At 46.2% G+C, this 57,671-nt stretch carries 46 protein-coding genes (1 of these 46 running past the window's edge); 11 read left to right on the plus strand and 35 right to left on the minus strand.

Annotated elements, in window-relative coordinates:
• Positions 1 to 161 precede the first annotated feature (161 nt).
• Complete coding sequence (locus tag WJQ40_RS10640; protein WP_337540041.1) at positions 162 to 695, minus strand: transposase; 534 nt, start codon at positions 693 to 695, stop codon at positions 162 to 164.
• 650 nt (positions 696 to 1,345) lie between these two features.
• On the opposite strand from WJQ40_RS10640, the gene WJQ40_RS10645 reads away from it, so the two are divergent.
• From WJQ40_RS10645 to WJQ40_RS10670, 6 genes are read left to right on the plus strand one after another with little or no spacing between them, the layout of a single operon-like run.
• A complete protein-coding gene (locus WJQ40_RS10645) occupies positions 1,346 to 2,962 on the plus strand; it encodes a CotH kinase family protein (RefSeq protein ID WP_337540044.1) in 1,617 nt (538 codons plus the stop codon).
• 38 nt (positions 2,963 to 3,000) lie between these two features.
• Entirely contained in the window at positions 3,001 to 3,681 is a 681-nt protein-coding gene (locus WJQ40_RS10650; protein ID WP_337405092.1) for a polyphosphate polymerase domain-containing protein, read from the plus strand.
• Positions 3,682 to 3,700: 19 nt separating this feature from the next.
• Entirely contained in the window at positions 3,701 to 4,375 is a 675-nt protein-coding gene (locus WJQ40_RS10655; RefSeq protein ID WP_337540049.1) for a DUF4956 domain-containing protein, read from the plus strand.
• A gap of 46 nt (positions 4,376 to 4,421) precedes the next feature.
• Entirely contained in the window at positions 4,422 to 6,773 is a 2,352-nt protein-coding gene (locus WJQ40_RS10660; protein ID WP_337540052.1) for a hypothetical protein, read from the plus strand.
• On the plus strand, positions 6,763 to 8,250 hold the full coding sequence (locus WJQ40_RS10665; protein ID WP_337540058.1) for an MBOAT family O-acyltransferase: 1,488 nt from the start codon (positions 6,763 to 6,765) through the stop codon (positions 8,248 to 8,250). Before WJQ40_RS10660 ends, WJQ40_RS10665 begins: the two co-directional genes overlap by 11 nt.
• Positions 8,251 to 8,264: 14 nt before the next feature.
• Positions 8,265 to 9,389: a hypothetical protein gene (locus WJQ40_RS10670; RefSeq protein ID WP_337540060.1), complete on the plus strand. Its 1,125-nt coding sequence runs from the start codon at positions 8,265 to 8,267 to the stop codon at positions 9,387 to 9,389.
• Here WJQ40_RS10670 and WJQ40_RS10675 read toward each other — a convergent pair.
• The 32 genes from WJQ40_RS10675 to WJQ40_RS10830 form a co-directional block, all read right to left on the minus strand.
• Entirely contained in the window at positions 9,386 to 11,572 is a 2,187-nt protein-coding gene (locus tag WJQ40_RS10675) for a glycosyltransferase family 39 protein (protein WP_337540063.1), read from the minus strand. The genes WJQ40_RS10670 and WJQ40_RS10675 overlap by 4 nt on opposite strands.
• Positions 11,550 to 12,782 carry an FAD-dependent oxidoreductase gene (locus WJQ40_RS10680; protein ID WP_337540066.1) on the minus strand — a complete coding sequence of 411 codons (1,233 nt, stop codon included), beginning with the start codon at positions 12,780 to 12,782 and terminating at the stop codon, positions 11,550 to 11,552. The genes WJQ40_RS10675 and WJQ40_RS10680 overlap by 23 nt, the downstream gene beginning before the upstream one ends.
• Entirely contained in the window at positions 12,770 to 13,483 is a 714-nt protein-coding gene (locus tag WJQ40_RS10685) for a glycosyltransferase (protein WP_118797311.1), read from the minus strand. The genes WJQ40_RS10680 and WJQ40_RS10685 overlap by 13 nt, the downstream gene beginning before the upstream one ends.
• 62 nt (positions 13,484 to 13,545) lie before the next feature.
• Positions 13,546 to 14,559 (minus strand): glycosyltransferase, encoded by a 1,014-nt coding sequence (locus tag WJQ40_RS10690; protein ID WP_118797310.1) that lies wholly within the window; start codon positions 14,557 to 14,559, stop codon positions 13,546 to 13,548.
• Entirely contained in the window at positions 14,560 to 15,465 is a 906-nt protein-coding gene (locus WJQ40_RS10695; RefSeq protein ID WP_337540071.1) for an alpha-1,2-fucosyltransferase, read from the minus strand.
• On the minus strand, positions 15,462 to 16,427 hold the full coding sequence (locus tag WJQ40_RS10700; protein ID WP_337540074.1) for an alpha-1,2-fucosyltransferase: 966 nt from the start codon (positions 16,425 to 16,427) through the stop codon (positions 15,462 to 15,464). Before WJQ40_RS10700 ends, WJQ40_RS10695 begins: the two co-directional genes overlap by 4 nt.
• Before the next feature lie 22 nt (positions 16,428 to 16,449).
• Entirely contained in the window at positions 16,450 to 18,336 is a 1,887-nt protein-coding gene (asnB, locus tag WJQ40_RS10705) for an asparagine synthase (glutamine-hydrolyzing) (protein WP_337540076.1), read from the minus strand.
• A 29-nt stretch (positions 18,337 to 18,365) separates the two neighbouring features.
• The gene (locus WJQ40_RS10710) at positions 18,366 to 19,460 is read right to left on the minus strand and encodes a glycosyltransferase (protein WP_337540078.1); all 1,095 of its coding nucleotides are present in this window, start codon (positions 19,458 to 19,460) and stop codon (positions 18,366 to 18,368) included.
• 15 nt (positions 19,461 to 19,475) lie between these two features.
• Positions 19,476 to 21,356: an asparagine synthase (glutamine-hydrolyzing) gene (gene asnB / locus WJQ40_RS10715; protein ID WP_337540081.1), complete on the minus strand. Its 1,881-nt coding sequence runs from the start codon at positions 21,354 to 21,356 to the stop codon at positions 19,476 to 19,478.
• Positions 21,357 to 21,377: 21 nt separating this feature from the next.
• Positions 21,378 to 22,475, minus strand: a complete 1,098-nt coding sequence (locus WJQ40_RS10720) for a glycosyltransferase (RefSeq protein WP_337540083.1) — start codon at positions 22,473 to 22,475, stop codon at positions 21,378 to 21,380.
• A gap of 30 nt (positions 22,476 to 22,505) precedes the next feature.
• Entirely contained in the window at positions 22,506 to 22,757 is a 252-nt protein-coding gene (locus WJQ40_RS10725) for a hypothetical protein (protein ID WP_337540086.1), read from the minus strand.
• Positions 22,744 to 24,009 (minus strand): glycosyltransferase, encoded by a 1,266-nt coding sequence (locus WJQ40_RS10730; protein ID WP_337540090.1) that lies wholly within the window; start codon positions 24,007 to 24,009, stop codon positions 22,744 to 22,746. Before WJQ40_RS10730 ends, WJQ40_RS10725 begins: the two co-directional genes overlap by 14 nt.
• Complete coding sequence (locus WJQ40_RS10735; RefSeq protein ID WP_337540092.1) at positions 24,002 to 25,180, minus strand: glycosyltransferase family 1 protein; 1,179 nt, start codon at positions 25,178 to 25,180, stop codon at positions 24,002 to 24,004. Before WJQ40_RS10735 ends, WJQ40_RS10730 begins: the two co-directional genes overlap by 8 nt.
• A 20-nt stretch (positions 25,181 to 25,200) precedes the next feature.
• Complete coding sequence (locus WJQ40_RS10740; protein ID WP_337540095.1) at positions 25,201 to 25,953, minus strand: DUF2334 domain-containing protein; 753 nt, start codon at positions 25,951 to 25,953, stop codon at positions 25,201 to 25,203.
• Entirely contained in the window at positions 25,950 to 26,924 is a 975-nt protein-coding gene (locus WJQ40_RS10745; protein ID WP_118797300.1) for an SDR family oxidoreductase, read from the minus strand. The genes WJQ40_RS10740 and WJQ40_RS10745 overlap by 4 nt, the downstream gene beginning before the upstream one ends.
• Before the next feature lie 21 nt (positions 26,925 to 26,945).
• On the minus strand, positions 26,946 to 28,262 hold the full coding sequence (locus WJQ40_RS10750) for a nucleotide sugar dehydrogenase (RefSeq protein ID WP_337540097.1): 1,317 nt from the start codon (positions 28,260 to 28,262) through the stop codon (positions 26,946 to 26,948).
• Positions 28,263 to 28,266: 4 nt separating this feature from the next.
• The gene (locus tag WJQ40_RS10755) at positions 28,267 to 29,358 is read right to left on the minus strand and encodes a glycosyltransferase family 4 protein (protein WP_118797298.1); all 1,092 of its coding nucleotides are present in this window, start codon (positions 29,356 to 29,358) and stop codon (positions 28,267 to 28,269) included.
• 1 nt (position 29,359) lies between these two features.
• The gene (locus WJQ40_RS10760; RefSeq protein ID WP_337405057.1) at positions 29,360 to 30,346 is read right to left on the minus strand and encodes an ATP-grasp domain-containing protein; all 987 of its coding nucleotides are present in this window, start codon (positions 30,344 to 30,346) and stop codon (positions 29,360 to 29,362) included.
• A gap of 35 nt (positions 30,347 to 30,381) precedes the next feature.
• Complete coding sequence (locus WJQ40_RS10765; RefSeq protein ID WP_337405055.1) at positions 30,382 to 31,344, minus strand: pyridoxal-phosphate dependent enzyme; 963 nt, start codon at positions 31,342 to 31,344, stop codon at positions 30,382 to 30,384.
• 1 nt (position 31,345) lies between these two features.
• Positions 31,346 to 31,969: a sugar transferase gene (locus tag WJQ40_RS10770; protein WP_337405054.1), complete on the minus strand. Its 624-nt coding sequence runs from the start codon at positions 31,967 to 31,969 to the stop codon at positions 31,346 to 31,348.
• Between the two features lie 16 nt (positions 31,970 to 31,985).
• The gene (locus WJQ40_RS10775; protein WP_337540102.1) at positions 31,986 to 33,116 is read right to left on the minus strand and encodes a DegT/DnrJ/EryC1/StrS family aminotransferase; all 1,131 of its coding nucleotides are present in this window, start codon (positions 33,114 to 33,116) and stop codon (positions 31,986 to 31,988) included.
• Positions 33,116 to 35,014 carry a nucleoside-diphosphate sugar epimerase/dehydratase gene (locus WJQ40_RS10780; RefSeq protein ID WP_337540104.1) on the minus strand — a complete coding sequence of 633 codons (1,899 nt, stop codon included), beginning with the start codon at positions 35,012 to 35,014 and terminating at the stop codon, positions 33,116 to 33,118. Before WJQ40_RS10780 ends, WJQ40_RS10775 begins: the two co-directional genes overlap by 1 nt.
• Positions 35,015 to 35,044: 30 nt before the next feature.
• The gene (locus WJQ40_RS10785) at positions 35,045 to 37,564 is read right to left on the minus strand and encodes a hypothetical protein (RefSeq protein ID WP_337540106.1); all 2,520 of its coding nucleotides are present in this window, start codon (positions 37,562 to 37,564) and stop codon (positions 35,045 to 35,047) included.
• A gap of 104 nt (positions 37,565 to 37,668) precedes the next feature.
• The gene (locus WJQ40_RS10790) at positions 37,669 to 39,318 is read right to left on the minus strand and encodes a DUF6020 family protein (RefSeq protein WP_337540107.1); all 1,650 of its coding nucleotides are present in this window, start codon (positions 39,316 to 39,318) and stop codon (positions 37,669 to 37,671) included.
• On the minus strand, positions 39,315 to 40,292 hold the full coding sequence (locus WJQ40_RS10795) for a glycosyltransferase family 2 protein (RefSeq protein WP_337540110.1): 978 nt from the start codon (positions 40,290 to 40,292) through the stop codon (positions 39,315 to 39,317). Before WJQ40_RS10795 ends, WJQ40_RS10790 begins: the two co-directional genes overlap by 4 nt.
• 15 nt (positions 40,293 to 40,307) lie before the next feature.
• Positions 40,308 to 40,838, minus strand: a complete 531-nt coding sequence (gene pseH / locus WJQ40_RS10800; RefSeq protein WP_337540114.1) for a UDP-4-amino-4,6-dideoxy-N-acetyl-beta-L-altrosamine N-acetyltransferase — start codon at positions 40,836 to 40,838, stop codon at positions 40,308 to 40,310.
• Complete coding sequence (locus tag WJQ40_RS10805) at positions 40,835 to 42,664, minus strand: hypothetical protein (protein ID WP_337540116.1); 1,830 nt, start codon at positions 42,662 to 42,664, stop codon at positions 40,835 to 40,837. The genes pseH and WJQ40_RS10805 overlap by 4 nt, the downstream gene beginning before the upstream one ends.
• Complete coding sequence (rffA, locus tag WJQ40_RS10810; protein ID WP_337540119.1) at positions 42,654 to 43,784, minus strand: dTDP-4-amino-4,6-dideoxygalactose transaminase; 1,131 nt, start codon at positions 43,782 to 43,784, stop codon at positions 42,654 to 42,656. Before rffA ends, WJQ40_RS10805 begins: the two co-directional genes overlap by 11 nt.
• A 33-nt stretch (positions 43,785 to 43,817) precedes the next feature.
• Positions 43,818 to 45,563 carry a hypothetical protein gene (locus tag WJQ40_RS10815; protein WP_337540122.1) on the minus strand — a complete coding sequence of 582 codons (1,746 nt, stop codon included), beginning with the start codon at positions 45,561 to 45,563 and terminating at the stop codon, positions 43,818 to 43,820.
• Positions 45,560 to 46,666 carry an acyltransferase gene (locus WJQ40_RS10820; protein ID WP_337540125.1) on the minus strand — a complete coding sequence of 369 codons (1,107 nt, stop codon included), beginning with the start codon at positions 46,664 to 46,666 and terminating at the stop codon, positions 45,560 to 45,562. Before WJQ40_RS10820 ends, WJQ40_RS10815 begins: the two co-directional genes overlap by 4 nt.
• Before the next feature lie 13 nt (positions 46,667 to 46,679).
• Positions 46,680 to 48,440: an ABC transporter ATP-binding protein gene (locus WJQ40_RS10825; RefSeq protein WP_337540128.1), complete on the minus strand. Its 1,761-nt coding sequence runs from the start codon at positions 48,438 to 48,440 to the stop codon at positions 46,680 to 46,682.
• A 90-nt stretch (positions 48,441 to 48,530) separates the two neighbouring features.
• Positions 48,531 to 49,616, minus strand: a complete 1,086-nt coding sequence (locus WJQ40_RS10830; protein WP_337540130.1) for a glycosyltransferase family 52 — start codon at positions 49,614 to 49,616, stop codon at positions 48,531 to 48,533.
• Positions 49,617 to 49,728: 112 nt separating this feature from the next.
• Between WJQ40_RS10830 and pseF the strand changes: the two genes are divergently transcribed.
• Genes pseF through pseG form a run of 4 tightly spaced genes read left to right on the plus strand, consistent with a single transcriptional unit; the run spans position 49,729 to position 53,853 of the window.
• Entirely contained in the window at positions 49,729 to 50,430 is a 702-nt protein-coding gene (gene pseF / locus WJQ40_RS10835) for a pseudaminic acid cytidylyltransferase (protein ID WP_118797284.1), read from the plus strand.
• The gene (locus tag WJQ40_RS10840; protein ID WP_337540135.1) at positions 50,417 to 51,619 is read left to right on the plus strand and encodes a hypothetical protein; all 1,203 of its coding nucleotides are present in this window, start codon (positions 50,417 to 50,419) and stop codon (positions 51,617 to 51,619) included. The genes pseF and WJQ40_RS10840 overlap by 14 nt, the downstream gene beginning before the upstream one ends.
• 48 nt (positions 51,620 to 51,667) lie before the next feature.
• Entirely contained in the window at positions 51,668 to 52,720 is a 1,053-nt protein-coding gene (pseI, locus tag WJQ40_RS10845; RefSeq protein WP_337405468.1) for a pseudaminic acid synthase, read from the plus strand.
• Complete coding sequence (gene pseG, locus WJQ40_RS10850) at positions 52,702 to 53,853, plus strand: UDP-2,4-diacetamido-2,4,6-trideoxy-beta-L-altropyranose hydrolase (RefSeq protein ID WP_337540139.1); 1,152 nt, start codon at positions 52,702 to 52,704, stop codon at positions 53,851 to 53,853. Before pseI ends, pseG begins: the two co-directional genes overlap by 19 nt.
• Here the strand turns inward: pseG and WJQ40_RS10855 are convergent.
• Together WJQ40_RS10855 and pap are read right to left on the minus strand one after the other, a co-directional pair.
• Positions 53,815 to 55,086 carry an ATP-grasp domain-containing protein gene (locus WJQ40_RS10855; RefSeq protein ID WP_337540142.1) on the minus strand — a complete coding sequence of 424 codons (1,272 nt, stop codon included), beginning with the start codon at positions 55,084 to 55,086 and terminating at the stop codon, positions 53,815 to 53,817. The genes pseG and WJQ40_RS10855 overlap by 39 nt on opposite strands.
• Before the next feature lie 13 nt (positions 55,087 to 55,099).
• Positions 55,100 to 56,569: a polyphosphate:AMP phosphotransferase gene (gene pap, locus WJQ40_RS10860; RefSeq protein ID WP_262572582.1), complete on the minus strand. Its 1,470-nt coding sequence runs from the start codon at positions 56,567 to 56,569 to the stop codon at positions 55,100 to 55,102.
• A 334-nt stretch (positions 56,570 to 56,903) separates the two neighbouring features.
• Here pap and WJQ40_RS10865 point away from each other — a divergent pair, with 334 nt between their 5' ends.
• Positions 56,904 to 57,671, plus strand: the 5' portion of a protein-coding gene (locus WJQ40_RS10865; protein WP_337540148.1) for a PD-(D/E)XK nuclease family transposase. It continues 312 nt past the right edge of the window; 768 of the gene's 1,080 nt are visible here — the first part of the coding sequence; its start codon is at positions 56,904 to 56,906; its stop codon lies off the right edge, out of view.

Below are 57,671 nucleotides of genomic sequence, written 5' to 3' on the forward strand. Positions count from 1 at the left end.
ATAAATACTGGGATTATGGCTGTTTTTCACTCTACAAAGTGTCAAAGATGGGATTATAACAACATTTCTATATTTGTGCAATTTGAACACTTGAGTTTCCGCAGAATGTACTTTTTAAGTGGTCAGCTTAAGGCAGAGTTGACGGTATGCCGGAGATACCTTTAGCTAACCGGTAATAGCTGAACTGAACTTTTTTCTTTTAGTGGGTCTGCTTTCTGTATGATTGCAGCGAGCTTCCTCACACGGAAGTTTTCAAACTGGAACATCTGCTTTTTACGGCGAAAATATTCCTCAATGTGCCATCTGGAAAAGTAAGTCAGGTCGATATTTACCACGTCTTCTTTGGATTTGATTTTCTTATTAGTTGCAAGCATCATGGGATGTTCCGTAATGCCGTAAACCCGTACGAGATAAATATCTTTCTTTGAAGCGGTAATCTGCACTTTCACATGAGAAAGATAGGCATCGTGCTTTTGACCCTTGTATGTCAGGGCAGTTTTGATCTTACCCTTTCTCTGATTACGAAGCTGTGTGGCAAGAACCCATTTTCCATGGAAGAAGAGTTTTCTTTTGGCAGTAAGACGGATGACATAGTCCTGTTGCAGTTCATCAAGTTTCAGAAACATCTTGTTGTCATCGTAGCCTCTGTCCATGGCAAAGGTTGCTTTGCCAAAGAGAGCTGCACCACGTTCCATTGCAGAAAAGGTTACATCATTATTGGACGTAAAGTTCTTTTCCTTTGAGGAATGAATTTTCGAGAACTGTCATCGATGTGTATGACAGGTTCCTGCGGAGCCCATTTACGGATGGTGATAAGATAAGATTTAAGTGCGGTGGAGGAAGTACCTTTGTTTAAATGTCTGGTCAGCCGTTCAACAGAATTGACCTTTTTAGTATTTTCATGAAGCTGATCCACAACATCGGTTAAAAGACAGCTTCCGGCAGCAAGCATACCGTAAGTCATATCGGCAGAAAACTTCTTGTCCGGCTTGGACAGGTGTTTTGAAATTTTATTTGAAAAAAGATAAAATTTCCCGTTTCATTTGATAAGTATTTGATGTAAAATTGATCATGAGGAATCCTCCTTCTTTTTGTTTAGTAGATTTTTGTTTGGTCACTTAAATTTTACATCAAAAAGGAATAGGATTCCTCATATTTTGGGCATTTTTTGAAAGTTGTTTATAGCAGAACCTGTGAAGGCAGGGAAGTGTGGATAAAAGTACGGAAACTCAAGGAAAATCAAAAGTGGCATCCATCTAGCAAATATGATAGTATAGGTTCTGTATTACTTTTTATAACCTTTATATTAAAATCGTTTCGTCCAGCTTGACGAATGAGGTATTTTATGAAAAAAATATATAAAACGGTGCTTTTTGTTGCTGTTTCCCTGTTGTTGCTTGGCATTTATCTCTATGCAGATTCCAACCATGGCAGCTTACATAATCAAATACTCTCTACTGATATATTGTCCTACGAACAGATAGAGCAGCTTTCTGTAGGAAAGGAAGATACTTTCATAGATCCGGAAATAGCTTTTAATGGCAATTCTATAGCCTATGATTCTGAACAGAATATGCTGTTGATTCCTCAGGATCTTTCGAAAAACAGGTATGATGGCAAGCTATCCATCCCTGATGGTAATCTGTATTTTCTGGAGGATGAAGAGGGGTTTTCCGATAAATTAGGAGCCATCAGTCAGAATCGTGTTTTCCGGCTCTTCTGGATCCGTGATACACAGATGTGGATGTATAATGTTTACTTTACCGGTATGCCCGTCATGTGTCTTTCATCTGATGCTGCCATATACCGTGAAGAAACAACAAACGAGGAGGAAGATAACAATAATGACATTCTCAAATGGGAAGGCAATGTCTGGATATATGACCAATATCACAGCAGTACCGATTTTCAGGCCGTAGATTGTAACTGGCACAAAAGAGGTGCCACAACTATGAACTATGAAAAAGCAGGCTATAAGCTCAACCTGGATCACAAGAAATCCTTTCTTGGCATGAGAAAAGATGATGACTGGATTCTGAATGCCCTTTACGATGATGCAGGTCTGATCCATAATAAATTGTCCTATCAGGTATGGCAGAAAATTGCATCGTCAAATAGTGTTGCAAATGATGAGGGCATTTCCATGGAATATGTAGAATTATTTGTAGATCAGGAATATCGTGGCGTATATGGTCTTTCTGAACGAATTGATAAGAAATCAGCTTCTCTGAGCTCCCATGATATTTTGTACAAATACCGTTCCCAGGAATTTGCATCAGAAGCTGATTTCTACCCCTGCGGTCAGGAACCAGAATCACCAATCGTGACAATTGAATATCCAAAGGACTTTGATGACTCTGACTGGAATCCTATGCGTACCTGGATCTCTATGTTTAACACAGAGCAGACACCTGATTATGAAAAAGCGAAATCTCTTCTCAATATGGAAAACGCCATTGACTATAATTTATTCAACCAACTGATCTATGGTATGGATAATATTATGAAAAATGTATATTTTAAAGCTGAATATCACTCAAATGGAAGTTATCAGTTCATAAAGATTCCCTGGGATCTGAATATGACCTGGGGTAATTCCTGGGTAGATGATTATAACTGTGGTTTTAACAGATATAAGGAAGAAAATATCACCTCACCCGATGGCTTCAGCGAAGATATGATCTCTCTTTATCAGGTAAACCCGCCCGAAATATCTGAGCAGCTTCTGACACGCTGGCAGGAACTCCGTCAGGAAATCATCACTCCTGAAAGCATAATCCAAATGCTGGATCAGGAGCTCGCCTACCTGCATGGCTCTGGTGCTTATGCAAGAAATCTTCAGAAATGGCCACCAACCTGTGATCACTGGCAGGAATCCCAGTTTTATGAATACATTTATGGCCGAATTGCTTTTCTTGACAGTTATTATAATGATTTATATAAAAACAGCCTTAATTATTAAACAATCTGTATATTTATCTTTTGCTGAAAGGATCTATTATGGATTATCGACACGAATTAAAATTCATAGTTTCTGATGTGGAACTGAAAATAATAGAATATCGCCTGAAGCCACTGATGCATACGGATGTCCATCAAGAGGGAAACAGCTATGCTATTCGCAGTCTCTATTTCGATGACAGGTACAATTCCTGTCTAAAAGAAAATGAATCTGGATCGAATAATCGTTCTAAATACCGTATTCGAATATACAATGCCAGTTCTCAATTGATCAAATTAGAAAAGAAGCAAAAATGTAATGGCATGACTCGAAAAAAAGTCTCCACTATTTCTTTAACTGATTGCATTACTTATATGGCAGGCAATATACCTCCTCTGTATATACAGTCTACTGATCTGCAGAAAGAGTTTTATACTGTTATAAGAGGAAATGGATTTCTCCCTGTCACCATTGTAGAATATATCCGTACTGCCTTTACAGACACTCGCGGAAATGTAAGGATCACTTTTGACAAAAACATCAGCAGCAGTAATAAAATCAGTTCTTTTCTTGATCCGAGAATCGATTCTGTTCCATTACTGCCAAACGGCATTCATATTTTGGAAGTAAAATATGATGAGTTTCTTCCCGAATATATTACTGATGTGCTGGCACTTGGCACTTTACAACAAAGTGCTTTTTCCAAATATGCCTATGCAAGAAATTATAACCAATACTAACGAATGTGAGGAATTTACTATGAATTTCAATGATGCTATCAAAAAATCTGTATTAGAGGGATTTTCTTATGCAGATATGTCAAATGCCAAAATCTTTACTACCCTGATCATCACCTTTTTGATCGCTGTATACATTTTCATTGTATATAAGAAAGTAACGAAAAGTGCCTTCTACTTTAAGAATTTTAATATTTCCATGGCTATTATTTCTGTGGTTACAGCCGGTATTATCCTCGCCATGCAGTCCAGTATCGTCATTTCACTTGGTATGGTCGGTGCTCTTTCCATCGTAAGATTCCGTACTGCCATCAAGGATCCTATGGATCTGCTGTTCCTGTTCTGGTCTATCGGCACCGGTATTATCTGTGGTGCAGGACTGTATAAGATTGCTGTAATCCTGGCAGTACTTGTAACAATTGGTCTTCTCATCCTGGATCTTTTTCCTGTACGTATCAGTCCTTACCTTTTGATCATCAATGCTGATTCTGCCGACCGGGAAGATGACATTCTTGCTCTGATCCAGCAGAATGCTGGATACTATAAACTAAAATCCAAAAATATTTCTTCCGGAAGCATGGATCTTATTTATGAAACCCGATCCAAAAACGAAAAGGAACTGGTAAACAGTCTTTCTCGCCTTGACGGTGTTCTCTCTGTTTCACTTCTTAGTCATGATGGAGAAGTAAAACAGTAAACAATTATTGATTATACCCTTATAATCTCAGCGGAGGTTAGTCAACATGAAAAAAAGTAAAAAAATCATTCTCACGATATGTATTCTCGAAGCATTGATCATATTATGCGCTTTCATTTATCAGCTAATGGAAAGCAAAAATAAATCCGTCATCGAGCTGGATCCATCCAGCTATACATTTGTTCAAAACGAAGAAGGTTCTCTTGTCATGCTTAATAATGTCAATACCATAGACAGTAATTATTCCGGCACTGACAGAAGGCTTATTTCCCCCACTATTGAACTTAATTCCGGCATTTACCAGACGGATGTTATCTTTCAATCCTCCACTCCCTGTACAAGCACTGTGGGAACTCATATCTCTGCATCCAGCCAAGATGCAGAATGGATCAGCTCTGAATCTGTAATGCTTACAAATCAAAGCCAGCATATAGGCTTTCGTTTTTATATAAAAAAGGGCAATACTCCTGTCGATGTAAGAGCTATTATGGATAATAATATTAATGACACTGTAACTATCAGTCAGATTACCATTACACCTCTCAACAAAAAGACTATTGTATCTACAATTATCCGCTTATTTGTTCTGTTCCTTTTTATTGATACCTGTATTTTCTTTTTCTTCAGTCATCCCTATGGTATTTACCAGCTGTCCAAACAACAGAGATGTGTGTTATTAGGACTTTTCGGGCTGTTATTTATGATTGAGCTGCCCATGACTATGAATTATATCCCCAAGGGTTATGATCTTCGTTTTCATTATTATCGAATTTATTCTATTGCCACCGGTTTACAGGATGGTATATTTCCAGTAAAGATACAGCCGGAATGGTTAGCCGGTTACGGATATGCTACTGGTGTATTTTATGGTGATGTTTTTCTTTATTTTCCTGCTATTTTGTATGTTTTAGGTTTTTCTCTCAGCAGTGCATACAAAACCTATGTCCTTTTTATAAATATACTGACAATACTGAATTCATATTATTGTTTCAGGAAAATCAGCCGCTCTCCATACCTGGGTCTTGCCGGTACTGCAATATATACCATGTCCCTGCATCGTCTGGTAGCCACATATACCAGAGCTGCTGTTGGCGCATTCTCTGGCATGGCTTTTCTTCCATTCGTAATCCTCGGTCTTTGGAACATGTTTTCCTGTGGTGATGAACCTGAGGACGCAAAGGCTGATAATTCAAAAGCCAGTTGGATTTTTCTTGGTATAGGAATAACCGGTCTTCTTCAGACTCATATTTTAGGCACAATTATGACCTGCCTTTTTATCATTATATTTTTAATTATAAATTTCAAAAAGACCTTTTGCCCTAAAGTTCTGTTATGCCTTGGAAAAACCGCACTGTTTACATTATGTCTTAACTTATCATTTATAGTACCCTTTTTAGATCTATACATTGCAACTCCATTACAGATTCAGACAGAGTACAGACCCATTTACCAATATAGTGCCTATATTTCCCAATTGTTTACTAACACCTTTAACGCAGTTGGTGATGTACGCGAGGACTTAACCGGTATGTATCATGATATGCCGATGTCTCTTGGTCCAGCAGCTTTAGTTTTATTGCTTTTCTGTCTGGGATTCATTCTGATTTACAATACCGGGAAAAGTAAAGGATTGTTATCAAAGCCTCTGTTTTGTTGTTTATCAGCCATCTATATAGCTACCAATCTTTTCCCTTATAAATGGCTGGAGGCATACTGCCCATTTTTATTCTACTTTTTTATGAAATTTGAGTTTGCCTGGAGATTCCTGGCCATAGCAGCAGCTCTTTTACCACTCCTGTTTATTTTATTATATCATGCATTCATGAAACAGCTGCCTCAACAGAAAAAATGGATCAACTCCATTTCTGTTTTACTTATTCTCTGTTTTGTCTGGCAGGGAAGCGAATATATCTTCCAGTACAATGATTCCATGATCCCCTTTGAGCACGAAAATGATTTCCGGGATTTAAGTATTGGCGCTGTTTACAATGGCCAATATCTATTTGACGGTTTCAATACGGCTGATATAAGTCCTGAAATCACTATATCCAATCCTGATCAAACCACCTTCAAGGTTGTCGAGGCCAAACATTTAGACTATAGTATACGTATTGACAATGCTTCCTCACAGGAAGGATACCTTGAGCTTCCGCTGATCCCATACAAGGGTTATCATGCCTCTTTCGATAAAGGAGAACTAAATATCACAACAGGGGAGAACCAGCGGATGTGTATTCTCATTCCTGCCGGCTTCAGCAGTACTATCCACATATATTACTCCGAGCCTGTATTATGGAGAATTTCTGAGATCATATCTCTCCTGACGCTATGCCTGTTTATAGCATATATGCTATACAAGAAATACTTTAAAAAGGGACTTTCTAGCCATGCTGTTTAACTCCTATATTTTTATATTTTTATTTTTGCCTATAGTACTGCTTGGCTATTATCTTCTTGGCTCAAGAGGTCATTCCAGGGCGGCCGTATATTTCCTTACCGCCATGTCCCTTGGCTTTTATGGCTACAACAGTATTTCTGCCCTGCTGATCCTGTTTGTCAGTATTGTGGTCAATTATGCCCTTGTCTGTCTCATGCAGAAGACAGGACGAACAGCGAAACGCAGGATATATCTGATCATCCTGCTCATATGGAACATTGGCCTGCTTTTTGTTTATAAATATTCCAGCTTCTTCCTGGAAAATATAAACCTGGCCTTTGATACCGATTTTTCACCGCTGCAGCTTCTTCTGCCTCTTGGTATCAGTTTTTATACCTTCCAGCAGATCTCCTATGCTGTAGACTGCTACCGGAAAGATTGTGCGGGATATCGTTTTTCTGATTATTTGGCTTATATTACCTTTTTCCCAAGCATTTCGTCTGGTCCTATCGTTTACCACAGTGAGTTGATTCCCCAGCTTCAGGATCCGGAACGCAAAAAGGTGCTTTTTATCCACCTGGGACAGGGGCTGTATGCTTTTTCCCTTGGTCTTGCGAAAAAGGTACTGATCGCCGATACCCTGGCTAAGGTTGTTTCTGTCGGATATGCCAGTATTTCTGAACTGAACACCTTCAGTACGATTCTTGTAATGCTGAGCTATTCCCTTCAGATTTATTTCGATTTCTCCGGTTACTGTGATATGGCCCTCGGAATCGCCAGGATGCTGAATCTGAATCTGCCGATCAACTTCAATTCTCCCTATAAAGCTGTTTCTATCACGGACTTCTGGGACAGATGGCACATGACTCTGACAAGATTCTTTACCAAATATGTATATATCCCTCTTGGCGGGAGCCGTAAGGGACTGTCAAGAACCCTGCTCAATGTCATGATCGTGTTTCTGATCAGCGGGTTATGGCATGGTGCCAACTGGACTTTTATCCTGTGGGGTGCTCTTCACGGACTTCTGAATGTACTTGAAAAAGCACTTCGGATGAAAGACCGGAAAATACCTGTTTTTCTCCGGAAAGGATTTACTTTTATTTTCGTAACACTGGCCTGGAGCATTTTCCGGGCACCTTCCCTTTCTGATTCCATGGCGCTGTTTGGCAGACTGTTTTCCGGTGGCTTTTCTCTCTATCAGCCTATTCGTGACAAATTTATGGATGTCATCGAGATCAGTTTTCTCTACCGGGCAGGTCTCGGCGGTCTTATGGAATCAAGGCCATGGCTGATGCTGACCCTGTTTATTGTGATTCTAGTGGTGGCATGCTTTACCATGAAAAATACGCAGGAGAAAATGGCACTGTTCACCTTTGGTACTGAAAAGGGAACCCGTAAAAAAATGATATGGAAATGTTTTGTGACAGCAGGGCTTTTATTCTGGAGTATCCTGTCCCTTGCAGAAATCAGTGAATTCCTGTATTTTACTTTTTAAGAGCGTACACAAATATGGAAAATCAAAAGCATTCAGAAAATTTAAATAATAGCAGAAATGATCAGTCTGAAGCAGCCGCCAGGAAATGGTTCTGTAGATGTCTTAGTGTCCTTACCGGCCTGTTACTTCTGACCGGTCTTGTTGTGGTGGTCGTAGATCCCTACTTCCATTATCATAAGCCCTTTTCCTTTTTATCCTACAGGCTGTATGAGGAGCGCTATACCAATGACGGGATCTCCCGGCATTTTGACTTTGACGCCATGATCACCGGTACTTCCATGGCGCAGAACTTTAAGCCAAGTGAAATGGACGAGTTGTTTGGAACCAATGCGGTTAAAGAAACCTTCTCCGGTGCAGGCTATCAGGAGCTTTCTGAAAATCTTAAGCGTGCCCTGAAGCGCAATCCGGAGCTGAAAACAGTGCTCTGGGTCGTTGATTACAATGGATTTCTCAGGGATTATGACTGGAAGCAGTATGAAGATTATCCAACCTATCTTTATGATGACAATCCATGGAATGATACCGCTTATTTATTTAATAAATCCATTCTTTATCATGGTGTTTTTTCCAACGTGCGCATGACGCTATCGCACACGAAAAGCACTACTATGGATGAATATTCTTCCTGGGAAAGAGACTGTGGACTAGACTATATTCTGCAGTCCTATGACAGAGAAAATGTGACCATTCCGGCAGATACCGGCTTTGGTCCTGAAGAAAAGGCGAAGGTAGTGCAGACGATCAATACAAATGTGGTTGATCTTGTCAGCCAGTATCCGGATGTGACTTTTTATATCATGTACCCGCCTTACAGCATCTGCTACTTCGATGCTCTCATGCTGAAGGGAACCCTGGACAGGCAGCTTCAGGCTGAGCAGACCGCTACCGAGCTTCTGCTTGACTGCCCGAATGTAAGGCTCTATAACTTCTTTGATCAGTATGATATCATCTGCAATACCGATTACTACTGTGACGACGGTCACTACAACGGTGAAGTAAATTCCATGCTGCTTCAGATGATCGCAGAGGATAAATGCCTTGTTACCCGTGAAAACTATCTGGAAAAGCTGGCTGCTGAAAGGGAGTTCTTCAGCAGCTATGATTATGATGCGATCTATGAACAGGCTGGCACTGATTAATCCTTCAGTGCCAGTACCACATACTCTCTGTCATCCTCTGACTTCTGCAGGCCCTCAGCCAGCCAGTCACTTACATGCTCCTCATATTCCCCGGATTCCAGCATTGTCTCTGCAAATGTCTTACGAATACACAGGTAATCAGAGCCGTAATAGGTTTCCTTAAGGCTTTCCAATGTATCCTGCGGTGTGATCATGCCGTCCACCACATCTGCCCTGTACCATGCGGAGCGATAATCAATATCATCAAAGATCACTACCGATCTTTCCGGGATCTCCGCATAAGCCTCCTCCCACTGCCTTGCCACCGCATTATAATAACAATCTGAAGCATTCAGCTCCCCATTTGCCTGCAGGGAAAGGACGGAGAGCACGGTGATCACTGTCACTGCCATGCCAAAGAACCTAAACGGCTTCCTGCCCTTCACATAAGGCAGCAGTAAGCCGGCCAGCCCTATACAGATCAGGAATGTACCCGGTTCGAAAAAGCGGAAATAAAAGCTGTCCATGGATGACACATAGCGGATGCCTATAAAAATCACATCATACAGAATTCCCATCGTGATCAGCACCGATTCTCTGGTAAAATGTCTGCAGCTCCTGAAAATAAAAGCTGCAAGTCCTGCAAGGATCAGCACAATCAGAAATACCTTCAGGTTATAAGGATAATTTTCCAGTCTCTCCGGTATTGCCAGGGAAAAGATATTGAAAAATTCTGTCAGCAGGCTTTCGATCAGATCATTGGTGAGCGCCTGGTAATCATCCCACCACATAGTTCTGCTCACCCCCGATGCCATTCCATTCATAATCTTGTTCATGGCCAGGTAAGCAACGCTCAAAAGTCCCGATACCAGCGCTGTCAGTGTCAGCTTCCCTGCCCGTATCAGGTAGGCCTTATCCTTTTTCCTTTGAAACAGAAAAAAAAGGATAAGAATATAAACCCCTGTTACGATCCACACATAAATACCATAATACCGGGTCAGGAAGCAGGAAAGTCCCATGATGCCAAGAAGCATATACCATTTCGCATCTGTTTTTTCATCCTGCAGTATTCTGGCCAGTATCAAGCCAAAGCAGAGCATGAATAAAATAAAGGGGATCTCGCTCCAGGTATAATAGCACAGTGTCAGAAAGCCTGTATTGGTCAGGCAGAGCGCATACAGCCATGCCTCCCTTTTAAAGCAGAGCCGCAGTACCACGAGCAGTAAAAAAACTGTGACCATAGCCACTATTTTCGATGCCAGATAGGCATTTGCTCCCGTGATCAGCATGATCCCTGCGATCATCACCGGATACAGGATCGGCCAGTTGGCAAACCAGGAACGGTATCCGGCAATGCCATCATACTGAAAGCCATTTCCCTGTACCAGGTTTTCTGCCTCCCGCATATATCCGGCAGAATCAGCTGAAATATAAATCCCATTCAGATATGCCCTTGCATAGATACTGATACAGATCGCAGCGAATAGAAGAAGCAGAAAGCAGTCACTTCCATAGCTGTCAATCCATTTTTCAAAAGGAATCTTCTGAAATACAGCACAGATCTGTTCTCTGCCGATCCATACCAGGGAAAGCCATGCGATAAGGAGCAGGATACAGACCGGAACAGAATAATAAAAAATATCTCCGTATGTAACATGTGTCTGCTCCGTCTGCAGAATACCAAGGGAAATGCCATAGGGTAACACTTCCTGGTCCTGCCATACAGCTTCTTCAAAAGGCAGCTCTCTGCCCCACCCTTCCGGAACCTGCATAAAATAGGGCTCTGCTCCCTCCGCCCGGATCGTCAGCTGATAGTTTTCTCCCTCTATAAAAGAAGCATTTCCCGGAAAGGTTCCCCACTTGCCTGCTGTAAAATCGGTAACAGGGCAGGATTCATTCAGAAGCACATCCTCTTCCTCATTCTTAAGTGTCAGCCTGAGCGTTCCACTGTCCTTTTCAGAGATATTGACAAGCAGCAGCTGAAAGCCACTGATGGAAAAGTCCTGCGCTGCCTTTAGTGTTATTGTCAGTGGTTCTCCATCCTCACAGACCACATAAACCGGATCAGGATCGATCGTTGGAAGTATTTCCGTACTGGCAATGCTGTTCTGTGCCGTATGGGTAAGTATCAGCATTGCTCCCAGAAACACTATGATCCCGGCCATGCTCAAAGCTATCCTCTTAATCCATTTTTGATTCTTCATACATCTTCTCCGCAAGCTTTAATGCCAGTTCTACCACCAGATCAGAATTATAATGGCAGTGTTCTCCCCATCTTCCCAGGCCATATACCCCTTTTGTCCTGCAAAAGCCAAGGAGTCTGTCCATGATCTCCGGCTTCCCTACTGTGTTCAGTGGATAAGCATATTCGTTCATATAGGTAAATTCTGCCTCCTCCCGGTAAAGAGATACCCGCTCCTTCCGTGTCTCCAGCCAGTATCCCCTGCTGCCCTGGCAGAAATTGTGTCTTACCAGAATACGATGATAGGGCTTTTTCTCATCCGGAATATATAACCACTGGGCTTTTGTATCCAGCTTTTCCCCGATGTATCTCGTTTCTATTGCACTGGATTTCAGCTTCTTTACAGAAGATACGATTTCCTGTGGCATTCCCTCTATCGTTTCAAAGCTTCTCCAGGGAATCGTCGTGATAATATATTCCGCTTCCCATATACGTCCATCTGCAGCAGTCACAGTCTTTTTCTCCAGATCAATTCCTGTTACATCCACCTGATACAGTATATTTGATGCTATTTCCGCGGCCATACGGAGCCACAGCTCTCCATAGCCGTATTTTTCAGGATAATAAAAGCTTGCATGTCCCGGCTGCTTTCCATAAGCCCTGTGCTCCAGGCAGGAGCGCAGCGTATCTTCAAAGGATACATCCGGCAGCTTCTCGAGCCAGTAGGTTCCAAGCTCATCCAGCTCATCCGCAAACATTTTCCGGTTATAGGGAAGCATATACATTTCTGCAATCCTGTCACCCAGCTTCCAGATGATCCAGTCCTTAAATTTCCCAGGCTTCTGCTTTCCGCTGTTGCAGCCGCTTCTGGCAATGGACGACAATACCTCCACCTGTGAATCCACCGGAAGCTGCCAGATATTTGCTTCCAGGGGGTGTCCTACCTGCTGATCCCCGATCACGATCCTGCTGTCTCTTTCAAACAGCTTCCATTCCTCTTTTGGCATAAAACGGAACAGAAAAGTATTTACGGCAGGTCTTCTCACATCCAGAAAATGACCTCCGCCAATGTCAAAGGGACTGCCATCCACCATTACTGAACGGCACAGTCCTCCTGCCTCCTGCTCCTTTTCAAGTACCAGAAAGGAATCCTCAGACAGCTCCTTTAACCGGTTGGCAAAGGTAAGTCCTGCCGGTCCGGCTCCTAAGATCAGATATTTTACTTTTTCCATATCATGCCCTCATTTTCTTTTAATTGGAATAGCAGCCTCAGAGCTTCTGTAACAGAGCTGCCCTTCAGACTGGATGCCGTACCCACATAATGGATCGGCACCTCCACAGTATTCAGGTTCCTGCAGTAAAAGCGCATCTCTGTCTGGTACATATGCCCGGTGGAAAGAAAATGAGAAAGCTCCAGCTTCTCCAACACCTCTCTTTGGAATGCCTCGAATCCGCTTGTCATATCCTGCAGCCTCGTTCCAAGTACCAGATTGGAAAGAAAGGTCCCGCCAAAGCTTAATATTCTCCTGTATAATGGCTGCTCCCTCATGGAGCCGCCCTCCATAAACCGGGATCCCCAGACACAGTCATACCCTTCTTCCAGTCTGTCGAGAAACTGTGGTATTTCCGCCGGCAGATGACTTCCGCCGCCATCCATTTCCAGCACCTGTTCTGCCCCATCCTCAAGTGCCTGCCTAAAGCCCTCCAGATAGCAGCTGATCACCCCGGTGGATTCCTGGTAAAAGATACATTTTACCTTATCTGAAGCTTTTTCTCTTTCTCTTATGATCTCCTCGGTACGGTCTTTAGAATAGCTGTCAACTACCGGATAGATATACAGGTTATCGTAGGGCAGGGCAAGGATTTCATCCAGGATCTGTCCCATTGTGTTTTCTTCATTTGCAACCGGCATGACAATGATTGTCTTTTTCATTTGTCTGTTCCCATCTGTTTTTATTTTTCACTGCTGTATACAGCATGCTCCATCCTGCATGATCACGCCTTACTTCTCATCGGGATGACCACCCTGTCATAAAGCTTCACCACGTCATAATATATCTCCGGGCTTTTCAGAAACAGTGCCATTCTTGCCCGGTCACCCTTTGCCACATAGCTGCTCCTGTAGATCTCCCGGATCCTTTTCTTTTCTCCGGTCAGCATCTCTGCAATCCTCCTTGCCGACTCCTTCATGCCCCTTGTCTTAAAATCCAGGAAATAATAAAGCATCCGCTTGCAGAAATAATAATAAGACTTATCAGCCAGCTCTGTGAAGCCATGCTCTGCCAGATAGCTCTCCTGCTCCCTCCAGAAAGGGATCTCATCCTGGAAGCGGCGCTCGTGAAGTCTCTCATTCATGATGCTGCCCTGCCTGTCCACCATGTAATTATAATAAGGTGTATCAAGAAAGGCACAGCTTTCCGCCTGTACCAGAGCCATCGTGGTATACATGATGTCCTCGGATTTCCTTCCCTCCCTGAAGCTGATATTCTCTATGATATCCCTGCGGAAAAGCTTGCTCCAGACAGACGGATAGATGTGATACTGCTCCTGGTCGCAGATATACACCTCAAGTGCCCGGTTTCTGTCAAGCAGCATCACATTTCCTGTGGGATGGATCTTTTCAGCACCTTCTCCAACCTGTCTGTAGGTGCAGATCGCCACCGGTACCTGCAGATCTGTACAGGCTCTCAGCATTTCCTCGTACATATCCGGCTCCACCCAGTCATCACCATCCACATAGCCGATATAATCGCCCTTTGCGATCTTAACACCGGCATTCCTGGCAGCAGAGGGACCTCCATTTTCCTTGTGGATCACAGAAATACGGGGACACTCTGCCGCATATCTGTCACAGATCTGTCCCGTCCTGTCTGTAGATCCGTCATCCACTACAATGATCTCCAGTCTCTGGTAGGTCTGTGCGATCAGACTGTCCAGACATCTTGGCAGATATTTTTCTATATTGTAAGCCGTCACAATAACGGATATCAAAAGCTCGGACTGATACATTTATTCATCCTCCAGATTTCCCTCTGCATCAATACGGATCATATTTTCCGTATAAATATCCTGGCAATCCTGATTATTGAACCACCTCGCCGGTGCGAACACCATTTTTTCAGGGAAAGCATCCAGATAGGCTCCCCACCAGCTGAAACTGGAATTGGCCACGATCTGATGCCTGCATCTGCTCATCAGAAGCAGATCCAGATATCCTTTTTCTTCGCCGCTCCCCTCTATAACAAAAAAAGCCGGATCTCCCGGATAAAACCTTTGGACCCATTCCTTCACATAAGGTGCATCATTACTGAACAGGAAAAATGTGGCATCAGGATGTATTTTTCTGATCTCTTCGATCGCTTTCCGGTAATAGGCGTCGGTACAGTTGCCCCCGTAGATCGCACTGCCGCTGACATAATCTCCCCGTCTGAAATGCACACTGACGGATTCACAGCTCTCAATCTGATCAAGAACCGGTCCAAAGCCATCCTGCTTAAGGATCTTATACACCCTGTCCGTAAAGGTAAAGGCATTTCTCACCTTATCCTTCATATCTGCAAAATATTTCTCAGATTGAAAATAGCCGGTAAGATATGCCGGCTCCTTTTGCAATACCACCGGATCAAAATTGCAGCCATTCTCCTGGTATTCCAGACTTTTTCTCCCAAACAGCTTCCTCCGGATCCTGTCCACGGGTCTCATAAACCCGTCTGTTATGGTATTCAGTTCTTTACCTGTAGCCCTCTCATAATCAATGCCGAAGCACCACAGCATGATCGGTCTTGCATTCTCCCTGCCTGCATACTCCGTTACATCATCAAATTTCACTTCACGGCCCATTTCCTTCAGCCTCAGATACAATGCATACTGAAACATCTGATTCCCAAGGCCGCCTGTCATTCTGATTATGTTCATGATTCCTTACGCTCCTTCCGGTTCACCCTGCCCCTCGGATCGATCAGAACCATTCCATCTGTATAGATATCTGCACTTTCCACGTTGTTTTTCCATCGGTCAGGCGCTACCACGATCTTGTCCGGATTGGTATTCAGATAGGCGCTCCACCAGCTGAAGCTGGAATTGCTGATAATACTGTGATCACATTTACTCATCAGCATCATATCCAGATATCCGGTATACTCTGTATTGCTCTCTACCAGGATAAATTTTTCCCTGAGTGCCGCCTTCTCTTCTTTACTCATTTCTTCGGTCTGCTGGCTTTCGATCAGGCCTTCTACCCAGTTTTTCACCCACTTTGGCTCATTGCTGAAAACATAAAAGGTGGCATTCTTTACCTTATCCTGCATAAAGCGCACCGCACCCTCATAGTATTTCTCAGTACAGATCCCCTCATACAGCTCTTCATCCGTACGGGAATCACTGCGGTACATATGAAGACCGACAGAGCTTCCGCTCTTTATCCTCTGCAGATACTCCTCTGTAGCCATATACAGCTTTTCAGGCAGGTGCATTTCGTCCAGCTCAGGAAAAGTATAAAGCTTTTGGATGTCATCCCTGATATCGGCAAAGTAGCGTTCACTCTGAAAGGCTCCCTTTAAATACATATTATCAAAGGTGAGTACCTTCGGGTCAAAAAATCCCTGCTCTTCGTATTCAATTGCTCTTCGTCCAAGCAGCTTCCTCCGGATCCGGTTCTTCCATTTCATGGATCCGTCTGTAAAAGCCGTGATCTCATTCCAGTCAGCTCTTGGATAGGTGATTCCAAAGACCGCAAGCATGATCGGTCTTGCCCTCTCACCCCGGTATTCATTGATATCATCAAATTTTACTTCTTTTCCCATGGATCTCAGCTTCTCATAAAGAGCATACTGAAACATCTGGTTGCCAAGGCCCCCTGCCATTCTGATAATGATCATAAGCTGATACTTGCCTTCCTTCTTATATAAACCGGTGTGCCATAAAATCCTGGAACATGAGAATGTACCAGATCTGGATCCGCCATTCTCCCTTTTCTGTAAAGTCGCTCCAGATCTTTTTCACCACATCTGCATTCAGGATCCCCTGTTCACGGATCGTTTTCTCATTAAGAAGTGTCTCCGCCCAGTCACGAAGCTCTCCGCTTCTTAGCCACTTCTCCACCGGGATACTGAAGCCTTTCTTGGGACGCTCCATCATTTCCTCCGGCACATACCGGTAAAGTACATCACGGAGCACCAGCTTGCCACGCTTGCCTTCCCGCAGATAATCAATGGGGAGTGTCCAGGCAAATTCAACCACATCCCTGTCAAGCATCGGCACTCTTGTTTCCAGCGAAACAGCCATGGCCGTCCGGTCCACCTTCACCAGGATATCGTCAGGATGGTACATTTCCATATCCATCAGCATGATATTATGGTTTGTTTCCTCAAGAAAATGAGGATCGTATTCACTGTATTTATAGCTGCAGTTCCCTTTCGTCAAGGAAATCTGCTTTGTCAGAGGATCTGTCTCATAGGAACAGATATAAAGATCAGAAGGTCCTTTCGCTCCAAGCAGTGTCCCCTTGATCCGGTAAATCGGTTTTTTCGCCAGCGGACTGTGGATGACCAGTTCACTGCAGGGCTTCCTGATAAAATAAGGCACACCCTTCATTTTATTCCAGATCCTCTCCACAGATGCATAGGAGGTATAGCCGCAGAACAGCTCGTCTCCGGCATCCCCGCTTAAGGATACCGTCACATGCTCCCTCGTCATCTTGCTTACCAGATACGTCGGGATCTGGGAGGAATCTGCGAAGGGCTCTCCAAACATTTCAGAAAGCTTAGGAACAACAGCCCTCGCATCTGCTTCTGTAATATAAAGCTCTGTATGCTCTGTTCCAAGATGCTGTGCGATCTCCTTGGCATAGGTGGCTTCATTATATCCCTCTTCATCCATGCCAATGGTAAAGCTCTTCACCTTTCCCTTATTCAGATCCTGCATCAGCGCCACGATCGTACTGGAGTCAATACCTGCTGACAGGAAGGCTCCTACCGGCACATCTGCCACCATCTGCTCAGCAATGGCCTCCTTTAACAGTCTCTCCAGCTCATCTGCAGCTTCCTTCCGGCTTCCTTTAAAGAGGTTTGCCTGCCCCTTCTTTGCTGCCTCTGCTACTGACCAGTAGGGCTTTACAGTAACATCATCCATGTTATTAAATGGCAATTTAATTTTCGCAAAGGTTCCTGCTTCCAGCTTATAGATCTTTTCATAAATGGAATAAGGAGCCGGAATATAACCATGGATAAAGTACAGGTCAAGCACCTCCCGGTTGATCGGATTGTCAAAGCCATCCAGTACGGAAATACATCCTATATCAGAGGCAAACACAAAGCTTCTGCCTACCATACCGTAGTATAAGGGCTTTTCTCCTATGCGGTCACGCATCAGATACAGGCACTGCTCTTTCCTGTCATACAGACAGATGGCAAACATTCCCTTACAGAATGCAAGGGTCTCTTCTATCCCATAGGCTTCAAAGGACTCCAGAAGTACCTCTGTATCAGAGGTGCCACGGAATGCAGTGACCTTTCCCTCGGAAAGCAATCTGTCAGAAAGCTTTTTATAGTTATAAATCTCTCCATTATAAGTAATGACATATCTGCCGCTGTGTGAGGTCATGGGCTGTGCCCCATTTTCAGACAGATCCACGATGGAAAGTCTTCTGTGCCCCAGTGTTACCTGACCATCCTCAGAGAAATAGCTTCCTCCTGCATCCGGTCCCCGGTGCAGCATCCGCGCCTTCATCTTCTCTATATTTCTTTTTCTGTCTCCATCAAAGCTGCAAAATCCTGCAATTCCGCACATGAAGTCCTCCTCCAGTCTTTTCTATAGTGTCATTTCCCCAGTTTTGTCAGGGAATACAGGTAATTCTCCCACTCACCATAAACCACCTCCGGTTTAAAAATAGCAGCTGCTTTTGCAGCATTCTCACCGATTTCATCGGCTATCTGCAAGTGGTTTAGCAAATATTGCATCTTTTCCTGCAATTTTTGTGTATCACCAACCGGAATCAAATATCCGTTTTTTCCATCTTCGATCAGCTCCGCCGGACCTCCGCAGGGGCAGTCTGTAGAGATCACTGTAAGTCCCAGAAGCATGGCTTCGATCAAAGTATTAGGGGCGCCTTCAGAATTAGAAGGAAGGACGAAGAGTCTCGCCCTTTCAATAACACCTGCTACGTCACTGGTTGCTCCCATCATAAAAGCCTGCTTTTCCAGTAAAAGCTCATGGATCAGGTGCTGAAGCCTTTCTTTCTGATCCCCTTCACCATAGATCTTAAGGCTGTAATCCGGAAACTCCCCGGCAATTCCGGCAAATGCCCGGATCAGCAGCTCATGATTCTTATTTTCATCCACCCTGCCTACTGCCACGATGGTCTTTTCCCTTTCTCCCCGGTAAGGCTGTCTGAAAAAAGCCTTGTTGATCGGGTTTTTAAGGATCACTGCCTTTTTCTGCACCTTCTCTGGAAAGAAGGAAAAGCACTGCCTGGTCTGCAGGATCACGCCATCTGCTGACGCAAACAAATGTCTTGCCATAAACCGCATCCAGCCATTGTAATATTCAAGTGCAGGCTCTGCCCGGACAGATACCGCTACCGGGATATGGAGGAACCGGCTTGTCAGGATCGCCATCATATTATTCTTTCCGATAAAGGAGAGGATCACATCCGGCCTTTCTGTCTTCCAGATCATACGCAGCTTCCCGAAGCGGCGTCCAAAGTTCACAATGCGGCTTCCCGTGATTTCCTCTTCTGTGATATCTGAGATCACACGCTTTACACCATCTGGAAGCGGATATTCATTTTCTTTTTTATACTGGGTCACCATGGTGACCTCATGGCCCTTTTCTGTCAGATCTGCAGCCAGATTCACCAGTACCCGCTCTGCGCCGCCCTTTGTCAGCGCCCCTATCAGCATTGCCACATGCATGGATCCACAGCTCCCTTATTTCATATAGGTCTGATACCACTGCTGGAAGGTGAAGAAGGACCAGGTCAGCTTGGAATAATTCTCTCCGGTAGCCGGTCCCTTATCTCCGGTCTTCATATAGCCTTCTATCATATCGGCGGTAAAATCAGCATCAAAGATTCTCTGCTTCTTTAAGTATTCCCTGCTGCACATATCTGTAAGCTGTTCCCTTAAAGGTCCTCTCAGCCACTGATCCATTGGCACGCCAAAGCCAACCTTTGGTCTGTCAAGAAGCTCTCTTTTAATATAATCATAGGCAATATCCTTCAGGATCCGCTTTTTATTCCCCTTGTCATACTTCAGGGAATGATCCATCCGGAAGGAATACTCCATGACTTCCTTATCCAGGATCGGGCATCTTGCTTCCAGGGAATATTTCATGGATGCACGGTCTACCTTGCAGAGAATATCACCCGGCAGATAGGTATCCATGTCCAGAAGCATCCGGCGGATCTGCCAGTCTGATACCCCATATTCACTTTCTATTTCAAAATGACAGGGCTGTCCTTCGCCGAGCACCATTTTTTGTGCTCTTGTCACATAATTTCCTGCGCCAAACTGGGTTTTACTTTCTTTACCACGGTTTCCGGCAATTACTCTCACCCGGAAAGGCAGCTTTCCTTCCAGTCCTGCCTGCTTTAGGCCTGGCAGATTACAGATCCCGTGGACCATACCGCCAAGCACATCCAGTCTCTGTGCCTGTCTGACATTTTCATAAATATTATAGCCACAGAAAAACTCATCGCCGCCATCCCCGGAAAGCGCAACCGTCACCTGTTCTCTGGCAAGCTTTGACACCAGCATGGTTGCGATCTGGGAAGAATCCGCAAAGGGTTCATCATAATACTTCGGGATACTCTCCACCAGTTTGAACATTTCCGCTTCATCTATGATCAGCTCGGTATGCTTTGTGCCCAGATGTTCTGCCACTGCTCTGGCATATCCTGCTTCATTATATCTCTCTTCATGGAAACCGATGGAAAAGGTCTTAACCGGCTCACTGCTTGCTTCCTGTGCCATAGCTGTCATCAGGGAAGAATCATAACCGCCGCTTAAAAAGGCTCCCAGCGGAACATCTGCGATCATACGGCTTTTCACAGCCTTCTGCAGCAATGCCTTTAATTCACTCTTTGCCTGCTCATAATCCGTCACAGGATTCTTTCTCATCTCATGATAGACATTCTTAATATCCCAGTATTTCCAGGTTTTTACCTCTCCATAATGGAACTGCAGGATACCGCCCGGCTCCAGCTTGTAAACCTGTTCAAAAATGCTGTCCGGTGCATTGATATACTGCTGGAAAAGGTACCTTGACAGTACATCCTTCCGGATCCTTTTCTGAAAGCCCTCTCTTGCCATCAGTGGCTTTAACTCTGAACCAAAGATAAGATTCCCGTCTGAAAGCTCATAATACAATGGCTTCTTGCCAATTCTGTCCCTTACCAGATAAACGGTATCATCTTCTCTGTCAAAAATACAGATGGCAAACATGCCATTCAGCCTGCTGATACAGTCAATGCCCCATTTCAGGTAAGCTGCTATGATCACTTCCGTGTCGCAGGTAGAACGGAAAGGATAATCCTTAAGTTCCTCCTTCAGCTCCTGAAAATTATAGATTTCTCCATTGTAAACTACACTGATGCGGCCATTTGCCGAATGCATGGGCTGGTGTCCCAACGGAGACAGATCCATAATGGAAAGTCTTCTCTGTGCCAGACCCACCTGGTAACCGTTTCGGATGGGATAAATCTCTTCTCCGCTGTCATCCGGTCCTCTGTGGATCATCGTATCATTCATGATCTTAAGCTGTTCCCGTGTAATATTCTGTTTGGATACAAATCCGCATATTCCACACATATGATCCTGCTCCTGTCTGTTCTACTTAAGTACTTCCTCTATATATTCTTTCCATTGCTGCAGAATAGCCTGTCCATTGATCCTTTCTCTGATGTGGAGCGCTTCTCCTGCCAGTCCTTCTCTTAATTCTTCATCCTCGATCAGACGGTTGATGTTTTCTGTCATGGCCTTCTCATCTCCGACCTGGATCAGCATACCATTGACTCCATTCTCGATCACAGTAGCAGGGCCGCCGCAGGGACAGTCTGTCGCCACAACCGGCATGCCGAGAGTCATAGCCTCCAGCAGGGCATTGGGCATGCCCTCATAATCAGAAGAAAAGGCATAGATCTCTGCCTTTGGCAGTTCCCTCTGCAATTCATCGCTGCCGCCCATCAGAAGCATATACTCTTCTGCATGATTCTGACGAATGATCTCCTCCAGCTTTTCCCTGGTGCCATCCCCGGAATCCGGTCCATACAGCTTCAATATATAATCCGGATGCTTCTCATGAACCTTGATAAATGCCCTGAAAAGCATGGCCTGATTCTTAAAATCAACCAGTCGCCCAGACTGTACAACCACTTTCTCCTTCTGCTGCGGTATTTCTGCCTGCAGATATTTATCATTGACAGGATTCAAAATAATCCTGGATCTTTTCTGAAGGGATTTTGGGAAATAACTCATCTGTTCTGCTGTCTGGAACACACAGCCCTTTGCCAGCCGGTATAATGTCGGCATCAAAAGCTTGTCTGCCCAGGTATTATAATAGGATTTCGGATCCTGACGCACAGCCGGGATCACCGGTACATGCGTGCCTATGGCTGATACAAGTGCCCTGTAGTTCGGTCTTCTGGTAAAGGAGATCACCACGTCCGGCTTTTCCTCTCTGATCAGTCTGTGAAGATAGGCAAAGCGCAGATAGATCTTGGCTATCCTGCTCTTTTCCTCATCCTCTGGCCGAAGTCCGACTGATATCCGCCTTACTTTGGGATCCAGCGCAAATTCCACTTCTCCCTGCCATTCCGTGGCAGCGATCACTTCATAATCCTCCTGAACCAGCTGGTTCACCAGATTGGATACCACACGCTCTGCGCCGCCCTGCTCAAAGCAGTTTAAATGAAATAGAAGTTTTCTCATAATGCTCCCGTTTTTCCACAATCTTTCTGCTCATTTTATCACATCTGACAATCTCTCACAAGTCTGCGGCGTGATCCCTGCCCAGGCACAGTCTTCTTTCCACATCTCTCTGCCAACGGGCTCTCCAAAATCATATTCCCCATCAAGCATTAACCTGCCATTATATTCAGATGCTCTTTCTTCCAATGTTTTATGCCTAAAGGGTTTAGCCAAAGTAATTCCTCTGTCTGTCACAGTCATATACCCCTCAATAATCACCTTTTCCCACTTATTCTTCAGCAAGCTTCAGAAACTGCTCCAGATATTTCTCATAGGTAAAATCTCCTGCCCGTCTGGCAGCAGCCTGACGATAGCTTTGCAGCAGCCTTTCATCCTGCAAAAGCCTTATCACAGTATCCGCGAGATTTCTCTCTTCCTCCGTAATATCTGCCGGATCCAGATTCTCCTCCTTCTGCATTTCCGGTACCACGATTCCATAATCCCCATATATAACAGGTGTTTCTTTTTCCTTCTGTTTCTCTGCAAACTGATCATTCAGAGAAGCAGTGTCTCCATTCCTTACCAGAATCTCTGCAGGCCCCGTCAGGCAGTTGGTACTGACAGGTGCCAGGGAAAGAGTCATGGCTTCTACCAGTGCATTAGGAAATCCTTCGTTGGCAGAGGTAAGCAGATATACTTCCCCGTATTTCAGAAGTGCGTAAGGATCTCTCCGCATGCCGGCAAAATAAATTGCATCTGTTATTTTAAGCTGTTCTGCCAGTGTTTTATACTTTTGGAAGGTACCGGCTCCCATCAGGATCAGTCTTGCTTCCGGTATCTGATCGTGCACCAGCTTAAAGGCCTTGATCATATACCAGAAACCTTTCATGGGATCGTCTCTTCCCATGGATACCAGATAGCGGAAAGTTTTCGTATTTCCTGCAGAGGCAGGAAACTGGCTTTCTGTTTCATACAGCTTGCTTTCCGGCTCTTTTTGCTCTTCTGAAAAAGGAAGCGGCGGATCTGATGCGGCTGCCTCCTTCCGGATCGTATCCGCATCATAGAGATTATACAGCACTGCTGTATTATTAAATTTATATTTAATTTTTACAGATTTCTCAATATCTCTGGAGCAGCATACGATCAAGTCTGCCTTTTTCACCAGAAGACGCATCTTGGTCTCTTCTTCTACATCGGTGTAGTTCCGAAGTCCAAGCCAGACCTTCTCCTTACCCGTCTTGGAAAAGGCATTGACCATATTGGCCGTCGGCCCGAAGCTGTAGGCGATCTCGGGCTGCATTTCCTTCTTCAACTTACGCACTTTCCGGGATCTTCTGATAATATTCAGGATCTTCTGCAGCTTTCCCTTACGGACACCCATCTGGATATCAATAATGGAAAGTCCTTCCACGTCATAGGCAATATTGGCAGAATCAAAGATTACAATGGTGACATCAAAATAAGGCTGCAGCAGCCTCGCCGTAGTGACGCACACTCTTTCAAAACCGCCCTGATGAAGCATGGGACTGATCAGCATCAATTTTCTTTTACTCATTTTCCCACCTTCCACTTTCATAAAAGCGCATCATCCTTTCTGCCTGAGCCTGCACATCAAAGCCGGCTGCCGCCATTTTTGCAGCGTATTTTTCCCTGTTCTCCTGTTTGGACACTAAAGCATCAATCCGCTGCTGCAATACCTCTGCCCAGGCCTTCGGCTCTTCCTCTATGCTCATCGTTTCTACCAGCTCTGTCGCTATCACTTCCCGGCAGATCGTATCGCTCATCAGACACGGCAGACCGCTTGCCTGCGCTTCCACAATGGTTCCTGGCATACCCTCATACCGGGACGGATATACGAAATAATCCATAGCCTGATAATAATCGGCGATATTCTTGTGATTTCCAAGAAAATGTACCTTGTCTGCCACGCCAAGCTCTTCTGCCAGCTTTCTGGTATCCTCCATGAGAGGTCCTTCTCCCAGTAAAATCAAATGATACTTCTGATCAGCTCCGGTCTCTGCTGTGCTGCCACCTGCTCCAGCACTCATCCGGCACAGCTCTGCGAACACCCGGAGCAGGTATTCATGGTTTTTGGCATAGTGAAATCTTCCCACATGCCCGATGATAAGGGCATCTGCAAGCCCAAGCTCCTCACGCATCTTTTTCCGTTTTTCCGGGTCAAAGGTAAACCCTGCACAGTCGATCGCATTAGGGATAAAGATCGTCTTTCCTTCCTGAACTGCTTTTTCTCCATAAACGGAAATCCCGGCAAGCTCAGAACAGGTGAAGAGATAATCTGCCTTATCTGCCAGATTTCTCCGAAGGAACCGTGTCATGGTACCTTTAAGCCCCTTATCCACTCCGGCACTTCTCGCATGGGCTGCGGTTTTCTTTACACCTGCTTTCTTTGCGATCGGAAGATAGATGGCCGCTGTGCTCGTCATATGTCCCTGTACCAGGGCAAATTCATGATGCTTCTGAAAGAATTCCTTCAGTGCTTTCCGATAAGAAAAATAGTTATAGATACGAAAACGGGGAACCCGGAAAATACGTCCTCCCAGTTCCCTGATCTCCTTTTCATAAAAGCCTTCTTCTCCGGAATGCACCAGAAAATCAAATTGTACACGATTTCGGTCTGTATGACGGTACAGATCCATGATCCTGCTCTCCGCTCCGCCAAGATTGGTATTGCCAAGTACATGGAGTACCCGTACTGCTTCTCCCATGCTTTCTATCCTTTCTCTTTTCAGTGATGCAGCCTCACAAGCACAAACTTCGCCCTGGCCATCAGATATTCCCGGATCCGCCCGGGAAATCCCCGTTTCACAGCCGGCACCTTCCGGTATTCCTCATAGCTGATCCATGTAACGCCTTCCATCCGAAATCTCTTCTCATAGCCTGCCAGCTCTTCTTCCTTTATGGTTCCGGTATGAACCACCATGGTGGAATATCCTTTTTTCTTTTTCAGGGTATCAGAAAGCCGGAATGAAATGGGATAAAAGGTCAGTCCCTGCCAGAGGTAAGGCTGTTCTCCAAAGCCATCTGTCAGTGCCTGAAAGCCATTTTCTTTCAATGCCCGCAGTGTATTTCTGTCATAGGAATGAGCCGGTGCCATGAACAGATCGGTATGCACACCATGCTCTTCGAGGATCTGCTTTCCCCTTGCGATCATCTCTTTCTGCTCCTCATAAGGCTTTCCCGCATATTCAGAAAAGTCATTTAAAGGAAACAGGCCGCCTTTCTTTGTACTGTATACATGGTTCATGCCATGAAGAGCCACAGACCAGCCTTCTTCCTGAAGACCTCTGATATAAGCATAAAAGTCCGCCGGTGCATCCTTTCTGCTTTCGCTGCTGCCCCTCAGGTTCTCGTCCCGGTTGTCCGGAACAACCCCTATAAGCGGTTTCACCTGATATCGGTCCAGCAGCGCCTTAAACCTAAAAAAGCGCTGCCAGTCCATATCAGGTGTAATGTCATCTAATCTTACTGCGATTTTCATAAATTTTCCTTATACCAGTTGATTGCCAGGTGGATTCCTTTGGCAAAATCATATTCCGGATCATAATGAAGCAGCTCTCTTGCCTTGCTGATATCTGCATTGGAATCCCGGATATCACCTGCCCGGTCTGGTCCGAAGTTCGGTTCAACCTGTTTGCCAAGGGCATCACAGAGCTGATGGTAAACATCGATCAGATACTCTCTGCCGCCGGCACCGATATTAAAAGCCTCTCCTGCTGCCTCTGAGCCTGCCAGACAGGCCTTCAGGTTAGCTTCGATCACATTGTCAACATAAGTAAAGTCACGGGACTGTCTGCCATCACCGTTGATCGTGGGAACCTCACCGTTCATCAGCTGCTTGATGAACTTCGGGATTACCGCAGCATACATGCCGTTAGGATCCTGCCTGCGTCCAAATACATTAAAGTAACGCATGCCATAGGTATCCAGTCCATAGAGAACCTTATACAGTCTTCCGTATTCCTCATCCACCCTTTTGGTCAGTGCATAGGGCGAAAGAAGCTTTCCCTCATGTCCTTCCTTCTTGGGAAGCACCGGATGATCTCCGTAAACAGAGGAACTGGAAGCATATACAAACTTCTTTACCCCGTTCTGTCTGGAGGCCTCCATCATGTTTAAGGTACCACGGATATTGATCTCCTCATACAGAAGCGGCATTTCAATACTTCTCGGAACGCTGCCCCAGGCTGCCTGGTTCAGTACATAGGTCACACCCTCTGTCGCCTTCATGCAGGTTTCCAGCTCCCGGATGTCTCCTTTGATAAAGGTGAACTTCGGATTCTCCATAAAAGGCTCTATATTTTCCAGCTTTCCGGTGGAAAGATTGTCAAGGCATCTTACTGTATATCCCAGCTCCAGAATCGCCTCACACAGGTTGGAGCCGATAAAACCGGCACCACCTGTCACAAGAAAAACCGCATCTTTGTCAAATTTCAGTTCTCGAAAGCTCATATTCGTCCTCTTTTCTGTCTCTTACAGTCTCCAGTAAATATAATCATCTGTCAGATATTCTTTTCTGTCATAGATTCCCTTGATATCACTGAATACCTTCTTCTGATGTGCCGGATTAAAGAAGCTGCTGATCGTCTTCTTATCCAGGGAAAGGAACTGCTTATGGGCAACTGCCACGACCACAGCATCCATATTCTTCACATCATCCATGGTATTGAAGGTAATGCCATACAGACGCTTTGCCTCATCTGCATCTGCTGCAGGATCTACGACAACAGGGGTAATTCCATACTCCTGCAGTTCTTTATAAATATCAATCACCTTGGTATTTCTCGTATCCGGACAGTTCTCCTTGAAGGTAAATCCGAGGATAGCCACCTTGGCTCCCTTAACCGGGATGTCTGCCTTGATCAGGTTCTTTACCAGTGATTCCGCCACATATTTACCCATATCATCATTGATCCGGCGTCCGGACAGGATGATCTGGGAATGGTAGCCAAGCTCCTCTGCCTTATAGGTCAGATAGTAGGGATCTACGCCGATGCAGTGTCCGCCTACAAGACCCGGCTGGAACTTCAGGAAGTTCCACTTGGTTCCTGCTGCTTCCAGTACAGACTTGGTATCAATTCCCATCTTGTTAAAGATAATGGAAAGCTCATTCATGAAAGCGATATTGATATCTCTCTGGCTGTTCTCAATGACCTTTGCAGCCTCTGCTACCTTAATGGATTCCGCACGGTGTACGCCGGCTTCTACAACAAGCTCATATACCTTGGCAACAGTATCCAGTGTTTCTTCATCCATACCGGATACGATCTTGGTGATGGTCTCCAGCCTGTGCACCTTGTCACCGGGATTGATACGCTCCGGTGAATAACCGATTTTGAAATCTACGCCGCACTTAAGGCCGGATTCCTTCTCAAGGATCGGCACGCAGATATCCTCGGTAACACCAGGATATACCGTAGATTCAAATACCACTATAGAACCCTTCTGCAGATTCTGTCCAAGGATCCTGCTGGCTCCTTCTACCGGTGTCAGATCCGGTGTATGATCGGGGTTGACCGGTGTGGGAACGGCTACAATATGGAACTTTGCTTCCTTCAGTTTGGAAGGATCTGCCGTAAATTCCACGGTTGTATTTTTGATCACCTCACCGCCCACTTCGTTGGTAGGATCCACGCCCGCCTTGTATAATTCGATCTTCTTTTCATTCAGGTCAAAGCCTACTACCTTGATCTTTCTGGCAAAAGCCACGGCAATGGGCATTCCCACATAGCCAAGTCCAACAAGGGAAAGCTTTTCTTCCCCACTTAACAGCTTTTCATATAAATCCATTCCTTTATCCTCTTTTCTCAAGTATCGTGTTTATTTCCTGAAGGTAGGCATCTGCCACCTTTTCTCTGTCAAATTCACGTTCCATCTTTTCTCTGGCTTTTCGTCCCATTTCTGCACGTTTTCCCAACGGGAGAGCAAGGAACTTCTCCAGTGCCCGGATCAGATCTTCACTGTCTTCTTTCCGGCATCCAAAGCCTGTCACACCTTCCTCGAAGACTTCCTTACAGCCGCTGACTGTAGTTGTGATCACAGGTCTTCCGGTTGCGGAAGCCTCCATCAGCACATTGCTCATGCCTTCATGATAGCTGGGAAGCACCAGTGCAGAAGCCTTCGCCAGATAGCCATGCACATCAGGATCAAAAGGAAGCAGTCTGATACAGCCCTCTTTTTCTGCTTTCTGCAGCTTTTCCTCATAGTCCTCATCAGGATATCCAAGAAGCCAGAACTGTGTTTTCTCACTATGAAGGGCTTCTGCTGCGGCAAGCAGCTCCTCAATCCCCTTTTCCCGCATCATGCGGCCCACATACAGAAAAACAGTCGTATCTCCTTCCGGGTAAGGCTCCATGGTATGCCGTTTCAGGTTCACACCGGAACCGGAAACCAGCTTTGTCTGCTTTCCTCTGATATGATAGTTTTCAAAGATCTGTCTGTTTTCTTCGTTCTGAAAAAAGATACATTCCGCCTTTTTCAGTGCTGTGCGGTACATGGCAACGATCATGTGAAGGAACAATCCCTTTTTTTCAAAGCTGCTGCCAAGTCCTGTCACTGTCTCCACATAGGGCACTCTGGCCATCCGGCTGCAGAAGCCGCCGTAAATATTCGGTTTGATCGTATAGGTCAGCACCAAATCCGGTTTTTCATCCTGGATCAGCCTCCGGTAGGATAAGAGAAGGGAAATATCCTCCTTCGGGTTCACGCCACGGCGGTTGATCGCCGTATGGATCACCCTGCATCCTTCCTCTGCAAGTTCCCTGGTCCTGACATCATCCGGCAGGCTGACCACTACTTCATAGCTTTTTAAGAGTCTGAGTACCAGCTCGTTTCTGAAGTCGTACAGTCCTCCTGAGGAATTGGCAAGTATCAGTATTTTTTTCATATCAGCCTTCCACGATTTCTTCATCCTTCAGACGGACAATGGCAACCTCATTGTATTTCATCATACAGATGCCTTCTTCATACTGTCCGATCGTAACAGAATTCTCTTCTCCTGCCAGATTGGCAATAACCTGAGCAGGCATATTCACACCGCTCTCATAGGCATGAGGATATCCGCCGCCAAAACGGGGATTCACCTCGGAGATATAATACACGCCATTTATTTTGAAAATATCAATATCTATCATACCACAAAATCCGCACTTTTCCACAAAATTCTGTATCATAGTGAAAAGCTCCGGATCTTTAAAGGACACGGATTTGTCGGTTTCGCCAGCCCGCATCTTGATCTTCTTTTTCACAAAGATAGAGGTGCATTTACCGGAAATCATATCAATATACACATCAGCGCCATATTCCTGTCCGTCCATAAATTCCTGGATCATCAGATTATCATATAAATGGAACAGCACCCGGATCTCCTCATCACTGGACACTTTATTGATATTGATGCTGGCACTGCCCTTCACTGGCTTTACAAAAACCGGATAGGAGATCAGACCGGCCTCTTTGTCACGGAAAAAGCTTTCCAGATCCACATAGCATCTGCCGGTAGGAATATTCATTTCCTGTAACAGCTTATACATACGATACTTGTCAAAGCAGGTCTCTACAAGATCATAGGGGGATATGATAGGAGTTGTTCCAACCGCAAGGAATTTTTCTCTTTCCTTTGCTAAAAGGCTCAGCTCCGGATCGATCAGGGAAAAGACGCCGTCAATACTCTCCTTTTTACAGATCTCAAGGATCTGATCCAGATATCCCGGTGCCGTGATCCTGGGTACCAGATAAAAGGCATCCGCCTCATACACAGCCGGTGCCAGATTGGAACAGTCTGTAGCGATGACTTTGCCCTCTGCACCCACATTTTCCTTGAAATACTGCACAACCTTATTTCTCGTTCCTGCACTCAAGATCAAAATATTCATATGAAAAATCCTTTCCTGTATCGGTATCACTTTTCTTATCTTCTTCCGGTCTTCAGAAGCAGGTCAAAATACAGCGGTGTCCCGCCTGTGTGAATGAAGAGCACGTTTTTGTCTTTGATGTCATGCTCCTTCAGAAAAGCACACATGCCGTAAAATGCTTTTCCCACATAAGTGGTATCCAGGGGGATCCCTTCCCGTTCCATAACACGGTCTATCAGGGAAAGTACTTCCCCGCTGTAGTTTCCATATCCGTCAAACCGGTACTCATCCGTAAACAGAAGGGCATCCTCCCGGTACAGCTCTGCAAAACGCTCTCCCAGATATTCCCGGATGCTGTCCTTTACTACCGTGCGGCCTCTACCCTGTTCCCTGGCAATGCTGATGCCAACAATCTGTCTGTCTCTGTCCCCGTTAAGAAGCTGTCCGCATACAAGTCCTGCCTGGGTAGCGCCGGTTCCGGATGCGTGGAAAATATAGTCAAAATAGATCCCGTTTTCCTTTTCATAGGCACAGATTTCCCGGTAAGCCTTCACATAGCTTTCCGTACCGGGTCTGCCATGTCCTCCGCCTATAATAAAATAGGGATGCTTTCCTTCCCTTCTGTAGGCTGCTTTCCGGTTTTCTATGGTCTCTGCTACTTTTGTTACCGGGCAGGTCTCGATCACTGCCCCAAGCTGCTCCACAAAAGCAGTGTTATACAGTCTCTCCCGGTTTTCCTCCGGCGAGATCACATGACAGGCAAGTCCCATAGAGGCTGCCATATTCGCTATGATCCGGCAGTGATTGGAGCTGTTACTGCCATAGGTCATCACTACATCCGTATCACTGTTTTTGATTTCCCTGTAAAATTCCGCCGCTTTCCTTACCTTGTTTCCTCCAAAGCTGAAGGGCAGCATATCATCCCGTTTTATATAAAAATGGTTATCACCATAGTCACCTGACAACGGTACAACCGGTGTAACCGGAAGTGGTTTTTCAAAAAGTGTGATTTCCTTCAAATCAGCCTGCCTGTCCTTTCGATCTGTATTTGTCAAAATCTTCTACGGTCTGCTGATCTCCGGAAAGAGTATCAGAACGTTTCAGAACCTTATAAACTGTCATGCCGATGATCTTAAGATCCATCAGGAAAGTAAGATGATCTACATATTCAATGTCATAGGCAAACCGTGCCTCCCAGCCAAGAGCATTTCTGCCGTTCACCTGCGCCAGTCCGGTCAGTCCCGGACGTACATCATGGCGTCTTCTCTCTTCCTTTGTATAATAGGGCAGATAACGCACAAGCAGAGGGCGCGGCCCGATCAGGCTCATATCTCCTTTAAAGATATTGAACAGCTCCGGCAGCTCATCCAGGCTCGTGGATCGTAGAAGCTTTCCAAATCTGGTAAGTCTTACTTCATCTGGAAGGAGTTCTCCCTTTTCATCCCTTGCATCCGTCATGGTACGAAATTTGTACAGCTTAAAGATCTTTTCCTTCCTGCCCGGTCTTTCCTGGGTAAACAATACCGGAGAACCCAGCTTGCACCGTACCAGGATCCACAGGATCAGAAGCAGGGGAGAAAGGATCAGCAGCCCTGCGCCGGAAATGATGATATCTAACAGTCTTTTTATCCACTTTCGGTACATACTTTCCTCCTGCAGACTATTTTCCGAAGCATCCTCTGACGATCCGGATAATACGATCCATATCTTCATCCGTGTTCTTGATATCGCTTGGCAGACAGAAGCCTCTGTCAAAAATATCCGCAGCTACGCTGCAGCCGTCCTTTTCGGTGACGTAATCATATTCTGCAAAAACCGGCTGTAAATGCAGGGGCTTCCAGATCGGCCTTGATTCAATATTTTCTGCTGCCAGCGCATCCATGATCTGATCCGGTGTCACACTGCATCCCTTTTCAATGGTCACACAGGAAAGCCAGCAGTTGGCATCTCCCTTTTCATTCATGGGGTTCATGGTAAGCTCCGGAATATCCGCAAAGGCTTCCTTATAAGCCGCATAGATCTTCTTTTTCAGTGCCTTATGCTCTTCCAGATGCAGGAGCTGTCCTCTGCCGATCCCTGCAGTGATATTGCTCATGCGATAATTGTATCCGATCTGGGAATGCTGATAGTATCTGGCAGGATCCCTTGCCTGGGTAGCCAGGAAGGTAGCCTTCTTCGTGATCGCTTCCTCATCTGATACCAGCATGCCGCCGCCGGATGTGGTGATGATCTTATTGCCGTTAAAGGAATAAATACCGATCTTTCCGAAGGTTCCGGTCTGCTTTCCTTCATAGGTACTGCTTAAGGACTCTGCCGCATCTTCTACGAGAGGTACCTGATAGCGGTTACAGATCTCCATGATCTCGGAAAGCTTTGCCGGTGTACCATAAAGATGTACCACGATCACAGCCTTGGGCTTTCCATAGGTCTTAAAGGCCTTTTCCAGTGCTGCCGGTGACATATTCCAGGTATCCTCTTCACTGTCGATAAAGATGGGTGCTGCCTTTTCATAAACGATAGGGTTACAGGTTGCACTGAAGGTCAGTGTTGGTGCAAACACAAAATCTCCCTCACCAACCCCAAGGATACGGAGCGCCAGATGAATGGCTGCTGTCCCTGCACTCAGGGCAGAGGTATGGGCTGCTCCGGTATAAGCCTCCATCTCTTTTTCAAAGGCATTTACATTGGGTCCAAGAGGCGCTACCCAGTTGGTATCGAAGGCCTCCTGAATAAATTTCTGTTCTTCTCCATGCATGGTAGGACTGGATAAATAGATCTTCTTGTTCTCCATCAGTTTCCGCTTCCTTTCTTTGCATCTTCCTTTTTAAAATGATAGGTCGGCACAATCCGCTGTACCATTTCCCTGATATCCTGGTCTTCACTGACAGAAGCATCCTTCAAATGCTTAAGCTGTACAAAGAACTCCTCTTCGTTGATTTCAATAGGCTTACCAATATGAATCAGCTTATTGGAGGTCTCCTTCATGCCCTCTTCTGCCATCAGAAGCTCTTCATAGAGCTTCTCTCCTGGACGAAGTCCTGTAAATTCAATCTTGATATCCTCATCCACACGGTATCCGGAGAGCCGGATCAGGTTCTTTGCCAGATCCAGGATCTTCACCGGCTTTCCCATATCAAGAACAAAGATCTCACCGCCCTTTGCAAAGGCCCCTGCCTGCAGTACCAGGGAAACTGCTTCCGGGATCGTCATAAAGTAACGAATGATATTGGGGTCTGTTACCGTAACAGGTCCTCCTGCCGCAATCTGCTTCTTAAACAGCGGAATCACACTGCCGTTGCTTCCAAGAACATTGCCGAAGCGAACCGCTACAAATTCCGTATCATAGTGCCGGTTAAAGGTCTGGATGATCATTTCACAGATCCTCTTGCTGGCTCCCATGATATTCGTGGGATTGACCGCCTTGTCTGTAGAGATCATGACAAATCTCCTGACACCGTTCATGGCTGCCGCCTGTGCTGTTTTAAAGGTGCCAAATACGTTATTCTTAATGGCCTCGTTGGGGCTTGTCTCCATCAGAGGCACGTGCTTATGTGCTGCTGCATGATATACGATCTCCGGCTTATAATGCTCAAAGATCCAGTTCATCCGGTTGGTATTGCGCACGGAGGCAATGAGCACCACCAGGTTTAAATCCGGGTAGGTACCAAGAAGCTCCTGCTGGATATCATAGGCACTGTTCTCGTAAATATCCACGATGATCAGCATGGAAGGCTTATGGCTTGCGATCTGTCTGCAGATCTCACTGCCGATCGAGCCGCCGCCCCCGGTAACAAGGATCCTCTTTCCCTGAACATATCCAAGGATCGAGTTCAGATCTACCTCAATGGGATCTCTTCCAAGCAGATCCTCTACCTCTACGTCCCGCAGCTTGCTGACACTGACTTCTCCGTTTACAAGCTGGTACATGCCGGGCAGGGAGCGGAGCTTACAGTTTGTCTCCTTACAGATATCCAGGATTTCAGAGAGCTCTTTCCTGGAAATAGAGGGCATAGCCACGATGATCTCATCAATATTATAAATATCGGCACACTCCATGATTCTGTCCCGGCCGCCGACGACCTTGATACCCTGGATAAACCGTCCCCATTTTCCCTTGTCATCATCAATGATACAACGGATGACCATGGTGGAAAAGTTGCTGTTTACAATTTCCTTAATAATGGCATTTCCGGCTTCTCCGGCACCGATCACCATAACGGCAATGCTGTTGTTCTTATTCTGCTGCTTATGCTTCAGGCTTCGTAAAAACCGATAGGAAAACCGACTGACAAAGATGAAGCTGATCAGCAGGAACATATACAGGAAATAATAGCTGGAAGGAACCGCCTGCTCTCCCTTTATCCTGAAGAACTGGATGCCGATGCTGTAACAGATCGTAGAAAGCACGCTGGCGATCACCAGGTTCTGGAGCTCTGTTTCTCCGGCAAACACCCACATGCTGGAGTACATCCGGAACAGATACAGGATCAGAATCGTGATCAGTACATTCAGTGGCAGGAACCGGTTGACCGGTGCCAGAAAATGTCCCGGGATCTCTGTCAGTTCAAAATTATAACGGATCAGGATCGCCAGATAGCTGCAGGCAATGACACTGATAATATCGTAGATCAGCAGAAAGGTTCTTCTATATAATTTTTTGACGTTAAAAACTTTTTTATCCTTTTTCATATCCTTTTCACGATAAACCTTCACTTCCGGTTATTTGGCAGCCTGCTTTTCCATGAAGAAAAGGGGCGTGATGACCAGCATCAGCAGATATCCACAGGGATTGGACAGATGATAGATCCACTCCACAATACCCGCTACTGCTACTGCCACTGTGATCACTGCAGGCAGCGCTGCATAGGTGATCGTTTTCTTCTGCTTTCCATAGTAAATCAGGGAAGCCACAAGGGTTGCTGCCCCGACCAGGACAAACACGATACCCACAGGGATACCATGATCATAGGCTACCTGCAGATAAATATCATGGGCATGGGTCGCGATCTCGCCATCCTCAAGCACGGCTCCCATTTCCTCATGTCCTGTCATATTGAGCTGCTCTATATAGGAACGGTAGATGTCAACTCTGCCGTTGGTATAATCATTATCCTCCGGAATATCCACCGGATTTCCATTTTCATCCAGCTCGCCTGCACTGGCAAGCAGAAGCTCACTGCCCTTTGCCGGGTAAAGATCATCTACAGACGGCACATAATTAAGCGATGCCACCTGCTTCTGATGGGTTCTCTGATATTCTTTGATCTCCCCGTATATGTCAAAGGTTCCCTCCGGAATACCGAAGATCTTTTCGCAGAAAACATCAATAAAACGGCCCACTCTCATGAAATTCTTGGAATCCGCATGACGTCCTCTCATCACATCCTCCGGACAATACATGGAATACTCGATCTCATACAGATAGGGTTCACTGACAAGCGCCGGGATATTCCTCTGCAGGGTAAAGGTCACAGGCAGAAGAACGATCACGGAAAGGACTAACAGTCCAAGGTTCTTTCCTATATTGAGAAGTCTTGCTTTTCCCTTTCCTGCTGCAATCAGGATCAGGGCAAAGAGCACCGTGGCTCCCACTGCAAAGTAGGCAGTCCTTGCCATAGTAAATATCATATAGGAAGAAACTACCCCGAAGAAGCTAAGCTCCTTCCAGATATCTCTCAGCTTTCTCGTTTTGGTCAGCTTGGTAAGAAGCAGTACTGCTGCCACGCACTCGATCATGGTCAGATATGTCGCCGTGATGGTGACCGTATGGAAAATATGGGTATATCTCGCATTCCGGAAGGTCACATAGGGTCTGTGGAGCAGGCAGTAGCCTGTCGCCAGTACAAACTGCAGGACAGCGCCACGCAGTACATTGGTCAGGAAGCGTTCCTTATGCTCCCACATCCCATAATTCAGATACAGCAGCGTAAAGGCTGCCGCCATGACAACTGTCCACCATCTGCCGTTCCTGAAAATAATGATCAGGGCAAAGAAAACAAGAAGCAGGGCACTGTACCATACATTTGGCTTTGCCAGCTTCTTCTGGCAGAGTGCGATCACCGTCCGGATCACGATAAAGCCAAGCAGAATGGCGATCCATACCGTATATTTCAGTACCTGTCTGTTCAGGTCATCCATGTCCTCTGTCAGATGTGCCTGATAGTAGGAACGACCTGCAATCCCTGCTGCCACCAGATAGATCAGGTTATATACCCGGAAAATATCCTTCAGCCTGAACATGGCGATCACAGAAAGAGCAAACCAGATCATTTCCTTCCGCTCTGCCACAGCATGGTGGATATCATAAAGACCGCTCATATATTCACAGCAGGCTGCCAGTGCCCCTGCAATACAGATGGACTGGAGCAGATCTCCTGCATGACTCTTCAGATAATCTGCCGTGATCACAGGGTTCTGTCCCTCTCTGCTGTGGTTGATCCCATAGAACAGGATCACTGAAAGGAAAAGAATACTGATCACAAATACTGTATTATCCAGTGCATAGTGACTAAAGGTACCCCGGAACGTTACAATTAATGCTGCAAGGGTTCCTGCTGCGACCAAAGGGTTCATCACCGTCTTAAAGGCCTTTTCCACAGTGATCAGCTTATCTTCCCGGTTCCGGTAGATTCCCTTTACCAGAAGCAGAAGAAGTGCTGCCACTATAATGATCGCTGCGCCGCAGACCAGCATACCCATCTTGCGGAGCGGCATGCCATAGTCATAATCTGCCACAAGGCTCATGCCATCCATGGATGCATCCTGATAATACAGCTCCCCAAGGAACGGCATATCTGTCATGGCTGCCGGAACCGACATGACCTGAATCTCTGACTGGTCTCCCTGTACAATGATATAGTAAAGTGCATTGACTTCCATATCTACATCGATCTCCACCTCCTGATAGCCGGGAAGTGCAGCCTCGTCAATATCCACCTTTTCCTCGCAGACCTGCTGCCAGTCCTTGTCAAGGATCCTGACATAGAAATCACTGCCCTGTGCATCTGCTCCCAGATAAAGGTGCAGGGTGTTCATATGGTCATACTGGGCGGCAATGGTCTGCATGACCATGCTCTCCTCATTCACTGTATATGCCTGCATCTCTTCTGCAGGGGATCCTACGGAGGTTGTAACGGTTTCTTTAAAAATGCGGAGCGGCCATATGGAGAGCAGCAGAATCGCTGCGATGATCACGATCACTGCCTGTATAGCTCTGCTCTGATATATTGTCTTGTTCATCTGTCCTCTTATCTGCAGCCGGAGGCTGCCTTAAAATCATGGGTAGTATAACACAGATACCCCCATTTATCAAACCTGCCGGAAATTCCGGCATCGTCCTTTTCTCATTTTTCTGCTGCTTTTCTTTCTGATTTTCTGCACAGCTCCCACAAAAGCACCGGCAGAAGCACCCACAGAAAGACCACATACCTGACAAGGTAGGTCGGACCAAGCAGTACAGTCAGGAAAAGCAGTCCCGGAAACAGGAATGGCCACAGCTTCCTGTCCTGTCCTGTATACCAGAAAAAGCAAAGGACAAAGGTCCACAGAAAAAACATTGCTCCCGGTGACAGAACCAGCGATAAAAGCGGAATCTCCTGTGCCCTTTCATCAAGGGAAAGGAAACGGTAAGCCCTGTCGACCAGCGGGATCAGGCTCTTTCTCTCTCCCGGCTCCTCTACCTCATAGCCAAAATAGGAGCTTCCTTCATAAGTAAACGTAAACACGGTATTTCCTTTATACACATCAATGACTGCCCCGGGATACCAGAATCCATAGGAGGTCATAAACCAGGCATTGAGATACCCGAAGGGATGCTCCCTGAAAAGATCAGACCAGAGCCTTCTGTACTTTCCCTTATCAGCTTCATAAGCTTCATTATCAAAGTCCACCTTGACCGGATCAGAAACCTTGGGATTGTAGCGCTTCAATGCCTCCTCCGGCAGGATCTCAAACAGCGTCTCCTTCTGCTGCTCTGTCAGGGTGTCACCTTCCATACTGTACACCCTGGCAAGCTGCTGGATCGGAACTGTCAGGATCTCCTGATTTTCACTGTCATCAGCATGCAGTACAAGGGCAAAGCCTTTGTTGACCACAAGGAATGCAAGCATGGCGCCTGCACATAACAGCAGCATTTTCTTTCTGTAGGGCTTCCATTCTGCCTTGAGAAAAAGCAGAGCCAGGAGCACCACGAATACAAAAAAGGCATAAAAGCCGTTGTTCCTAAGGAGCATCATCAGGCAGCTGGAAAGAAACAGGCATGCGCAGTGCCCCTTCTTCTGAAAAAAGCCTGCCGGATCCCGGAAGAATGCACACAGCATCAATACCATCAAAAGCACCATGCCGGTAAATAATCCATCCTTGGCCGAGCAGAGGGAAAACATGACGATCGTAGGAAACCCTCCAAAATAAGCCAGTAAGAGAATACCTCCCCTTCTTCCCATGCCTTCTTCCTTAAGCTTCCGGATCCCGTATCCGAAGATCAGGGACAGCGCTGCCATCTGCAGCAGTGTGTAGCAGGCAATTCCTGCATTATATGAGCCTGTCAGCTTATGGATGAGCTGTACTGTACCTCCCATCAGAAGTACGTGAAACAGCGGATGATGGGTGGAGAAGCTGCGGGTAATGACCTGCATCAGTTCATCCTGTGCATCATATACGAAAAATCCCGGGTATACACCAAGGAATACGATCAGATAGCAGAGGAAAATTATGCCTGCATATAAAAATGTCATGCGGCCTGCCGGATCCTGTCTGATCTGCTGTCCTGTCTCATGCTCTAGACCTTTTGGCAGCAATCTCTTCTGAAGCTGGTTCATAATTACTGTCAGAGCCGCCGAAAGCAGAATACCAAGGATCAGGATCGTAATCCATAGCCTGCCATCCCTGTAGGCTATGCTGCCTTCTTTTTCAAGGCTGTGTCCAAAGACAAGACAGACCGCATACACAAATCCCGGTATAGCTGGAATTATTTTCTTTTTCAGATCCACATTCATTCCTCTGTGTCTTCCTTTGTTAGATCCGCCTGTTCCCAGGCTTCTTTTCCTACGACCTCACGGATCACAAACTGTGGGGAGCTGTTCATGGAAATATAGACCCGTCCCATATATTCGCCAACAAGCCCGAGCATCAACATGAGCATACCGCCCATAAATACGATCACCGACATCAGTGCACTGAAGCCGGTCACCAGTCCCGGGGGCTGGATAAATATCTTCTTGATGATCGTGTAGATACCATACAGGAATCCGCAGACTGCACAGACTACTCCGGCTGCCGTGGCGATCCTGAGAGGCTTTACACTAAATGCCGTAAAGCCGTTAAACCAGAGTGCCATCAGCTTTTTCATCGTATAACCGGATTCTCCTGCCTGCCTGTCTCTGTGGTTCACATCCACATTTACGATATTTTTTGTTGTGCGGAGCACAAGTCCGATCACATACGGATAGGAATTTTCATAATGCAGCATTTCCTCCACAACAAACCTCCTTGCTGCGAAGTAGCTGGATACATACAGATCCTTTGGCTTTCCCAGCATGACTCTCGTCATAAGCTCATTAACCCTGCTGCCAAAATTCCGGAATCCGGAGTGATGCTTATGTGCGTATCTGGCATAGGCTACATCTGCACCATCCTCGATCGCACGGATCAGCCTGTCAGCCTCACAGGCCGGTGTCTGTCCGTCATCATCCAGACAGATCACGATATCCCCGCTGACATGGTGGAACCCTGCCATCAGAGCCGCATGCTGCCCAAAATTCTTTGCCAGGCTGATCCCGGTAATTCTCTTATTTTCCCTGCATAGCTGTCTGATCGTTTCAAAGGTATCGTCCGGGGAACAGTCATTGATCAGTACGATCTCATGTCTGTAGTCCAGAAGCTTCTGCATCGTCTCCTCGATCTCTGCCACAACTCCCGGCAGCGTTTTCGACGAACGGTAGCAGGGAATCACAAAACTGATTTTTTTCATGCCCTATGCCTTTCTTCATTCAGATTTTATCTCATTCAGGATGCCCATAAAGATCACATCCTGATATCCTCCCGGAAGAAGGACGTCATCCCTGAAATATCCTTCCTGTACAAAGCCGGCATGCTCATAGCTTTTCTTAGCCCGTTCATTCCCTGCCAGCACCCGCAGATACAGCTTGTGAAGCTGAAGCTCCTCAAATGCGTAACGGATCATCAGCTCCGCTGCCTCTGAACCATATCCCTTTGACAGGGCTTCCTCTTCTCCGATAAAAATGCCATACTCTGCCTTATTGTGGGTTCTGTCAATATCCCGGAGATACACACTGCCAACCGGCTTTTCTTCCTGGGTACAGATGATAAACTGCACGGCCCTGCCGGTGTTTACCATAGTCTCTGCCCAGTGCTTATGCCCCTCTGCTGTAAAAGGCTTCTGATAAATGAAATTTTCCCTTACAAATGCTTCATTCCGCCATCTGACGATATTTTCTGTATCTTTCTCTGTCATCGGACGAAGCAGGATCTTTTTTCCTCTGATCCACGCTGTCATGATACTGCCTTTCCTTCTGCCGTTTCCTGCAGGCTGTAGATCTCAAAACCCGCAAGAGCCTTTTCCCGTATCAGCGTAATTTCCCTTCCATGATCCCTGTAATACCGGATCAGCCACTTGGTATCAGCGCCCTTTTCCTGCACATAATATACATTATCCTGTGTCAGCAGCGCCTCTTCCATATTGCTGATCCCAAAGGCCGCCAGCTTCTTTCTCTGAAGCGGGCTCTTGCAGGCCCAGCCGCCCATAATATCATAGTTGGCAAGGGAATTATCTACATCCACAAACATTTTTTCCGTATATCCCACAGAGGAATATACATCTATAAAATAGAAATCATCTGATTGCTGCCGCAAATACTGATATAACTCCTGATAAGGGAGATTTCTCTCTGCCTTGGCCTGTGTATCAAGATCCAGGCTCCTTATGGTAAAAGGAAGTGCCATCACGCTGTAAAGAAGCACTGCTGCCAGACAGATCATGCCTGTCACACTGCCCGTTTTCCGGCTTCTGTCATCTGCAGCCATCTTTATCCACAGGATCAGTCCAAGGGCAGACAGAATGCACAGCTCCATAAAGTACATGGAATGACTGATCCGCACCGGTACACGGTCACGCATGATCAGCCAGAGCCAGAGGGTCATCCGCACAGCAAAGAGAAATCCGAGCCGGAGGGCTGCAGAGCTGGTCCGTGCCGGCATCTTTTTCTCCCCGTCCATCAGAGACAGTACAAGCACTGCCACATAGGCGAGTATCACCATATAATTCCAGGGATAGTCACTTTCATTATGGGATGGTCCATAGCACATCCTGCGGTAATCACTTTTCAGGCTGTCCAGAAGGTTCTGTAGGAAGGGACGCTCCGCCTGCCGTATGGATGCTGCATAATCTGCCACCTTCAGGACAAGGTCTTCGTCAATTTCCTCATCCAGCCCGAAATTATAATTGGCAAGCAGCTCCCGTTCCATTTCCGTCAGTCCTATGGACTCATAAAATTCCTTATTTGCCTCATATTCCGGCAGGATCTGGAAATCATAAAGCTCTGTCCTGTTATCAAAAAACTCATTAAACTTCTGCCATTCACTGCTGCCATAGGCAATTTTATGGGTGCCCTGTCCGATCCCGACAGAAAGCAGGATCAGTCCGATCACAGACAGATATTTGATCATATGCTCCCCGGTGAAGATTTTCTTCTCCATGGACCACTTGATTACTCCTGCTGCACAGATCAGCGGCAAGAGGAGCAGAAGCATCTCTGACCGGATCAGATAGGCCAGGAATACAAGCAGTACTGTTCCGATGTTCCTCCTGATAAAGGCTCCTGCCGGCAGGGTAATATCTGTTGTCAGGAACAGAAAGGCTGCTGCTGCCGCCAGCATACTGCAGGTAACGGTGTACTGGGCGCATACCAGATGCGGCATCAGGAACGAAAGGGCAAAGAAAAGCTCTGTCAGAAACAGAAATCCTTTCAGAAGCCGGATCTTTTTTCCAAAGGCTTCCAGCTGCTCTGTCAGAAGAAGGCTTCTGTGCACGATCAGTCCGATACTCAGGAAATGACAGAAGCATAGAAACATCCCATACCAGGGGAGTACCCGTACCACACGGTAAAACACACTGATCAGTGCGCTGATCAGCCAGAGCATCTGGATATTATGTCCCTCAGGATCTCCTGTATAAACGCCTGCCAGAATGTCCTTCATCAGCACATCATCATTCAGATCAAAATAATAATCATAACGGATGGCACTTACAAGCAGCAGGATCCCCAGAAAGAGCAGTGTCAGTATACAGTTTTCCTTCTTTTTCAAAAAGCTTTTACATGCCATAGAATTCTTTTACTTTTCCCGCGATATAATCTACCTCTGCTTCCTTCAGCTGATAGAACATGGGCAGTCTGAGCAGTCTTTCGCTCTCTTTTGTCGTATATCTGTCCTCTCCATGGAACCGCCCGAATTTCTGTCCGGCCGGTGCGGAATGAAGCGGAATATAATGAAATACAGTAAGCACATCATTTTTCTTCATAAAGTCAATAAGGGCTGACCTTTCTTCCAGATCCTTTGTCTTAATATAAAACATGTGGCCATTGTGGATACAGTGCTCCGGTACAAAGGGCAGCTCGATCCTTCCGGCCTCTGCAAGGGGAGTCAGCAGACGGTAATACTGGTTCCACCTGTCAAGACGCACCTGATTGATCTCCTGTGCCATTTCAAACTGGGTATAAAGATAAGCGGCGTTCATATCGCTTGGCAGATAGGAGGAGCCAAAGCTCTGCCATCTGTATTTATCTACCTGACCGCGGAAAAACTTGCTTCTGTCTGTTCCCTTTTCCCGCAGGATCTCCGCCTTTTCAATGTATGCTTCATCACGGATCAGAAGGGCTCCACCCTCTCCCATGCTGTAATTCTTGGTCTCATGGAAGCTCAGTGCCCCAAACTCACCAAAGGTTCCGAGGGGCTTTCCCTTATAGGTACTCATGATCCCCTGTGCATCATCCTCCACTACCATCAGATGATGTCTGTCTGCGATGTCCATAATGGTATCCATTTCACAGCCGACTCCGGCATAATGTACCGGTGCAATGACCTTTGTCTTTTCCGTGATTGCATCCTCGATCAGAGTCTCATCAATATTCATGGTATCCGGACGGATATCCACAAATACGATCTTCGCTCCGCGAAGAACAAAGGCATCTGCGGTAGACACAAAGGTATAGGACGGCATGATCACCTCGTCCCCTTCCTTGATATCGCAGAGCAGGGCTGCCATCTCCAGTGCATGAGTGCAGGAGGTGGTCAGAAGACACTTTTTCGTGCCTGTTGTCTCCTCCAGAAAGGTATTACACTTTTTGGTAAACTCGCCATCTCCGCAGATGTGCATGCTTTCCACTGCTTTTTTTACATTTTCTATTTCCTTCCCTGTATAGGGCGGCACATTAAACCGGATCATCCTTCTCCTCCTTGTTTGCTGTATGTCATCTTTTTACCAATAAACCAGAAAGCGTTCATTCTGAAACGCAAGCTGATAGCTGTATTCTTCCATAAAATCCCGGATAGCAGAAAGCTTATCTCCCTCCTGTGCATCTGCAGCCAATATGACCAGCGGTGTAGGCTTGTCTATATCGGTAAGAGCGATCTTCGTGCTGAGTGCATTCAGATCTGACTTCAGATCCTCATAGCTGCTGGTGTCAAGATCCGGCCAGCTTGTCCGGATGGCACAGGGTCTGTCCAGATAATAGGAAAGCCCGGGAATATTCCCATAAAGAATCAGCTCCTTTCCATCCAGTTCTTCATGGGACTGCAGATAAGCAAATAAGCTTTCAAGGCTCTCTGCGTTTGCCTGACTGGTATACATACCTGCAAGAACCGGGCTGTTCTCTACCTTCGCCGTCCTTCTGGTACCATCTTCTCCATCCAGGAACACATATCCAAAAAGCAGACCGATGCTCTGTACAAAGAACATCAGTACAAGAGCTGCCAGCATCGCCTTTGCCGGGAAAAAGGGAACCCGTCCCGTGCTGTCCACAGCCGATCTTCCCCATCTTACAAACCGGTATACCATCCAGAAGGTTACCGGAGCCACAAAGAAAAGATTATTTAATGCCGGCCATACATAATTATTGCTTCCAAGCGGTGTGATCAGGATTACCATAAGTGCAATGCTGCTGATCAGCATCCATTCATCATCGATCATACGGGTAAACAGCATCCAGACCGTCACCCCAAGGGAAATCAGCAGGAATACAACACCCCACTGCAGTCCGGATTCCTTCTGGTAATACCGGAAATTGAACATCCCCCATTTATACAGCACAAAGAACAGGAACACGATACAGGCGCAGTAAATGATCTTCCGGAGTGTCTGTCCTTTATCCTTCCACAGAATCAGGAACGGGATCCCGGGCAAAATACAGAGTGCCGGGTAAACCATCCAGCGGATGCCTCTTCCATAGGCTGACAGGATCGACAGCAGCATTTCGGAAAACGTATAATCTGATGCACTCACTGACATGCCAAACAGTCCGCCGATCATTTCTCCATAAGCGCCAAATCCATACAGCAGGCTGATGATCAGGAACATCACTGCCTGTGCAGCCAGAAAGCCGCCGATACAGAACCCGGTTTCTTTTGCTATCTGTTCAAAGCTCTTTTTCTTTCTCGCCCCGTAATACCAGACACAGAGGATCAGTGCCGCTTCCAGGATATTGGGCACCCGAACAGATACATTAAGTCCAAGACTGATCCCCGAAAGGAACAGGCATATCGGCCTGTTGCCTGCAAGTCCACGGAACAGCAGTACGCCGCAGATCAGAAAGAAAAGATACGTCATATAATTATACAGGATCACAGAGGGACACCAGCAGAAGCCGATCGCCGCCACTTCCCCGAGGAATGCGACCCACATGGGCATCTTCGTCTTGAAGAAACGGAAGGAAAACAGTGCCATGAAGCTGATCAGCAGGGAAGAATAAAGCTTCATGCCGATCATCGTTCCCCCGAAGGGAAGTCTGGTAAACAGATAACCTGTCACGTTGGAAAGGAAGGTTGCCAGCACCCACACACCATCTGCTCCTTCAAAAAAGCGGTAATTGCCAAGACTGTACGGGGTATCCGTAAGATCCACGCCCTGATTGATCTTAAGCAGAGGCAGGAGCAAAAGCAGCACGGCAAACAGAATTTCCAATGCTTTATTTCTCTGGCTGTATATGTTTTCACTGCGGTCTGTCATCTGGCTGCTCCCTTCTTTTCCCTTATATTTCTTATGCAGCTTCCTGCAAATATAAAAATCTTATCTCTCGCAAAATCCAGGAAAATACCAATTCCATAGATCAGAAGTACACTGACAATAAGCTTTAAAAGCCACAGGATAAGGCTGTTTTTCCCGTAAGGATCCATCACCCTGTCGATCAGCGGATACCATCTGTCCCGGATATCCGGATGTTCATGGAAAAGATATACTCCAAAGCTGTACCTGCCAAGGAAACGGATCACATCCGCTTTTTTCCCTTCTGCCACAGGTTTCCTTAAAAACACGTAAAACAGGCCCACTGCGCCTGTCAGACAAAATACAAAATTATAATGAAACGGAACAGACGCATAATAGGTAAGCGCCCCTGTTCTGGCGGAAAACAGCTGAAGCACAAACTCCATAAAAAAGATCAGCAGTACACTTCCCCTGTAAAGCAGACCGCCTCTTTTCTCCCATGCAGCCGTGCCATATTTCCGAAGGTAAACACCAAGCAGATACACAAACACAAACCACAGGGCATCATAGCCAAAACGGTCTGCCGGAAGCCGTACCGGACAGATGCTCTTGATCAGACTGCTGATGATAAAAAAGAAGAGCATGATCGTCTCAAAGGTCTTCTTTTCCATATGCTTCACTGCCAGATTGCAGAGCGGCATCAGAAGAAGCAGAAAAAGATAACAGGTGGCAAACCAGTAAGTCTCGGATTCAATGGGAAGAAAATACTGTACCAGTCCATAAATCCCCTGTTCGCCTGCCTTTGTCGGTACCGAAAAAACAGTAAGCACCAGCGGGATCAGCAGGCTGTAAAACCAGATCCGAAGCAGAAAGGCAGCTGCTTTCTGAGGCCTTGGCTCTCTATCTGCCCCAAGATAGCCGCTGATCAGCACATAAACATCCACCGCTACGATGCACAGTGATTCCAGAAGCAGTGCCAGTATATTCTGGCCGGTCAGATAACCCGCTGCCTCATTTCCTGCTTCCGGCAGACTTCCCGATTTTGTCATAAAATGCAGGACAACCACCATCGCCATAGCGATCACACGCAGATATTCAATGTTTGCAAGCCGCTTCTTTTCTGCCACGCCGTTTCCTTTCCTACCGTCTCTCTATGGTGACCTGTCCCTTTTCTACCCTGTAAACCATATCGCATTTTTCAATGGTCTGCAGTCTGTGGGCAATAATGATCAGTGTTTTCTTTCCATGAAGCATATTGATGGATTCCATGATCGCTGCTTCTGTTTCATTGTCAAGCGCGGAGGTCGCCTCATCTAATACCAGTACCTCCGGATCCTCGAACAGAGCCCTTGCAATACCGATTCTCTGGCGCTGTCCTCCGGAAATACGGATTCCCCTTTCACCGATGCTGGTATCAAGACCATCCGGAAGCCCTCTTACAAACTCATCAAGCTGCGCTTCCTGCAGGGCACGCCACACCTTGGCATCATCAATATCCTCATCTGCCACACCAAAGGCCACATTCTTCCGGATCGTAGAATCAATCATAAAAATAGTCTGGGGAATATAACCGATATCCTTCAGGAAGGACTGGTAATGCTTCCTCACTTCCACGCCATCTGCCAGGATCTCACCGTTCTGGATCTGCAGAAGTCCAAGCAGGATATCCACGATCGTCGTCTTGCCGGCACCGGAGGTTCCCACGATACCAACACTCTTTCCAATCGGGATCTCCATATTCGCCCTGTCAAAGATCAGTGTCTCTGTATTTGGATATTTATACACAATATCCTTCAGCTGGATATTATGTCTGATCTCAAGCTTCTGTACCTCCACCTTTTTCTGGTAGGAGGCTGCGTTATAATCAATACTTTCATCCCGGATCTCTTCCTGCAGATTATCAGAAACTCCCATAAAGAACGGTTCGAAATAGGAAATCGAGGTGAGGTGATTGTTGATCCTATTGGCACAGGGGATCAGACGCATGGCCACCAGTGCGAGCAGCGTAAGCTGTGGCAGAATGGCGGTAACCTGTACACCTGAAAGAAGCTGGATCATCATATAAAAGATCATGCCTGCCAGCGCTACGGTTTCGATCAGGAGTCTTGGAGTTGCATTGTACAGATTATAACGCTGTACTGCATTGACATAGCCCTCCCCGCACTTCGCATATTCGTTAATGAAATAATTCTCTTTATTGGCAATCTTGATCTCCTTGATTCCCATGACGGACTGGTCGATCCACTTATACAGTCCGCTGTAGTAGTCCTGGTTCTCTTCTCCCGCCTTACGCATGATAGGTTTCAATACCCATTTGATAATGGCAAGGACTACAACAAGAAGCAGCGCCACCGTAATACTCATCATCACATCAGAAACGAGACTGACTGCGATCAGGCAGACAAACACGATCCCCTCACTGACAAGCTGCAGCAGGGAAAGGATCAGTCCGTACATATTATTGACGTCAGAAGTAATGCTTCTCTGAATGACAGATGTGTCAGCATTCAGATAATATTCGTAAGGACGCTCCATGAAATTGATCATCATACGTCTTGAGGTTGCAAACTGATTGGTGTAGACAAACTTGAGCTGTACCTTCTGCTGGAAGAACAGAAAAACATTCTTGACCGCAAAAATAACAATAAGTCCCACCATGACAAGGATCATCAGCGTCCTTGTATCATCATAGGCAATATGGAAAAGATCACAGATTACCTGCAGATAGGCATGCTTCTGCACGGCATTTTCTTCCATGACAACACTCATGACCGGCAGGATCATGGAAACACCCAGGGTCTCCAGCACTGCCCCGATCAGCATCAGAAAAACAAGAAGCACCATTTTGTGCTTCTGCTTCTTATCCAGTAATACCATCAGTTTCCGAAAAATCTTTTTCATACTGCTCCTCTGTCAGAGCGTGCCATCTGCACTGCCCATTTCCGCATTCTTATGTCGATTGTACCATATCTGTATCTGTAAGGCAAACTGTCAGATCTGCTCGTTCTGCCGGTGGATCTCCGGTGCCTCATATTTGTCCATAAAATCCTCTCCAAGAAAGATCTTTTCCCCGGCAAACAGGATTGCATCCGGCACGGTAAATACCGTAACCACCCTGTCGAAGTAAAGGCCGTCCACAAAGTTCAGGATCTCCATTGGGAATTTTCCATCCAGTACGATATTTTCAGGAAACAGCTTTGCATAATCAAGCACATCCCTTGGATGCGGCTTCATGATCACACAGCCTTCTTCCTCTCCGAACCATTTATAAGTATTGACAATATCCGTAAAAATCTGCTCTCTGGTAGTAAGATCACAGAGCGGCTCTGTCAGCACCAGTACCTTTTTCCGCTTCCTTCCTTCAGCAGAAAGATCCTTCACGAGGGCTTCCCGGTTTTCAATAAAGATCGAAGTCAGGATTTTTTTCTGCTCCCCGGTCAGATGCTCTGTCAGTTCCTTCCGGTTCTTCTCGATATACTTTTTGCAGGGATAAGGGAGCACGGAAATATCATTGACCTCCATATCGATGCAGTATTTGGAATATCCGTTCTGGATAAAGATCAGATTATGGGCTGCCATCCATGCCTTCAGTTCAAAATGTCCCCGGTTATCATACCGTGCCGTATCATAGTACCGGATGCAGTCAAGTCCATCCTCCAGGGCATGATAGGGAATTCTGTGCGTACTCAGATAATAACCTATGGGATCAGAATCACAGAATACATAAATCTCCTGATAAGCCTTGAAATCCACCGGGATGTAAGGCTCCAGCAGCTTTCCGAATTTTCTGGTAAAGCGGATCCTCTGCAGCATGTTTAGAATAAGATTTCCTCTGTCCCTGTGCAGCGGCGCAAGCTCTTTAAAAAAGCTCTCCTCCTTTTCATCAAAGGGAAGAACCAGTTCAAACAGACCGCTTTCTGCTGCCCTCTCCTGCAGCGTACCAAAGTCATTGGACATACTGCTTAAAAGAAGGGTTGCTTCCCCTCTCTCTTCTGCAGGTCTGTCCAGCTCCTTCAGGCAGGCGATATAGGCATGATAAAATGTATGACAGACATAAATCCGCTGATGTGATCTCATGTTTTATTCCCTCCTGATCCACGTTTCATGATACCATAGATTTTTGTTTGAATGCAACGGAATATGGTGTATAATCAGCATATATACACTTTTCAGGAAGGATCGTATCCATATGCAGGGAAAATCACTGGCAATTATCACCGCAAGAGGCGGCAGTAAACGAATACCAAGGAAAAACATCAAAGAGTTCTGCGGCAGACCGATCCTCTGCTATTCTATCGAAGCAGCTCTCTCATCAGAGGCTTTTGATGAAGTCATGGTTTCTACCGATGATCCGGAGATCGCCGGGATCGCCATGAAGGCGGGGGCTTCTGTTCCCTTTTTCCGCTCTGCTGAAATGTCCGGTGACTATGCTTCCACTGATGAGGTGATCATGGAGGTGCTTAAAGAATACGAAAAAAACGGTCTTTTCTTTGACCGCTTCTGCTGCATTTATCCGACAGCTCCCTTCCTTACCGGAAGGCGGCTGAAATCTGCCATGGATCTCTTAAGCGAAGCGGATTCCTGCATGCCGGTGGTGCCCTTTTCCTATCCGCCCCAGCGGGGGCTTCTGATCGCAGAAAACGGCTGCCTTGTCCGGCAGTTTCCGGAATATGCCACAGCCAGAAGCCAGGACCTTCCAAAGGTTTATCATGACTGCGGTCAGTTTTATGCCTGCCGGACAAAGCCCTTTATGGAGGCCGGCACCACAGATGTGGAAAACCTGATCCCCCTTATCCTCTCCGAAATGGAAGTACAGGATATCGACACCCCGGAGGACTGGGAGATCGCTGAAATCAAATACAGGAGACTTTTTTCAAATGACACTGACTGATATGCAGACCCCCTTTTATCGGATCAAAGAAGCCGATCTGCTTTATGATATTGATCTGTTACAGACTGCCCTTTCCGAAAGCTGGGGCAGTAATACCATTATGAGTTATTCCGTAAAAACCAATGCCCTTCCCTGGCTTTTGCATTATCTGAAGGAAAAGGGCTTCTATGCAGAAGTTGTTTCCGAAATGGAATATGATCTGGTAAGACGTCTTGGTTTTCCCGGAAAGCATATGATCTACAATGGTCCTATCAAGGATAAAAAGACATGGGAAGCCGTACTGCTTGCCGGCGGTCTTGTCAACATGGACTCAACCTACGAGCTCGACTGGATCAAAGAGATCTCTTCCCTTTATCCGGACAGGCAGTTTTCTGTAGGCCTCCGTGTAAATTGTGACATTGCTGTCATGTGTCCTCAGGAGGAGCTGGCAGAGGAAGACGGCGGCCGCTTTGGCTACTGCTACGAAAACGGAGTTCTCGCTGATGCCATCAAAAGGCTTGACGTTCTCCCCAATGTCACGATCGCAGGGCTTCATCTTCATTCTTCCACGAAATCAAGATCTGTAGAGGTATATGGTGCGCTTGCTGCCATGGCCTGCAGACTGGCAAAGGAGTTTTCTCTTTCCCTTTCCTATGTGGATATGGGCGGCGGCTACTTTGGCGGAAGGGATGACAGACCCGGATATCCCCAGTACATGCAGGAAATCTGCCGGGTGCTTTCTTCCTGCTTTGACAGAGAAAAAACAACCCTGATCGTGGAGCCCGGTGTATCCCTGATCTCCCGTGCTACCACCTTTGAGACAGAAATACTGGATGTGAAGCAGATCCGCGGCATCACGTATCTTGTGACGGACGGCAGCCGGGTAAACTTAAATCCACAGGTAACACGGCACGTATATCCTCACCATATCGTATATAAGCAGCGGATCCGCCGGGAAGCGCTTCCTGTGCAGTGGGTCTGCGGCTCTACCTGTATGGAATATGACCGTTTATTTGAGCTGACAGATGCACCGGCGCTTCTTCCGGGCGATCGGATCATTTATGATACTGCCGGCGGCTATACGATCTGTCTGACCCCACTGTTCATCCACTATTTTCCGGCTGTCTATATCGAAAAAACAGACGGGAAAATTTTTACCGCAAGGGAGCCATGGGGAAATGATGAATATCTCCAGAAATACCACTGGTAATACTTACTTTATTACAGCTGACAAAGATCATTCCGGAAAGGATTTTTTATGAATAAAAGCTTTCAGATTGGAACACGAAGGGTTGGAGAAGATGCCCCGGTTTTTATCGTAGCCGAGCTTTCCGCCAACCACAACCAGGATTATAACCGGGCGCTTGAGATCGTCCATGCCGCCAAGGAAGCCGGTGCAGATGCGGTCAAGCTGCAGACCTATACAGCAGATACCATCACTCTTGACTGTGATGATGACTGCTTCCAGATCAAGGAAGGAACCATCTGGGACGGCACGACACTTTACAAACTCTATCAGCAGGCCTACACCCCCTGGGAATGGCAGCCAAAGCTGATGGAGGAAGCAAACCGCCTCGGTATGGAATGCTTTTCTTCTCCCTTTGATCTGACATCCGTGGATTTTCTGGAAGAAATGCACGTTCCTGCCTATAAGATCGCTTCCTACGAGATCAATGACATTCCCATGATCCGTAAGATCGCCCGGTTGAAAAAGCCCATTATATTTGCTACCGGCATTGCTTATCCGGAGGATATTGAGCGGGCACTTTCTGTCTGCAGGGAAGAAGGAAATGAGGATGTGATCCTGCTAAAATGCGTTTCCTCCTATCCGACTCCCTATGAAGCAGTAAATCTGCGGGTAATTCCTACCCTGCAGAAAACCTATGACTGTCTGACCGGCATTTCCGATCACACTATGGGCACTATCGTTTCTGCCGGAGCGGTTCCCCTTGGTGCCAAAATGGTCGAAAAGCATCTGACCTTAAAGAGAAGTGACGGCGGTCCCGACAGTGCTTTTTCCATGGAGCCTGCCGAGTTCAAACAGATGGTGGATGAGATCCGTATTCTGGAAAAGGCTCTTGGAAGCAGTGAATATGTCCTTACCGATACCCAGAAGCTGGAGCATGGCGGATCCCGTTCCCTCTTCGTGGTAAAGGATATTGCCGCAGGCGAAGCACTGACCAGTGAAAATATCCGCTCGATCCGGCCGGGCTGCGGACTTCACACGATGTACTATGAAGAAGTCCTTGGCAGAAAAGCAAAGCACTTTTTAAAGAAAGGAACCCCTCTTGCATGGGATCTCATCGACTGATCTATTTTCGAACAGATGGAAATTCACAGATTGCTACCGGACATCTGATGCGGTGTCTGTCCATAGCACAGGCATGTCAGGTTCTCTCTCTGCCTGTCTGTTTTCTGGCTTCCGATGAGGACAGCGCTTCTCTTTTAAAGCAGTTTGATCCTGCAGGCACTTTTCCTGTAAGGATCCTTTCTTCTGCTGTGTACAATGACATGGAAAAGGAACTGCCGGAGCTTCTTTCCCTTCTTTCCGAGGCTCCTTCTTTACTTTTTGTCGATTCCTATTTTGTAACAGAGCCTTATCTTCAGGCTGTTTCCGGCATCTGCCCCGTAGCTTACCTGGATGATCTGCAGCTCTTTGATTATCCTGTAGATCTGGTCATTAATTATGATATCATCCCGGAAGATATGCTTCCTTCCTATCAGGCTGCCTACAAAAGAGCTGGTCAGACGCTGCTTGGTGCTTCCTATACACCACTGCGCAGACAGTTCCAGATGGAGGTTCCAGCTGTCCGGCCTTCGGTAAAGGATATTCTGATCACCACCGGCGGCAGTGATCCTTATCACTTCTGCCTGAATCTGCTCTCCTGTTTTCAGGAAAGACTTTCTGCCCTGATAGCAGAGCCGGATTTCCACCTTCATGTTCTGATCGGCAGCCTGAACGAGGATAAAAGGCTTCTAAAGGAACTCGCAGAAGAGCTTCCCTTCCTGAAACTTCACGAAAATGTTACCGATATGGCTGCGCTGATGGCTTCCTGTGATCTGGCCATTTCCGCTGCCGGAACAACACTTTATGAGCTGTGTGCCGTTGGCATACCTGCTGTCAGCTACTCCTTTGCCGATAATCAGCTTCCCTCTTCCCTCGCCTTTGCAAACGTTGGAGCAGTTCCCTATGCAGGGGATCTCCGTATGGACACAGAATCCTGTTCTATTGTGCCTTCTCCGGATTCAAAAGGCACAGGCAATGCATACGGACTTCCGGGTGTTCTTTCTGCTGTCTGTCATTTTGTAACAGATATGTCCGGCAATATGGCAAAAAGAAAGTCTGCACAGCAAAGCATGCACAGACTTATCGACGGCAAGGGCTCCTGCCGTATCGCAAGAGCCTTAGAAGAATGCGCTTTTCACAATTTCCGCAGCCCGTAGGAATTTCTCCTCCTGCATTCCCCCTTCTGTCTCTTTCCATATATTTTCCTTTACAGCTCCACCCCTGTTTTCCAGGATAAAATAACCACGTCCCATGACAGAATGGCCATCAGATACCGGCTGCAGCACATCTCCCTTATGGATATGGCAGACATATTCCTTCAGCAGAATATCCGCATCTTCCTGCTGCAGGATCTGTTCCATTTCTGTTCTGTCAGGAATCCGGTCCACTTTTCCTTCCATATCAAAATAATGGATCATCATGGCCTTTGTCTCTTTTGGGGCAAAGGAATAGGATCTTCCCATACGATACCGGATATATTCCTCTGCTTCATCGATCCCCGTACAGAGAGGGGTGAACAGATTGTGAAGATTATGTCCTGATGGCCGTGCCGAAAGCTCGATGACAAAGGGTCCGTTTTCTCCCTGTATCAGATCGGCATGCAGAAGGCATTCATCAAGCTCCATGGCTTCAATCACTGCTTCCATATATTCCCTTGCCTGTCCGTAAAAGGGATCCTCCGGCAGAATGGAAAAATAAGCAACTGCCTGTCTTGCAGGAAACGGAGTATTTTTCTTTTTTCGGAGCAGGATCAGATGGAACTTTCCTCCGATCACAGCACCATCAATGCCATACTCTTCCCCTGCTATACATTCTTCCAGAATGTAATCTTCTTCTCCAATTTCAGAAAGTCCTCTCTCCAGATCTTCCTTTGAAAAAAGCATATGTATCCCACGGCTGCCGGAACCAAATCTTGGCTTTAAAATAGCAGGGAATGTCAACTTATCTTCCGGTATTTCCTCTCTGAAAGCCACACTTCCCGTATCCCGCTTCTCTTTAATCTTGCTGGCAGGGTAGCAATGGCAGTTTCTCAGGCCTTTTTGCACCAGTGTTTCATGAAACAGCCATTTGTCTGTACATTTCTCTGCCATTTCCCTGCTGATCCCAGGGAGCTGCAGCGTATCATTTACCATTCCAATAGTAGTCAGATATCTGCCGATCGGCACCGTCAGTACAAAGTCCGGATCTTCTTTTCTTACCGCTTCTATAGTCGCCCTTTCGTCTGAAATATCCACAACCAGTGCCTTATCTGCCGCCGCTAATCCACTGGCAGCCGGATTTCCGTCCAGTGCTGTCACAAAAAGTCCATTTTCATGAGCCTTTTCTATGGTATGCAGTGCTTCCTCGCTGGCTCCGATGATAATAGCCTTTTTCTGTGTTCCACCGTTCATTAGGAAAGCTCCTTTATTTCAATACTTTTTCCAATTCTTCAATAACAATCTTAAGTGCTTTGATCCTGGCATACTTCTTGTCCACAGACTCCAGAATATGCCAGGGTGCATAGGTAGTGCTGGTTTTTTGCAGCATCTCATTTACTGCCACCTCATAAGCATCCCATTTTTCACGGTTCCTCCAGTCTTCCTCTGTGATCTTCCACTGCTTGCCCGGTGTATTCTGCCTCTCTTCAAAGCGTGCAAGCTGGGTATCCTTGTCTATCTGTACCCAGAATTTAATGATAACCGTTCCAAAATCGTGCAGCTCCTTTTCAAACTCGTTCATTTCATTATAGGCACGTTTCCAGTCGTTTTCGCTGCAGAAGCCTTCCAGTCTCTCCACCATCACTCTTCCATACCAGCTTCTGTCAAATATGGCAATATGTCCTGTCTTTGGAAGCCTTGTCCAGAACCTCCAGAGATAATGTCTGGCCTTTTCATGCGGCTCCGGACTGGCAATAGGATGTACTTCAAAGCCTCTTGGATCCAGTGCCTGTGTGATCCGTTTAATATTACCACCTTTTCCGGCTGCATCCCAGCCCTCATATACGATAACTACAGGTACCTTTTTACGGTACAGTCTGTTATGAAGCTCCTTGAGCTGTGCCTGCAGGCGATCCAGCTCTTCTTTATATTTTTCATCCGTCAGTTCCTTATTCAAAGGAATTTCTGAAAGCTTTGGCAGCTTCTTCAGTGGAAAGGTATTCTGCAGGAGCGGCACTGCCAGCCTTGCATTCTGCATGGCAATTTCAATTCCCTGTGTCAGCGTTTCAAGTGCCTGCAGCTCTGCCCACCTCTTTGATTTACAGTCCAGAAGATACCAGGGGTCTGAGGGCGAATTGGTATCCTCCATATAGCGGTCAAATACAGAAAGACATTTCTCATAATGTTTGTTCTGCCATTTATCTTTATCACTGATCCTCCAGCTGGTATCTATATCAGAGCAAAGCTCTTCTATGCGTTTCTTCTGCTCCTTTTTGCTGATATGGCAGAAAAATTTCATAACCAGATAACCATTGTCTGTCAGCTGACGTTCAAAACGTCTGATACTGTCAATTTTCATCTGGTACTGTTTTTCATTCAGCTCTCCGTTCAGAACGCCTTCTGTAATCTCGTCCATCCAGCCTGAATCCAGAAATGCAAATTTACCAGCCTCCGGTATCTTCTCAAAGTACCGGCACAAAAACGGTTTTCTTTTTTCTTCCTCTGTAGGAACTGTCATGGATGCTACCTTGAAGAAACGGGGATCAATGTTTGTGATCAGTTCTCCGATCAGACTGCCCTTTCCTGCCGTTCCCCAGCCTTCCACCAGAACAAGTACGGGTGTCTTATGTTCTTTTAGCCGGAGCTGCTGTGCCTGCAGCTTCTCTCTGGCTGCCTTCAGCCTTATCTTAAGTTCTTCTTCCTCCGGTCTCTCCGGAAACTGTACATCCTTCAGCATAAAATCCCTCCCGTTTTTCTTTCATTTTATCATATTTTCTGACAGATTCCCATAGGGAATGTCAGTGGAACAGATTTTTCTTGCATTGTCTGTATATCTGTGTTACACTCGTTTCATTCCTACCCGTTTCCGGGAATTCAGGAAGATCATGTTGATTCTTTTATTTTTATCTTTTGGCATTTCGCCGGATGTTTTCTAAACTGGTCTGCATGATGTAACTATTCACTTTTTCATTTTTAGATGGTATGTCAGTCTTTTACTGCGGAACATCCTGTCAGATGCCGCAATCAAAACACTCACATCTATTCTATCTTTATTCAAAGGAGGTCTATCTATGGCCACTAATCTACTAAAATCTCATTTTCCTATGATCCAAAGCCGGGAGGAAATCCTTGCCAGGATCTATTCTAACCCAAAGCTACAGCAGCTTTTTGAAAGCTGGACTTCCCTGCAGCAGAAAGAATTCCTCGATTTCTGCTCCGGTGCCAAAGGCATCAAGGTTCTGTATGACTCCTTCTTCAAAGAGGTTATGAACCCTGAATATGACCCTGCCAGGCTGGAATCCTTCCTGACCACCCTGCTAAACCGTAAGGTCAGGATCAAAGAGGTACTTCCCAATGATTCCACCAGGCTTTCTGACGAAAACTCCCTGCTGATCACAGACATTATCGTTGAACTGGAGGATGGCACCCTTGCCAACATTGAAGTCCAGAAGATCGGTTATGCTTTCCCCGGGGCAAGGTGTGCCTGCTATTCCTCAGACATGCTCCTACGTCAGTATAAACGGGCAAGGCAGCGCTCCATAGATCCGGTTACCGGCAAGGACACCTTCTCCTACCGCTGCATCAGCAAGGTCTACCTTATCGTTCTGTATGAAAACAGCCCGGCCGAATTAAAACAGTGCCCTGACCACTGGATCCACCGTTCCAAGACTATTTTTGACACCGGACTTTCCATGGATCTTTTACAGGACTATATTTTTATTAGCCTTGACATTTTTCGTTCAAAAATGCACAATAAAAAGGTAACTACACTGTTGGAAGCATGGATGACTTTTTTCTCTACGGATGACCCGGAAGAGATTATCAAGCTTATCACAGAC

Origin of the sequence: Suilimivivens sp., assembly GCF_037359455.1 — a bacterium.
GTDB classification, from domain to species: Bacteria; Bacillota; Clostridia; order Lachnospirales; family Lachnospiraceae; genus Suilimivivens; species Suilimivivens aceti.

Excerpts from the sequence above, each read along its gene's own strand:
- WJQ40_RS10780 (WP_337540104.1), bottom strand. The coding sequence starts at position 35,014 with ATGAAAAAGGATAAAAAAGTTTTTAACGTCAAAAAATTATATAGAAGA.
- pseI (WP_337405468.1), top strand. The coding sequence starts at position 51,668 with ATGAATAAAAGCTTTCAGATTGGAACACGAAGGGTTGGAGAAGATGCC.
- WJQ40_RS10695 (WP_337540071.1), bottom strand. The coding sequence starts at position 15,465 with ATGAACATAATCAGAATGACAGGCGGCCTTGGGAATCAGATGTTTCAG.
- WJQ40_RS10745 (WP_118797300.1), bottom strand. The coding sequence starts at position 26,924 with ATGAGCTTTCGAGAACTGAAATTTGACAAAGATGCGGTTTTTCTTGTG.
- WJQ40_RS10805 (WP_337540116.1), bottom strand. The coding sequence starts at position 42,664 with ATGGCATGTAAAAGCTTTTTGAAAAAGAAGGAAAACTGTATACTGACA.
- WJQ40_RS10775 (WP_337540102.1), bottom strand. The coding sequence starts at position 33,116 with ATGGAGAACAAGAAGATCTATTTATCCAGTCCTACCATGCATGGAGAA.
- WJQ40_RS10720 (WP_337540083.1), bottom strand. The coding sequence starts at position 22,475 with ATGAGAAAACTTCTATTTCATTTAAACTGCTTTGAGCAGGGCGGCGCA.
- WJQ40_RS10785 (WP_337540106.1), bottom strand. The coding sequence starts at position 37,564 with ATGAACAAGACAATATATCAGAGCAGAGCTATACAGGCAGTGATCGTG.
- WJQ40_RS10795 (WP_337540110.1), bottom strand. The coding sequence starts at position 40,292 with ATGAAAAAAATCAGTTTTGTGATTCCCTGCTACCGTTCGTCGAAAACG.
- pseH (WP_337540114.1), bottom strand. The coding sequence starts at position 40,838 with ATGACAGCGTGGATCAGAGGAAAAAAGATCCTGCTTCGTCCGATGACA.
- WJQ40_RS10675 (WP_337540063.1), bottom strand. The coding sequence starts at position 11,572 with ATGAAGAATCAAAAATGGATTAAGAGGATAGCTTTGAGCATGGCCGGG.
- WJQ40_RS10690 (WP_118797310.1), bottom strand. The coding sequence starts at position 14,559 with ATGTATCAGTCCGAGCTTTTGATATCCGTTATTGTGACGGCTTACAAT.
- WJQ40_RS10665 (WP_337540058.1), top strand. The coding sequence starts at position 6,763 with ATGCTGTTTAACTCCTATATTTTTATATTTTTATTTTTGCCTATAGTA.
- WJQ40_RS10825 (WP_337540128.1), bottom strand. The coding sequence starts at position 48,440 with ATGAAAAAGATTTTTCGGAAACTGATGGTATTACTGGATAAGAAGCAG.
- WJQ40_RS10740 (WP_337540095.1), bottom strand. The coding sequence starts at position 25,953 with ATGAAAATCGCAGTAAGATTAGATGACATTACACCTGATATGGACTGG.
- WJQ40_RS10730 (WP_337540090.1), bottom strand. The coding sequence starts at position 24,009 with ATGAGTAAAAGAAAATTGATGCTGATCAGTCCCATGCTTCATCAGGGC.
- WJQ40_RS10680 (WP_337540066.1), bottom strand. The coding sequence starts at position 12,782 with ATGGAAAAAGTAAAATATCTGATCTTAGGAGCCGGACCGGCAGGACTT.
- WJQ40_RS10645 (WP_337540044.1), top strand. The coding sequence starts at position 1,346 with ATGAAAAAAATATATAAAACGGTGCTTTTTGTTGCTGTTTCCCTGTTG.
- WJQ40_RS10750 (WP_337540097.1), bottom strand. The coding sequence starts at position 28,262 with ATGGATTTATATGAAAAGCTGTTAAGTGGGGAAGAAAAGCTTTCCCTT.
- WJQ40_RS10670 (WP_337540060.1), top strand. The coding sequence starts at position 8,265 with ATGGAAAATCAAAAGCATTCAGAAAATTTAAATAATAGCAGAAATGAT.
- WJQ40_RS10650 (WP_337405092.1), top strand. The coding sequence starts at position 3,001 with ATGGATTATCGACACGAATTAAAATTCATAGTTTCTGATGTGGAACTG.
- pseG (WP_337540139.1), top strand. The coding sequence starts at position 52,702 with ATGGGATCTCATCGACTGATCTATTTTCGAACAGATGGAAATTCACAG.
- WJQ40_RS10710 (WP_337540078.1), bottom strand. The coding sequence starts at position 19,460 with ATGCATGTGGCAATGCTGATAGGGGCGCTGACAAAGGGCGGCGCAGAG.
- WJQ40_RS10790 (WP_337540107.1), bottom strand. The coding sequence starts at position 39,318 with ATGAATGTGGATCTGAAAAAGAAAATAATTCCAGCTATACCGGGATTT.
- WJQ40_RS10735 (WP_337540092.1), bottom strand. The coding sequence starts at position 25,180 with ATGGGAGAAGCAGTACGGGTACTCCATGTACTTGGCAATACCAATCTT.
- WJQ40_RS10760 (WP_337405057.1), bottom strand. The coding sequence starts at position 30,346 with ATGAATATTTTGATCTTGAGTGCAGGAACGAGAAATAAGGTTGTGCAG.
- asnB (WP_337540076.1), bottom strand. The coding sequence starts at position 18,336 with ATGTGCGGAATTGCAGGATTTTGCAGCTTTGATGGAGACAGAAAAAGA.
- WJQ40_RS10640 (WP_337540041.1), bottom strand. The coding sequence starts at position 695 with ATGGAACGTGGTGCAGCTCTCTTTGGCAAAGCAACCTTTGCCATGGAC.
- WJQ40_RS10840 (WP_337540135.1), top strand. The coding sequence starts at position 50,417 with ATGACACTGACTGATATGCAGACCCCCTTTTATCGGATCAAAGAAGCC.
- pseF (WP_118797284.1), top strand. The coding sequence starts at position 49,729 with ATGCAGGGAAAATCACTGGCAATTATCACCGCAAGAGGCGGCAGTAAA.
- WJQ40_RS10815 (WP_337540122.1), bottom strand. The coding sequence starts at position 45,563 with ATGACAGACCGCAGTGAAAACATATACAGCCAGAGAAATAAAGCATTG.
- WJQ40_RS10685 (WP_118797311.1), bottom strand. The coding sequence starts at position 13,483 with ATGAAAAAGACAATCATTGTCATGCCGGTTGCAAATGAAGAAAACACA.
- WJQ40_RS10755 (WP_118797298.1), bottom strand. The coding sequence starts at position 29,358 with ATGAAAAAAATACTGATACTTGCCAATTCCTCAGGAGGACTGTACGAC.
- WJQ40_RS10855 (WP_337540142.1), bottom strand. The coding sequence starts at position 55,086 with ATGAACGGTGGAACACAGAAAAAGGCTATTATCATCGGAGCCAGCGAG.
- WJQ40_RS10700 (WP_337540074.1), bottom strand. The coding sequence starts at position 16,427 with ATGATCATTATCAGAATGGCAGGGGGCCTTGGCAACCAGATGTTTCAG.
- asnB (WP_337540081.1), bottom strand. The coding sequence starts at position 21,356 with ATGTGTGGAATATGCGGATTTGTATCCAAACAGAATATTACACGGGAA.
- WJQ40_RS10655 (WP_337540049.1), top strand. The coding sequence starts at position 3,701 with ATGAATTTCAATGATGCTATCAAAAAATCTGTATTAGAGGGATTTTCT.
- WJQ40_RS10660 (WP_337540052.1), top strand. The coding sequence starts at position 4,422 with ATGAAAAAAAGTAAAAAAATCATTCTCACGATATGTATTCTCGAAGCA.
- WJQ40_RS10770 (WP_337405054.1), bottom strand. The coding sequence starts at position 31,969 with ATGTACCGAAAGTGGATAAAAAGACTGTTAGATATCATCATTTCCGGC.
- WJQ40_RS10830 (WP_337540130.1), bottom strand. The coding sequence starts at position 49,616 with ATGAGATCACATCAGCGGATTTATGTCTGTCATACATTTTATCATGCC.
- rffA (WP_337540119.1), bottom strand. The coding sequence starts at position 43,784 with ATGATCCGGTTTAATGTGCCGCCCTATACAGGGAAGGAAATAGAAAAT.
- pap (WP_262572582.1), bottom strand. The coding sequence starts at position 56,569 with ATGCTGAAGGATGTACAGTTTCCGGAGAGACCGGAGGAAGAAGAACTT.